At 41.3% G+C, this 57,251-nt stretch carries 58 protein-coding genes and 1 pseudogene (2 of these 59 cut by a window edge); 31 read left to right on the forward strand and 28 right to left on the reverse strand.

Features of this window, described 5'->3' with window-relative positions:
- The 7 genes from ACVX3R_RS04330 to ACVX3R_RS04360 form a co-directional block, all read right to left on the reverse strand.
- Positions 1-87, reverse strand: the beginning of a protein-coding gene (locus ACVX3R_RS04330; RefSeq protein WP_000723888.1) for a conjugal transfer protein. 306 nt of this gene lie to the left of the window's left edge; only the first 87 of its 393 coding nucleotides appear in the window; its start codon is at positions 85-87; its stop codon lies beyond the left edge, outside the window.
- 88 nt (positions 88-175) lie between these two features.
- Positions 176-673 (reverse strand): antirestriction protein ArdA, encoded by a 498-nt coding sequence (locus tag ACVX3R_RS04335; protein WP_000342539.1) that lies wholly within the window; start codon positions 671-673, stop codon positions 176-178.
- Between the two features lie 116 nt (positions 674-789).
- A complete protein-coding gene (locus ACVX3R_RS04340) occupies positions 790-1,011 on the reverse strand; it encodes a hypothetical protein (protein WP_001009056.1) in 222 nt (73 codons plus the stop codon).
- Between the two features lie 42 nt (positions 1,012-1,053).
- Entirely contained in the window at positions 1,054-2,259 is a 1,206-nt protein-coding gene (mobT, locus tag ACVX3R_RS04345) for a MobT family relaxase (protein WP_000398284.1), read from the reverse strand.
- Positions 2,260-2,436: 177 nt separating this feature from the next.
- Positions 2,437-3,822: an FtsK/SpoIIIE domain-containing protein gene (locus tag ACVX3R_RS04350; protein WP_000813488.1), complete on the reverse strand. Its 1,386-nt coding sequence runs from the start codon at positions 3,820-3,822 to the stop codon at positions 2,437-2,439.
- Between the two features lie 28 nt (positions 3,823-3,850).
- Entirely contained in the window at positions 3,851-4,237 is a 387-nt protein-coding gene (locus ACVX3R_RS04355) for a YdcP family protein (RefSeq protein WP_000985015.1), read from the reverse strand.
- Between the two features lie 15 nt (positions 4,238-4,252).
- Entirely contained in the window at positions 4,253-4,567 is a 315-nt protein-coding gene (locus ACVX3R_RS04360; protein WP_000420682.1) for a YdcP family protein, read from the reverse strand.
- A gap of 440 nt (positions 4,568-5,007) precedes the next feature.
- Between ACVX3R_RS04360 and rnc the strand changes: the two genes are divergently transcribed.
- The 3 genes from rnc (at position 5,008) to ACVX3R_RS04375 (ending at position 10,306) form a co-directional block, all read left to right on the forward strand.
- Positions 5,008-5,706 (forward strand): ribonuclease III, encoded by a 699-nt coding sequence (gene rnc / locus ACVX3R_RS04365; protein WP_007522086.1) that lies wholly within the window; start codon positions 5,008-5,010, stop codon positions 5,704-5,706.
- On the forward strand, positions 5,697-9,236 hold the full coding sequence (gene smc / locus ACVX3R_RS04370; protein ID WP_458795586.1) for a chromosome segregation protein SMC: 3,540 nt from the start codon (positions 5,697-5,699) through the stop codon (positions 9,234-9,236). Before rnc ends, smc begins: the two co-directional genes overlap by 10 nt.
- 143 nt (positions 9,237-9,379) lie before the next feature.
- Positions 9,380-10,306, forward strand: coding sequence for a bifunctional riboflavin kinase/FAD synthetase (locus ACVX3R_RS04375; protein ID WP_458795587.1), 927 nt, complete (start codon positions 9,380-9,382; stop codon positions 10,304-10,306).
- Positions 10,307-10,387: 81 nt separating this feature from the next.
- Here the strand turns inward: ACVX3R_RS04375 and ACVX3R_RS04380 are convergent, their stop codons facing one another.
- From ACVX3R_RS04380 to ACVX3R_RS04390, 3 genes are read right to left on the reverse strand one after another with little or no spacing between them, the layout of a single operon-like run.
- Positions 10,388-11,203 carry a TIGR03943 family putative permease subunit gene (locus ACVX3R_RS04380; RefSeq protein ID WP_458795588.1) on the reverse strand — a complete coding sequence of 272 codons (816 nt, stop codon included), beginning with the start codon at positions 11,201-11,203 and terminating at the stop codon, positions 10,388-10,390.
- Positions 11,200-12,105, reverse strand: coding sequence for a permease (locus ACVX3R_RS04385; protein WP_458795589.1), 906 nt, complete (start codon positions 12,103-12,105; stop codon positions 11,200-11,202). The genes ACVX3R_RS04380 and ACVX3R_RS04385 overlap by 4 nt, the downstream gene beginning before the upstream one ends.
- Positions 12,106-12,237, reverse strand: coding sequence for an SPJ_0845 family protein (locus ACVX3R_RS04390; protein ID WP_000268697.1), 132 nt, complete (start codon positions 12,235-12,237; stop codon positions 12,106-12,108).
- Positions 12,238-12,367: 130 nt separating this feature from the next.
- Here ACVX3R_RS04390 and ACVX3R_RS04395 point away from each other — a divergent pair, with 130 nt between their 5' ends.
- From ACVX3R_RS04395 to ACVX3R_RS04415, 5 genes are all read left to right on the forward strand, one after another.
- On the forward strand, positions 12,368-14,497 hold the full coding sequence (locus tag ACVX3R_RS04395; protein WP_458795590.1) for a Tex family protein: 2,130 nt from the start codon (positions 12,368-12,370) through the stop codon (positions 14,495-14,497).
- On the forward strand, positions 14,484-14,927 hold the full coding sequence (locus ACVX3R_RS04400; protein WP_458795591.1) for a SprT family protein: 444 nt from the start codon (positions 14,484-14,486) through the stop codon (positions 14,925-14,927). Before ACVX3R_RS04395 ends, ACVX3R_RS04400 begins: the two co-directional genes overlap by 14 nt.
- Before the next feature lie 59 nt (positions 14,928-14,986).
- A complete protein-coding gene (locus ACVX3R_RS04405) occupies positions 14,987-15,259 on the forward strand; it encodes a PspC domain-containing protein (protein WP_061413929.1) in 273 nt (90 codons plus the stop codon).
- Between the two features lie 379 nt (positions 15,260-15,638).
- Positions 15,639-16,397 (forward strand): ABC transporter ATP-binding protein, encoded by a 759-nt coding sequence (locus tag ACVX3R_RS04410; protein ID WP_000173376.1) that lies wholly within the window; start codon positions 15,639-15,641, stop codon positions 16,395-16,397.
- A 1-nt stretch (position 16,398) separates the two neighbouring features.
- On the forward strand, positions 16,399-18,387 hold the full coding sequence (locus ACVX3R_RS04415; protein WP_458795592.1) for an FtsX-like permease family protein: 1,989 nt from the start codon (positions 16,399-16,401) through the stop codon (positions 18,385-18,387).
- Positions 18,388-18,426: 39 nt separating this feature from the next.
- Here ACVX3R_RS04415 and ACVX3R_RS04420 read toward each other — a convergent pair whose 3' ends face one another.
- Positions 18,427-19,122 carry a VIT1/CCC1 transporter family protein gene (locus tag ACVX3R_RS04420; protein ID WP_458795593.1) on the reverse strand — a complete coding sequence of 232 codons (696 nt, stop codon included), beginning with the start codon at positions 19,120-19,122 and terminating at the stop codon, positions 18,427-18,429.
- A gap of 205 nt (positions 19,123-19,327) precedes the next feature.
- Between ACVX3R_RS04420 and ACVX3R_RS04425 the strand changes: the two genes are divergently transcribed.
- Genes ACVX3R_RS04425 through ftsY form a run of 3 tightly spaced genes read left to right on the forward strand, consistent with a single transcriptional unit; the run spans position 19,328 to position 22,239 of the window.
- Entirely contained in the window at positions 19,328-20,119 is a 792-nt protein-coding gene (locus ACVX3R_RS04425) for a Cof-type HAD-IIB family hydrolase (protein ID WP_458795594.1), read from the forward strand.
- On the forward strand, positions 20,119-20,937 hold the full coding sequence (locus ACVX3R_RS04430; RefSeq protein ID WP_458795595.1) for a Cof-type HAD-IIB family hydrolase: 819 nt from the start codon (positions 20,119-20,121) through the stop codon (positions 20,935-20,937). The genes ACVX3R_RS04425 and ACVX3R_RS04430 overlap by 1 nt, the downstream gene beginning before the upstream one ends.
- A 3-nt stretch (positions 20,938-20,940) precedes the next feature.
- Positions 20,941-22,239: a signal recognition particle-docking protein FtsY gene (gene ftsY / locus ACVX3R_RS04435; RefSeq protein WP_458795596.1), complete on the forward strand. Its 1,299-nt coding sequence runs from the start codon at positions 20,941-20,943 to the stop codon at positions 22,237-22,239.
- A gap of 44 nt (positions 22,240-22,283) precedes the next feature.
- Here the strand turns inward: ftsY and zwf are convergent, their stop codons facing one another.
- The 3 genes from zwf to ACVX3R_RS04450 form a co-directional block, all read right to left on the reverse strand.
- On the reverse strand, positions 22,284-23,771 hold the full coding sequence (gene zwf, locus ACVX3R_RS04440) for a glucose-6-phosphate dehydrogenase (protein WP_458795597.1): 1,488 nt from the start codon (positions 23,769-23,771) through the stop codon (positions 22,284-22,286).
- Between the two features lie 148 nt (positions 23,772-23,919).
- Positions 23,920-24,660 carry an amino acid ABC transporter ATP-binding protein gene (locus tag ACVX3R_RS04445; protein WP_458795598.1) on the reverse strand — a complete coding sequence of 247 codons (741 nt, stop codon included), beginning with the start codon at positions 24,658-24,660 and terminating at the stop codon, positions 23,920-23,922.
- Positions 24,660-26,825, reverse strand: coding sequence for an ABC transporter substrate-binding protein/permease (locus ACVX3R_RS04450; RefSeq protein WP_458795599.1), 2,166 nt, complete (start codon positions 26,823-26,825; stop codon positions 24,660-24,662). The genes ACVX3R_RS04445 and ACVX3R_RS04450 overlap by 1 nt, the downstream gene beginning before the upstream one ends.
- 172 nt (positions 26,826-26,997) lie before the next feature.
- Here ACVX3R_RS04450 and ACVX3R_RS04455 point away from each other — a divergent pair, with 172 nt between their 5' ends.
- The 7 genes and pseudogenes from ACVX3R_RS04455 to ACVX3R_RS04485 all read left to right on the forward strand — a co-directional run bounded on the left by ACVX3R_RS04455 (position 26,998) and on the right by ACVX3R_RS04485 (position 32,606).
- Positions 26,998-27,951 carry a CPBP family intramembrane glutamic endopeptidase gene (locus tag ACVX3R_RS04455; RefSeq protein WP_458795600.1) on the forward strand — a complete coding sequence of 318 codons (954 nt, stop codon included), beginning with the start codon at positions 26,998-27,000 and terminating at the stop codon, positions 27,949-27,951.
- Positions 27,952-28,027: 76 nt separating this feature from the next.
- Entirely contained in the window at positions 28,028-30,016 is a 1,989-nt protein-coding gene (gene uvrB / locus ACVX3R_RS04460) for an excinuclease ABC subunit UvrB (protein ID WP_458795601.1), read from the forward strand.
- Positions 30,017-30,032: 16 nt separating this feature from the next.
- Positions 30,033-30,596 carry a hypothetical protein gene (locus ACVX3R_RS04465; protein WP_247917394.1) on the forward strand — a complete coding sequence of 188 codons (564 nt, stop codon included), beginning with the start codon at positions 30,033-30,035 and terminating at the stop codon, positions 30,594-30,596.
- Positions 30,597-30,621: 25 nt separating this feature from the next.
- Positions 30,622-31,138 (forward strand): annotated as a pseudogene (locus ACVX3R_RS04470) (DUF1697 domain-containing protein).
- Positions 31,139-31,157: 19 nt separating this feature from the next.
- Positions 31,158-31,694: a hypothetical protein gene (locus ACVX3R_RS04475; RefSeq protein WP_458795602.1), complete on the forward strand. Its 537-nt coding sequence runs from the start codon at positions 31,158-31,160 to the stop codon at positions 31,692-31,694.
- Positions 31,672-32,118, forward strand: coding sequence for a hypothetical protein (locus ACVX3R_RS04480; RefSeq protein WP_247917392.1), 447 nt, complete (start codon positions 31,672-31,674; stop codon positions 32,116-32,118). The genes ACVX3R_RS04475 and ACVX3R_RS04480 overlap by 23 nt, the downstream gene beginning before the upstream one ends.
- Positions 32,119-32,138: 20 nt before the next feature.
- Positions 32,139-32,606, forward strand: a complete 468-nt coding sequence (locus ACVX3R_RS04485; protein WP_000085290.1) for an 8-oxo-dGTP diphosphatase — start codon at positions 32,139-32,141, stop codon at positions 32,604-32,606.
- On the opposite strand, the gene ACVX3R_RS04490 is transcribed toward ACVX3R_RS04485, so the two are convergent.
- The 5 genes from ACVX3R_RS04490 to coaB all read right to left on the reverse strand — a co-directional run bounded on the left by ACVX3R_RS04490 (position 32,603) and on the right by coaB (position 35,639).
- Positions 32,603-33,118, reverse strand: coding sequence for a transcription repressor NadR (locus ACVX3R_RS04490; protein WP_061413959.1), 516 nt, complete (start codon positions 33,116-33,118; stop codon positions 32,603-32,605). The genes ACVX3R_RS04485 and ACVX3R_RS04490 overlap by 4 nt on opposite strands.
- An 11-nt stretch (positions 33,119-33,129) precedes the next feature.
- The gene (locus tag ACVX3R_RS04495) at positions 33,130-33,657 is read right to left on the reverse strand and encodes an ECF transporter S component (RefSeq protein ID WP_000354636.1); all 528 of its coding nucleotides are present in this window, start codon (positions 33,655-33,657) and stop codon (positions 33,130-33,132) included.
- A gap of 182 nt (positions 33,658-33,839) precedes the next feature.
- Complete coding sequence (locus ACVX3R_RS04500) at positions 33,840-34,403, reverse strand: ECF transporter S component (RefSeq protein ID WP_247920728.1); 564 nt, start codon at positions 34,401-34,403, stop codon at positions 33,840-33,842.
- On the reverse strand, positions 34,387-34,938 hold the full coding sequence (gene coaC / locus ACVX3R_RS04505; protein ID WP_458795603.1) for a phosphopantothenoylcysteine decarboxylase: 552 nt from the start codon (positions 34,936-34,938) through the stop codon (positions 34,387-34,389). Before coaC ends, ACVX3R_RS04500 begins: the two co-directional genes overlap by 17 nt.
- An 11-nt stretch (positions 34,939-34,949) precedes the next feature.
- On the reverse strand, positions 34,950-35,639 hold the full coding sequence (coaB, locus tag ACVX3R_RS04510) for a phosphopantothenate--cysteine ligase (RefSeq protein WP_458795604.1): 690 nt from the start codon (positions 35,637-35,639) through the stop codon (positions 34,950-34,952).
- Between the two features lie 231 nt (positions 35,640-35,870).
- On the opposite strand from coaB, the gene ACVX3R_RS04515 reads away from it, so the two are divergent.
- From ACVX3R_RS04515 to radC, 4 genes are all read left to right on the forward strand, one after another.
- A complete protein-coding gene (locus tag ACVX3R_RS04515) occupies positions 35,871-37,541 on the forward strand; it encodes a formate--tetrahydrofolate ligase (protein ID WP_458795605.1) in 1,671 nt (556 codons plus the stop codon).
- Positions 37,542-37,614: 73 nt separating this feature from the next.
- Positions 37,615-38,127 (forward strand): N-acetyltransferase family protein, encoded by a 513-nt coding sequence (locus ACVX3R_RS04520; protein WP_458795606.1) that lies wholly within the window; start codon positions 37,615-37,617, stop codon positions 38,125-38,127.
- 88 nt (positions 38,128-38,215) lie between these two features.
- Positions 38,216-40,507, forward strand: a complete 2,292-nt coding sequence (pcrA, locus tag ACVX3R_RS04525; RefSeq protein WP_458795607.1) for a DNA helicase PcrA — start codon at positions 38,216-38,218, stop codon at positions 40,505-40,507.
- A 42-nt stretch (positions 40,508-40,549) separates the two neighbouring features.
- Positions 40,550-41,230, forward strand: coding sequence for a RadC family protein (gene radC / locus ACVX3R_RS04530; RefSeq protein ID WP_458795608.1), 681 nt, complete (start codon positions 40,550-40,552; stop codon positions 41,228-41,230).
- On the opposite strand, the gene ACVX3R_RS04535 is transcribed toward radC, so the two are convergent.
- From ACVX3R_RS04535 to ACVX3R_RS04565, 7 genes are all read right to left on the reverse strand, one after another.
- A complete protein-coding gene (locus tag ACVX3R_RS04535) occupies positions 41,227-41,916 on the reverse strand; it encodes a gamma-glutamyl-gamma-aminobutyrate hydrolase family protein (RefSeq protein WP_458795609.1) in 690 nt (229 codons plus the stop codon). The two genes, radC and ACVX3R_RS04535, sit on opposite strands and share 4 nt — an antisense overlap.
- A 15-nt stretch (positions 41,917-41,931) precedes the next feature.
- Positions 41,932-42,573 carry a redox-sensing transcriptional repressor Rex gene (locus ACVX3R_RS04540; protein ID WP_458795610.1) on the reverse strand — a complete coding sequence of 214 codons (642 nt, stop codon included), beginning with the start codon at positions 42,571-42,573 and terminating at the stop codon, positions 41,932-41,934.
- Between the two features lie 93 nt (positions 42,574-42,666).
- Entirely contained in the window at positions 42,667-42,870 is a 204-nt protein-coding gene (locus ACVX3R_RS04545) for a DUF4649 family protein (protein ID WP_458795675.1), read from the reverse strand.
- A gap of 6 nt (positions 42,871-42,876) precedes the next feature.
- Entirely contained in the window at positions 42,877-43,224 is a 348-nt protein-coding gene (locus ACVX3R_RS04550) for a DUF1831 domain-containing protein (RefSeq protein WP_000863517.1), read from the reverse strand.
- Between the two features lie 4 nt (positions 43,225-43,228).
- Entirely contained in the window at positions 43,229-44,344 is a 1,116-nt protein-coding gene (locus ACVX3R_RS04555; protein WP_458795611.1) for a cysteine desulfurase family protein, read from the reverse strand.
- A gap of 9 nt (positions 44,345-44,353) precedes the next feature.
- Positions 44,354-45,313: a ribose-phosphate diphosphokinase gene (locus tag ACVX3R_RS04560; protein ID WP_001283846.1), complete on the reverse strand. Its 960-nt coding sequence runs from the start codon at positions 45,311-45,313 to the stop codon at positions 44,354-44,356.
- 111 nt (positions 45,314-45,424) lie between these two features.
- Positions 45,425-45,994, reverse strand: a complete 570-nt coding sequence (locus ACVX3R_RS04565) for a CYTH domain-containing protein (protein WP_458795612.1) — start codon at positions 45,992-45,994, stop codon at positions 45,425-45,427.
- Between the two features lie 129 nt (positions 45,995-46,123).
- Here ACVX3R_RS04565 and ACVX3R_RS04570 point away from each other — a divergent pair, with 129 nt between their 5' ends.
- From ACVX3R_RS04570 to ACVX3R_RS04605, 8 genes are all read left to right on the forward strand, one after another.
- Positions 46,124-46,795, forward strand: coding sequence for a GTP pyrophosphokinase (locus tag ACVX3R_RS04570; protein WP_458795613.1), 672 nt, complete (start codon positions 46,124-46,126; stop codon positions 46,793-46,795).
- Positions 46,779-47,597 (forward strand): NAD kinase, encoded by an 819-nt coding sequence (locus ACVX3R_RS04575; protein WP_000799063.1) that lies wholly within the window; start codon positions 46,779-46,781, stop codon positions 47,595-47,597. Before ACVX3R_RS04570 ends, ACVX3R_RS04575 begins: the two co-directional genes overlap by 17 nt.
- Positions 47,594-48,490: an RluA family pseudouridine synthase gene (locus tag ACVX3R_RS04580; RefSeq protein WP_458795614.1), complete on the forward strand. Its 897-nt coding sequence runs from the start codon at positions 47,594-47,596 to the stop codon at positions 48,488-48,490. The genes ACVX3R_RS04575 and ACVX3R_RS04580 overlap by 4 nt, the downstream gene beginning before the upstream one ends.
- 43 nt (positions 48,491-48,533) lie before the next feature.
- Positions 48,534-49,508: a phosphate acetyltransferase gene (pta, locus tag ACVX3R_RS04585; RefSeq protein WP_268720308.1), complete on the forward strand. Its 975-nt coding sequence runs from the start codon at positions 48,534-48,536 to the stop codon at positions 49,506-49,508.
- A gap of 82 nt (positions 49,509-49,590) precedes the next feature.
- Positions 49,591-50,757 (forward strand): A/G-specific adenine glycosylase, encoded by a 1,167-nt coding sequence (gene mutY / locus ACVX3R_RS04590; RefSeq protein WP_458795615.1) that lies wholly within the window; start codon positions 49,591-49,593, stop codon positions 50,755-50,757.
- A gap of 69 nt (positions 50,758-50,826) precedes the next feature.
- A complete protein-coding gene (gene yycF, locus ACVX3R_RS04595; protein ID WP_000722062.1) occupies positions 50,827-51,534 on the forward strand; it encodes a response regulator YycF in 708 nt (235 codons plus the stop codon).
- Positions 51,527-52,876 carry a cell wall metabolism sensor histidine kinase VicK gene (gene vicK / locus ACVX3R_RS04600; protein ID WP_458795616.1) on the forward strand — a complete coding sequence of 450 codons (1,350 nt, stop codon included), beginning with the start codon at positions 51,527-51,529 and terminating at the stop codon, positions 52,874-52,876. Before yycF ends, vicK begins: the two co-directional genes overlap by 8 nt.
- 1 nt (position 52,877) lies before the next feature.
- Positions 52,878-53,687, forward strand: a complete 810-nt coding sequence (locus ACVX3R_RS04605) for an MBL fold metallo-hydrolase (RefSeq protein WP_033585294.1) — start codon at positions 52,878-52,880, stop codon at positions 53,685-53,687.
- A 36-nt stretch (positions 53,688-53,723) separates the two neighbouring features.
- Here ACVX3R_RS04605 and ACVX3R_RS04610 read toward each other — a convergent pair whose 3' ends face one another.
- Both ACVX3R_RS04610 and ACVX3R_RS04615 read right to left on the reverse strand, forming a co-directional pair.
- Complete coding sequence (locus tag ACVX3R_RS04610) at positions 53,724-54,071, reverse strand: thioredoxin domain-containing protein (RefSeq protein ID WP_458795617.1); 348 nt, start codon at positions 54,069-54,071, stop codon at positions 53,724-53,726.
- 110 nt (positions 54,072-54,181) lie between these two features.
- A complete protein-coding gene (locus ACVX3R_RS04615) occupies positions 54,182-55,900 on the reverse strand; it encodes a phospho-sugar mutase (RefSeq protein WP_458795618.1) in 1,719 nt (572 codons plus the stop codon).
- A gap of 228 nt (positions 55,901-56,128) precedes the next feature.
- Between ACVX3R_RS04615 and ACVX3R_RS04620 the strand changes: the two genes are divergently transcribed.
- Positions 56,129-57,251, forward strand: partial view of an ABC-F family ATP-binding cassette domain-containing protein gene (locus ACVX3R_RS04620; protein WP_458795619.1) — the 5' portion only. Its footprint extends 779 nt past the window's final position; the window shows 1,123 of its 1,902 coding nt (coding positions 1-1,123); it begins with the start codon at positions 56,129-56,131; its stop codon lies beyond the right edge, outside the window.

The raw sequence follows: 57,251 nt of genomic DNA on the forward strand, positions 1-57,251 counted from the left end.
TATGGGAAACGGAAGTCTAAAATCATTGATAGAATACAGTACCTTTTCCACAGACCAGATACTGGTATAGCTTCGTATTTTCTTCATGTAATCAATCCTTTCATAAAAAATAGGGGTAGCTGATTGAGCCACCCCGTAAAATAGAAAATCTGCCAGTAGTAATGTACCGACAGATTTAATAGACGATTTCAAAAATCCCATGATTGGTTGAGATAAACGTTCCTGAAAGGTCTAAATCCCGACCATAGGCTTGATAATCAATATAGTTTTGAAGACTAGCTGGTACTTCGCCTAAAGCACCCGTTTCTTCAATGTAGTAGCGTGCCACGTCATACATATCATCACAATCGGAATGAATGATAATATCCTCTTGATGTTCGCTTAGTTCTTCAATGCTTGAAAAATGAGTGAGCAGAGCAGATAGCTCCGATTGTAATTCTTCGGGTAATTCCGATACCATTTCCCATAGTCGATTGAGTTCGCCAATGGAAGTGTATTCGTCAACCGTAAAGGGTAACTCGTAGTCATGAATGGCGTATTCCTCATATTCATCATTCAAGCCGATTTTCTCTTTGACTTCCTCAAAGTCAATGGGAAAGGTAAACCACGCACCGACCAATTCGCCCTCATTGTATTTGCCTAAATTCGCAATATAGACTTGCATATCGTCCATATATTCACGTCCTTTCTTTGTAGAGATTCAAAAATCCCTACCGCACTTCGTTTGGTGTACCATTCCTTTGCGGAACATAAGAAAACCACTTATATTCCACAAAAGAACGGTTTTATTTAAGCACCAATAATGCGATTGAATAGCTCTAGTAAAATGTCTTTTACTCCAGCAGCGTTGAAGACTAAGCCAACCGCAATAATCGCAATAATTAAAAAGCCAATCAGTTTGCTAAACTCACGCTTGAAGCCAAGATACAAGCCAATCACAACGATTGCTAAAAGCACCAGTGATTGAGCGTTTGATAGAAACCAGTTATAAAGGTTTTGTCCAAAATTCATAAAAATGTTCTCCTCTCTATATTCAATGAATTTGTATTTGAGTTATTTTTTTGTTGTTATCACGTCCTGTTCTTTTACTGACTGTTGCTTCAAAATCTGCTTGTGTCGGTCTGTCAGTTTCGCATGGTCGAGAATGTCTTTTACAACCTGCGTCTGGTTGATTTCATCAAGTTTAATCGCAACCTTTAAGGTCGGGGCAACTTGATGAGATAGCCAGTTCAGCGTCCTTTGGAAGGAGTAAGGCTCTGGTTTTGTGGTTAGTTTTAATCGTTCACGATTGTTCCCAATAAACCAAGCCCATTCTTCATTCAGTTTCCAATCAGAACGAGGTTTGGAATCGTCTTTATCTACAAAACGGATATACCGATTGATAATTTTAAAGGCGGTATGCTCTGGATTGTCATAGACGAGTAAATCACGGACTGCATAATAGGCACGCTCATTTTTCAATCGAATCTCAAAACGGTTTTTTACTTCTGCGTCTTCAATGGGAATATCATTTTTCTTGTACTGCTCGTAGTCCTTTTCATAGATACAGAAATAAACTTCACTTTGTAATGAACCGATATAGAGGGTGTTTCCCATACATTCCTTTTCCTCTTTGCGTACCAGTTCGCCACTGCGATAGCTTTTAAAACTGCGGAAGACGGAGATACATTCTTCCTGTTGGCACTTTTCAGTGAGTACAGGGATATTCAAAATCCCTGTCTTATCGTTAATGGCAAGGTCAAGGCGTTTCATCACACCGCCAGCCACCAAAACGTCCATAAAGAACTCATACCAGCTTCTTTGTTGTGCCAGAAGATAGCTTTCAAATTGTCTGCACCCACGACCTTTCAATTCCACCAGAACTCCTTTGTCCAGTTCATGGGAGCAAAGGACGAATATGTCGCCTAAAGCATAATGCTCTGAATAAGAATAGAAACCATAGTCCTCATGAAGAAAATAGGACAGTTTCAGTTGTAAGATGTTTTCGACCACCTGCTGTACGTCTGTTGTCGGAAAGCGAATCCTTACATAATCAAACAGCATTTCAAGGGGAGCGTCGGGATTGAAGCGTTCCAGAGCTTCCCAAAGGGACTGCTGTAAATCCTCTGATGGCTTGACTTTTCCTGTTTCAATATCGCTTAGATACTGCCTTGTAATACCAGTCGCAACAGCTAAACGGTTTTGAGATAGTCCATAAGCCAAGCGTTTTTCTTTTAAATGCTGTAACCAAGTTTGTTCATTCAGTAAAAATCCCTCCAATCAAAAAGGCGTATGTCAACTTTTAAAGCCCATTTGACATACGCTGAAATTTTGTAAATCCCTTGTAACCAAAGGATTTTCTAATGTTTTTTTGACTGTTTCCTGTCGATTTGTACCCCCCTGTTAGATACGGGGGGTTAAGTGCTGGCGTGGCTATTGCCACACCAGCCAGCAAGATCAGTCCACACCTGCGACTTCCGCTTCGCACGTCGCCTGCGTGGACTGTCTGCTGTTGGATAACTTTTTAATTTCCTCCAAGAAATCATATCCTTTTGGTACAAGGGGAGTATAAAACTCTGATATGACACTTGTTCCTACATCAACATAGCCACGACCTTTGATTCGCTTTAAGAAGAAATCCTTTTGTACGTCACTGCCAAACATCATGCCATAGCCCATTTCAGACATACGACCTAAAGCCACTCTGAAATTAAACTGATCACGGATTCCGTCGCCTAAATATTTTGCGTCTGGACGTTGACAAGCCAGTATTAGAAAGAAGCCAGCTTGACGACCTAACATGACAATCTGTTTCAGCTTATTCATAACTGCGGTGTTTTCTTTTGTTCCCAGCATTTCCATGAAAGCGACGTATTCATCAAAGATTAAGAAGTGTGCCGGGAGACCTAAGTAAGCATAATTTTTGCCAGTCTTATAGTTCTTCATCTGCTTCATTTCCTCACTACGTTTCATCATTTCTTCATAGAATGTTTCAATGCAAGAAAGCAAGTCTTCTTTTCTATAGTAGACATTTGCCATCACAGAACCTAAGTCCGCAAGGTCAGCATTTTTCGGGTCAAGAATATACAGTTTTGAATCTGTATGAAGCAAGGCTTCAATCAGTGTCAGTATAAAGTAAGTTTTACCGCCACCTGTACCACCAGCAATCAACATATGAGGGAGCTTATCATATTCCCACCATACGTTTTTCATTAAGCGAAGTTTACCATCTTTAGCTTCTACTTCATCAATAGAAATACGACTGGCTATGGTGTCATAGAGCAAAGTATATTCCACATAGGAATCCTTTAACTCTTTATCCGTCAGCTCACAGTACAAGCCACTCTCTAATTTCTTTTCCAAGTGTAAGAGTTGGTCTTGATATTTTCCCAGCGTGATTTCCACCCGTATCTGTATCAAGCCATTTTTAAGTCGATAATACATTTTAGGGAAGTAGGTTATCTTTTCCTTTGTACGACCAGCACTATCTTTAAAGAAACCCTCTGTTTTGACCTGTTCAGATTCATACCACTTGTTTTCAAGTATCATCTTTGCCAGTTTTTGACGGTGGTAAAGTTGTTTAACCGTATCATAGCGAACCCGTTTGAATACAAACGCTACCAGCAAGCAGATAAGAATTGCGACACTGAAACTGATAATTAAATAGGGAATGTCAATCTTATCTGCTTGTGATAGGTTAAAATCCTGCCAGTTGATCTGCTGGATTGTCTTCACATGAAACAGTCCGACAACCAGCAGGAAAACAGGCAGGAGTGACGCTATCGTAAAATGAAAGACTAAATCTTTACCAGATGGGCGAATCCTTTTACCACGCTGTTTCATGCGAAAAAGTCTCCTTTCTACCTAGCGACTATTTGTCTTGTGTCGGTTCTTTCTTTGCTTGTGGTTGAGCTTTGAATGAACTAGAATCCTTTGTCAGCACAATATCGTCTGCCTTGATATACCAGTCAACATCTGCTCCTTGATAGGTGGCAGTAGCAACGGTGTCCGCAATGGGATTGATAAGTTCCACCCGTGCGTTATAATCAAACTCTTTCAAAGGCACGCTGGCAGGAATACTTACTTGAATCATGCGTCCTTGTCCTTTGGATTTTAAGTCATAGGTACGTTCCTTGATTTCATCTGAAACCGACCCGTCTTCATTTTGGATTCTCACTTCACGACGTAGAGCAGAGAATTTCAATTCTCCAAAAGTCGTGTCTTTATCTAATACAATGCCATTTGCTAATCTCATCATTTTTCCTCTCTTTCTTTATTCTTTTATCATGTCGTCAGCATGTAAAAGGTAATTTGTAAAACCACGAGTGCCGATTTTGTAGCCCTCTGCGGTAATACGTGGATTGACTAACTTCACACGTTCCTCAAAGCCGAAATGTTTTTCGCCAGCTTCAGCAGGAAGCACCACCACAATATCATCTGCTCTTTGAACATCAGAATAGAGATTATAGCTTCTTGATAAGACAGTTAGCCGTCCGTTGATTCTTCGCTGAACGACTTTATCCTCGCCAGCAAATTCTAAATTGCCGAATGTTTTTTCCATGTTGGGAATCACAAATTTAAGTTCCATATTTTTACCTATCCTTTCTTTTTTATTGGCTGAATGAATGTTTGATGGTCTTAAAGAGTGGGGAACGACCTTTTGATTCTTGATTTTTTGTTTTCATAAGTTCACTTCCTTTCAAAATCGGGTAAAAAAATAGACACCTCATTTTTTGAAGTGTCTACCTATTAAATATTCAAATTTTATTGGAAGTATCTTTATATCTTCACTTTTCAAGGATAAATCGTCGTATCAAAGCTCATTCATAAGTAGTAAATTAGTAGTAAATTGAGTGGTTTTGACCTTGATAAAGTGTGATAAGTCCAGTTTTTATGCGGATAACTAGATTTTTATGCTATTTTTTGCTTAAAAAATGCTCAAATCCCCCCTAGTCCCGTTTTAAAGTGACTCGGAGGGCTTTTTTTGATATAATAAAAAAGACTGTTATCAGTTAGAAAGAGGTTGGTATGAAAGAATTACAAACTGTACTAAAGAAGCGTTTTGCAATCGAATTTGCAGACAAAAACTTACTGGAAACTGCCTTTACTCATACGAGTTATGCCAATGAGCACCGCCTCTTAAAAATTTCACACAATGAGCGCTTGGAATTTTTAGGAGACGCTGTTCTGCAATTATTGATTTCAGAATATCTGTATAAAAAATATCCTAAGAAACCAGAGGGAGATTTGTCTAAACTCCGTGCCATGATTGTCCGTGAGGAGAGTTTGGCTGGTTTTGCGCGTGATTGCCAGTTTGATCAGTTTATCAAGCTGGGGAAAGGGGAAGAAAAGTCTGGTGGGCGTAATCGTGACACCATTCTTGGAGATGCCTTTGAAGCCTTTTTGGGAGCGTTGCTTTTAGACAAGGATGTTGCTAGGGTAAAAGAGTTTATCTATCAAGTCATGATCCCCAAGGTTGAAGCAGGTGACTTTGAAATGATTAAGGATTACAAGACACACCTGCAAGAGTTGCTCCAGGTCAATGGGGATGTGGACATTCGCTACCAGGTGACTTCTGAGATGGGACCTGCCCATGATAAGGTTTTTGATGTAGAAGTTCTAGTTGAGGGCAAGAGTATCGGAAAAGGTCAAGGTCGTTCCAAAAAATTAGCAGAGCAGGAAGCCGCGAAAAATGCAGTGGAGAAAGGGCTGGATTCATGTATTTAAAGGAAATTGAGATCCAGGGATTCAAGTCCTTTGCTGATAAGACCAAAGTCGTCTTTGACCAAGGTGTGACAGCTGTCGTTGGGCCCAATGGTTCTGGGAAGTCAAATATCACAGAAAGTTTGCGATGGGCCTTGGGAGAGTCCAGTGTCAAAAGCCTCCGTGGTGGCAAGATGCCCGACGTTATCTTTGCTGGAACTGAAAGCCGCAAACCACTCAATTATGCCTCTGTTGTCGTGACCTTGGACAATGAAGATGGCTTTATCAAGGATGCAGGGCAAGTCATTAAGGTAGAACGTCATATCTATCGTAGTGGCGATAGCGAGTATCGAATTGACGGCAAGAAAGTCCGTTTGCGTGATATACATGACCTTTTCTTGGATACTGGTTTGGGACGGGATTCCTTCTCCATCATTTCTCAAGGGAAAGTTGAGGAGATTTTTAACTCCAAGCCTGAAGAGCGTCGAGCTATTTTTGAAGAAGCTGCTGGAGTTTTAAAATACAAGACTCGTCGAAAAGAAACAGAAAGCAAACTGCAACAAACTCAAGACAATCTTGACCGCTTAGAGGACATTATCTATGAGCTAGATAATCAAATCAAGCCCCTTGCAAAACAAGCCGAGAATGCGCGCAAGTTTCTCGACTTGGATGGTCAACGCAAGGCAATTTACTTGGATGTACTGGTTGCCCAAATCAAGGAAAACAAGGCTGAACTAGAGCTGACAGAAGAAGAGCTAACGCAGGTTCAGGAACTCTTGACTAGCTATTACCAAAAGCGTGAAGAGTTAGAAGAGGAAAATCAAACTCTTAAAAAGAAACGCCAGGATCTCCAAGCTCAAATGGCCAAGGATCAAGGAAGTTTGATGGATTTGACTAGTTTGATCAGTGACCTAGAGCGAAAACTAGCCCTTTCAAAACTGGAATCCGAGCAAGTAGCCCTCAATCAACAAGAAGCACAAGCCCGTTTGGCGACTTTGGAAGACAAGAGAAAGGCTCTGAGTAAAGAAAAATCTGAAAAAGAAGCGAACTTGGAACAGTTAGAGGAAAGTCTAGCTGAAAATAACAAGGAACTCAATCGCCTAGAAGCGGAGTTATTGGCATTTTCAGATGATCCTGACCAGATGATTGAACTCTTGCGTGAACGTTTTGTGGCACTTTTACAAGAAGAAGCGGATGTCTCAAACCAGTTGACACGAATAGAGAATGAACTGGAGAACAGCAGTCAACTCTCTCAAAAACAAGCAGATCAACTTGAGAAATTGAAAGAACAACTGGCTACAGCTAAAGAAAAGGCCAGTCAACAGCAGGCTGAGCTTGAAACTGCCAAAGAGCAGGTTCAGAAATTATTGGCAGACTACCAAGCTAATGCCAAGGAACAAGAGGAACAGAAAGTTTCTTACCAAGCCCAGCAGAGCCAACTCTTTGACCGTCTGGATAGTCTCAAAAACAAGCAGGCTCGAGCCCAGAGTTTAGAAAACATTCTAAGAAATCATAGTAATTTTTATGCGGGTGTTAAGAGTGTTCTCCAAGAAAAAGACCGTCTTGGTGGGATCATTGGTGCAGTCAGTGAACATTTGATCTTTGATGTGCATTATCAAACTGCTTTGGAGATTGCGCTTGGAGCTAGCAGTCAACATATCATCGTAGAAGATGAAAACGCGGCAACCAAGGCAATTGATTTCCTCAAACGTAACAGAGCTGGTCGTGCGACCTTCCTTCCTTTGACAACGATTAAGGCGCGTACAATATCTAGTCAGAATCAAGACGCTATCGCTGCAAGTCTAGGATTTCTGGGCATGGCAGATGAGTTGGTGTCGTTTGACAAGAGACTAGAAGCCATTTTCAAGAACTTGCTAGCTACGACGGCTATCTTTGATACTGTAGAACATGCGCGTACAGCGGCTCGTCAAGTTCGCTATCAGGTTCGCATGGTGACGCTTGATGGTACCGAATTGCGTACAGGTGGTTCCTATGCGGGTGGTGCCAATCGTCAAAATAACAGTATCTTCATCAAGCCAGAACTGGAGCAATTACAAAAAGAAATTGCTAAAGAAGAAGCTAGTCTGCGTTCAGAAGAAGCGAGTTTGAAGACCTTGCAAGACGAGATGGCGGTATTGGCAGAAAGATTAGAAGCTATCAAGTCTCAGGGTGAGCAAGCTCGTATTCAGGAGCAAGGTTTGTACCTTGCTTATCAACAAACCAATCAGCAGGTCGAAGAACTGGAAATGCTTTGGAAACTTCAAGAAGAGGAATTAAATCGCCTTTCTGAAGGAGATTGGCAAGCGGACAAGGAAAAATGCCAAGAGAGACTTGCTACTATCGCCAGTGAAAAGCAAAATCTGGAAGCTGAGATTGGAGAGATTAAGTCTAACAAAAACGCTATTCAAGAACGTTATCAAAACTTGCAGGAACAGATTTCTCAAGCGCGCTTGCTTAAGTCAGAACTGCAAGGACAAAAACGGTACGAAGTGACTGATATTGGACGCTTAGGTAAGGAACTGGATAATCTGGATATCGAACAAGAGGAAATCCAGCGCCTCTTTCAAGAAAAGGTTGATAATCTTGAGAAAGTGGATACGGATTTGCTAAGCCAGCAGGTGGAAGAGGCCAAAACTCAGAAAGCCAATCTTCAACAAGGTCTGATTCGCAAGCAGTTTGAGTTGGATGATATCGAAGGTCAGCTGGATGATATTGCCAGCCATTTGGATCAGGCTCGCCAGCAGAATGAAGAGTGGATTCGTAAACAAACACGTGCTGAAGCCAAGAAGGAAAAGGTCAGCGAACGCTTGCGCCATCTACAAGGTCAATTAACAGACCAGTACCAGATTAGCTATAATGAGGCGCTAGAAAAGGCTCATGAACTGGAAAATCTCAATCTGGCGGAGCAAGAGGTTAAAGATCTTGAGAAGGCTATTCGCTCACTGGGTCCAGTCAATTTGGATGCTATTGACCAGTACGAAGAAGTTCACAACCGTCTGGATTTCCTCAATAGCCAACGAGATGATATTCTGTCTGCGAAAAACCTACTCCTTGAGACCATCACAGAGATGAATGATGAGGTTAAGGAACGCTTCAAATCAACCTTCGAAGCTATTCGTGAGTCCTTTAAAGTGACCTTTAGACAGATGTTTGGCGGAGGTCAAGCAGACTTGATATTGACTGAGGGCGATCTTTTAACAGCTGGTGTGGAGATTTCTGTTCAACCTCCAGGTAAGAAAATCCAATCTCTCAACCTCATGAGTGGTGGGGAAAAAGCCCTATCTGCTCTGGCTCTGCTCTTCTCCATTATCCGTGTTAAGACCATTCCTTTCGTCATCTTGGACGAGGTAGAAGCGGCGCTGGACGAAGCCAATGTTAAACGTTTTGGGGATTACCTCAACCGCTTTGACAAGGATAGTCAGTTTATCGTCGTAACCCACCGTAAGGGGACGATGGCGGCAGCGGACTCTATCTATGGAGTTACCATGCAAGAATCAGGTGTGTCTAAGATTGTTTCGGTTAAGTTAAAAGATTTGGAAGAAACAATAGACTAGTTACTAAACGATAGCATCTCTTAGGAGGTGCTATTTTTTAAAACTAAAGCGCTAAATTTTCTCTTACGGTCGGTTCAGGCGCAAAAAACGACATTTGGGATTTCCTCTTAGCGAAAAGACTTTCTCTATGATATAATAGTTTTATGATTACAACAGTACCTATTAAGAACGAAAAAGACATTGCAGTACCGGGAAAAACAGTCCTTGTACTAGGTTATTTTGATGGCATCCACAAGGGGCATCAGAAACTTTTTGAAGTGGCTAGCAAGGCTTCTATGAAGGATTATCTGCCAGTTGTCGTGATGACCTTTACAGAATCGCCAAAACTTGCCTTGCAACCTTATCAACCTGAACTCATGCTTCACATCGTCAATCATGAGGAACGAGAGCACAAGATGAAGTGGCATGGGGTAGAGGCTCTTTTCTTACTTGACTTTAGTAGCAAATTTGCCAATCTAACAGGGCAGGAATTCTTTGATACCTATATCAGGGCTTTAAAACCAGCGATTATTGTAGCAGGATTTGACTATACCTTTGGCTCAGATAAGAAAACTGCGGATGACCTGAAGGATTATTTTGATGGAGAGATCATCATTGTTCCTCCGGTCGAGGACGAAAAGGGCAAGATTAGTTCCACACGGATTCGTCAGGCTATTCTTGATGGAGATGTCAAGGAAGTCAAGCATCTGCTCGGCACACCGCTCCCATCTCGTGGGATGGTCGTTCATGGAAATGCTCGTGGGCGTACTATCGGTTATCCAACAGCAAATCTGGTCCTAAGAGACCGAACTTACATGCCTGCAGACGGTGTTTACGTAGTCGATGTGGAAGTGCAACGTCAGAGATATCGTGGTATGGCAAGTGTTGGGAAAAATGTTACTTTCGATGGAGAAGAACCACGTTTTGAAGTCAATATTTTTGACTTTTCTGACGATATTTACGGTGAGACAGTCATGGTCTACTGGTTAGACCGTGTCCGCGATATGGTCAAATTTGACTCCGTAGAGGAACTGGTAGATCAACTCCAGAAAGACGAAGAGATTGCTCGGAACTGGAAGGATGGAGAGTAAGAGTTTGCTATCAATTCGAAAGAGAAGGTAGAATGAAATTCATATAATGGACAAAAAAAGTAGCTTACAAAGGCTACTTTTTTAAAACACGCGATAGACATAAGGATTTTCTGGTTTGTCTACTTTTGTGAAACTCTCAACCTCTAGTATTGGGAGTTTTTGCTTGAGTTCTTTATGGTAGTGGAGGGTCAGGGTTCCTCTAGCTGTGATCCAGGTATTGTCAGGATACTGGCGTGAGTTTCCCTTGGTCAAGAGTCCATATACACCAGAGTCTGCGATACAGTGAATAATCCCAAAGCGAAAGAGGAACTGGCTATCTGGATGGCTAGGATCGTTATAGACAAAGCCTGTAAACTCGATTTTCTTTCCTTCAAACTCCTGAGGATAGTCATAGAGAACTTCCATGACCTCCATATAGTTATCGTCTGTAATTTGAATGGTTGACTGGGAGAGGTATTTATCGGCTGTAGCCCTCATTTCCTTTTCATAAGCAGATTTAGAAAAATAGGTGCTGGTATCGGGTTTAAGGTATTGACTGGATGTTCCTTCGCTTGCCTGAATGGCTGTGTTGATTCCCTCAGCAAGTGGGAAATGATATCCTTTGGCAGATACGGTTCTCGAGTCCAAACTTACTGTCGGAAAGGCAACTCCAATCAATAGAGGTAGTGACAGTAACAGGATGCTGATTCGTCTAGCTCGACGGCTTTCCAAATGGCTGTGAGAATTGATTTTCTTGATCCAGATATAGAATTGAACCAGAGCCAACAGAAGAGAAAGGACCATAGAGATATAGACTAGATAGGAATAGTGGAGGTTGATGTAGTGACTGAGCTTGCCAGATAGCTGCAGATAAAGGGTCAGAGCAAAATAACCTAGTAAAATGAAAAATCGGGTCATACCATCACCCCTATCATGTAAGAATAAAGCAAGACAAGCACTGTCACGATGCCCATGAATTGCCAGATGAAGCGCGCTTTGAGATAGTGTTTCATCATGAGGAGATTTTTGATATCAAGCATGGGGCCAATGATGAGAAAAGCAAGGACTGGCGCTAGGCCGAAGCTCGAGAGGAGAGAAGCTCCGATAAAGGCGTCCGCCTCGCTACAAAGAGAGAGGAGAAAGGCTAGAAACATGAGTAAGAGAATCGCAAGGGCTGGACTAGCACTGATAGAGGTCAGGATCCGAGTTGGGACATAGACCTGCACGATGGCCGCAAAGAGACAGCCAAAGACCAAGTAACGCCCCATATCAAAAAACTCATCAATAGCTTGTATAAAGACCTGAAATATTTTTCTAGCGGGACTCAAGTGTGAAAAGTCATGTTCATGACAAGTAATAGGATTCTCTTTTTGAATGGCTTCCTTCCAGAAAAATCCTAGGAAAATCCCAAGCACCAAAGCAATCACAATAGCTCCCAGCGCTCGCAAGAAGGCAAATTTTATTGAATTGCCAAAGGCAGAATAAGTGGCGAAAAGAACGATAGGATTGATGATGGGAGCAGTCACCAGAAAAGGAACGGCCGTGTAGCTGGGCACTTTCTTTTCCAAAAAACGATTAATAATTGGAACGATTCCACATTCGCAAGAAGGAAAGAGAAAGCCAATGAAGGTACCAAAAAAGATCCTCCCCCAACGATTGCGAGGAAGAAACTCATAAACTTTATCAGGTGTGATATAGACCTCAATCAACCCCGAAATGAGACTCCCAATCAAGACAAAAGGAAGGGCTTCAATCATGATGGAGAGAAAAATAGCCCCTGCTTGTAAGATGCTAGGAGGAAGAGATTGGAAAACAGTCATCTATTTTTTCTTCTCAACTTTTTCTTTTTTGTTTTTGTCATCTGGGAAAGTGACTTGTGTTAAGTCAGGAAGTTTGGCGAATTCCTCAAACATCTTGTCCAAGTCATCCGTTTTTGTAAATTTAACAGCCATGGGCCTACCTCTTTTCTAAATTCTACCTCTATTATACTATTATTTTGTGGAAAAGGGATTATTTTGATAATCAAAGATGCAAAAACAGGTAAGGCAAAACAAGAGCAGTTCCTTATGGTATAATAGGTATATGGACAAAAAATATGAAAAAATCTCCCAAGATTTGGGAGTAACCTTAAAGCAAATCGATACCGTTCTAAGTTTGACGGCTGAGGGGGCGACAATTCCCTTTATCGCGCGTTATCGAAAGGACATGACTGGTAGTTTGGATGAGGTGGCGATTAAGGCCATTATCGACTTGGATAAAAGTCTGACAAATCTCAACGACCGTAAAGAAGCTGTCTTAGCTAAGATTCAAGAACAAGGCAAACTAACCAAGGAATTGGAAGCAGCTATTTTGGCAGCTGAAAAATTAGCAGACGTTGAAGAACTCTATCTTCCTTATAAGGAAAAGCGTCGGACCAAGGCAACTATTGCCCGAGAAGCTGGACTCTTTCCTCTCGCCCGCTTGATCTTGCAGAATGTAGATGGTTTAGAGAAAGAAGCTGAGAAGTTTGTCTGTGAAGGATTTGCGACTGGTCAAGAAGCCTTGGCCGGTGCAGTTGATATTTTGGTCGAAGCCTTATCGGAAGATGTGACTTTGCGCTCCATGACTTATCAGGAGGTGTTGAGACACTCTAAAGTTACTTCTCAAGTCAAGGATGAAAGTCTTGATGAAAAGCAGGTTTTTCAGATTTATTATGATTTTTCAGAGACAGTTGGCAACATGCAGGGTTATCGTACTTTGGCTCTCAATCGTGGAGAAAAGCTAGGTGTCTTGAAGGTCGGTTTTGAACATGCGACGGACAGAATTCTTTCCTTCTTTGCAGCTCGTTTCAAGGTGAAAAATGCCTATATTGATGAAGTGGTTCAGCAATCTGTTAAGAAAAAAGTTTTGCCTGCTATCGAACGACGTATTCGGACAGAATTGACCGAGAAGGCAGAAGAAGGAGCTATCCAACTCTTTTCTGACAACCTGCGAAATCTTCTCTTAGTTGCTCCACTGAAAGGGCGCGTGGTTCTTGGATTTGACCCTGCCTTTCGTACAGGTGCCAAGCTAGCTGTCGTGGATGCTACAGGAAAAATGCTGACAACTCAGGTCATTTATCCTGTCAAACCAGCATCAGCTCGTCAAATCGAAGAAGCCAAGAAAGATCTGGCAGACTTGATTGGTCAATACGGTGTGGAAATCATTGCCATTGGTAATGGAACAGCCAGTCGTGAAAGTGAAGCCTTTGTGGCGGAAGTTCTGAAAGATTTTCCTGAGGTCAGCTATGTTATCGTCAATGAAAGTGGTGCCTCTGTCTACTCTGCCAGTGAGTTAGCCCGTCAGGAGTTTCCAGATTTAACCGTTGAAAAACGTTCTGCTATTTCTATCGCTCGACGTTTGCAAGATCCGCTTGCTGAATTGGTTAAAATCGATCCTAAGTCAATCGGTGTTGGGCAGTACCAGCACGATGTCAGTCAGAAGAAACTGTCTGAAAGTCTGGACTTTGTCGTTGATACGGTGGTGAACCAAGTCGGTGTCAATGTCAATACAGCTAGCCCAGCACTTCTCTCCCACGTAGCTGGACTCAATAAAACTATCTCTGAAAATATCGTCAAATATCGCGAGGAAGAAGGCAAAATCACTTCACGCGCTCAAATCAAGAAGGTTCCTCGCCTAGGTGCCAAAGCCTTTGAGCAAGCTGCAGGTTTTCTCCGTATCCCGGAAAGTAGCAATATCCTTGATAATACAGGAGTTCATCCAGAGAATTATGCTGCCGTCAAGGAGCTCTTCAAACTCTTGGATATCAAAGACTTGAATGAAGAGGCACAAAGTAAGCTTAAGTCCCTTTCAGTTAAGGAGATGGCGCAAGAACTGAATCTCGGCCCAGAAACCCTTAAAGATATCATTGCTGACCTTCTCAAACCAGGTCGAGACTTCCGTGATTCCTTTGATGCTCCTGTACTCCGTCAAGATGTCTTGGATATTAAAGACTTAAAAGTCGGCCAGAAGCTGGAAGGTGTGGTGCGTAATGTCGTTGACTTCGGTGCCTTCGTTGATATCGGGATTCATGAGGATGGTCTCATTCATATTTCTCATATGAGTCGCAAATTTATCAAACACCCCAGCCAAGTTGTATCCGTCGGAGATTTGGTAACGGTTTGGGTTAAGAAAATCGATACCGAACGTGAAAAAGTCAATCTGTCGCTCCTCGCTCCAGATGAATCTAACTGAGTACGTTCAGTCTGTTTCACTCGAAGACTTTGGTAGACCTTTTTCCCACCAAGCCCAGTGGAATCCTCGTCTGCGAACGACAGGTGGGCGATTTTTCCCTAAAGATGGGCATTTGGATTTTAATCCCAAGGTCTATAATGAACTTGGTGTGGAAGTTTTTCGCAAAATCGTGCGCCATGAACTCTGTCACTACCACCTTTATTTTCAGAAAAAGGGTTATCGGCATAAGGACCGAGATTTTAAGGAACTTTTGAAAGAAGTGGATGGACTGCGCTTTGTTCCCCCTTTGAGAGCCCAAAGTAGTTACCTAGTCTATCAGTGCCAATCTTGCCAGCAAACTTATCAGCGTAAGCGTAGGATTGATACCAAACGCTACCGCTGTGGCGTCTGCCGTGGCAAACTCGTCATCTTAAATCGGCCTAAGGACTGATGTTTGTGACCCCGTTTCATGCTATACTACCTGTAAGAATACCGAAAGAGGAAATAATCATGAATACAAAATTTTATAAAATGAGACGAAATCGTATGGTATCGGGAGTTTTAGCTGGTCTATCAGACAAGTGGAATTTTGATGTAACCTTAGTCCGCTTTCTCTTTGCCATTTTTACCATATCAAATTTTGGGATTGGCGTGATTATTTACATCATCCTCGCCTCCATCCTGCCAACTAAGGAAGAAATCGAAGCAGAAATGTACGGAACAGGACCACGCAAACGAAAGGAAGCCGAGGCCATTGATGACAATGATGGACGGTTTTGGTGAGTTGGATTTTGAAATAGTTTATAGATACTTTTCTTATTTCTTAAAGAAGTCAGAAAAAGAAGTGAACCTTAACCCTTGCATCCGCAAGGGTTTTCTTCTTGCCTTTCTTTTATGGTAAAATATTGATAGCGAAATTGCTTGATTTTTTTAATCTTACAAAAATGTAAGATTAAAGTCTCTTTTGTAAGGTTAGGTTATGGCAAGACCTCTTTTTTTGCGATAAACTAGACTCATAAAGAACAAAGGAGCAAAACCATGAAAAGAATTTTACAAAAGAAAACAAGAAAACCAAGTCAAAAAGATATCGAGCGTGTTCAACTGGGATGCGCTATGATGCAAGCGCAGTTTCAATTGATGGGATATTAAGAAGGAGAAAATCATGACACTTTTAGATGTAAAACACGTTCAAAAAATCTATAAAACACGTTTCCAAGGCAACCAAGTAGAAGCTCTCAAAGATATTCACTTTACCGTAGAGAAGGGTGACTACGTTGCCATCATGGGGGAGTCTGGTTCAGGAAAGTCAACTCTGCTCAACATCCTAGCTATGCTGGATAAACCAACTCGTGGTCAAGTTTACTTGAACGGAGTAGACACAGCAACTATTAAAAACTCACGGGCTTCCAGCTTCCGTCGTGAGAAGTTGGGATTTGTCTTCCAAGATTTTAACTTGCTAGATACCTTGTCTGTTAAGGACAATATCTTGCTTCCGTTAGTGTTATCACGAAAACCTATCACAGAGATGATGAAGAAATTGGTGGTAACAGCTGAAAATTTAGGCATCAACCAATTGCAAGAGAAGTACCCTTACGAGATCTCTGGTGGTCAAAAACAGCGGGTTGCAGTAGCGCGCGCCATCATCACAGAACCTGAAATTCTCCTTGCGGATGAGCCAACAGGAGCCCTTGACTCCAAATCATCTGCAGCCTTACTCGATGTTTTTGATGAAATCAATGAACGTGGCCAAACCATTCTCATGGTAACTCACTCAACGGCAGCAGCCAGCAGGGCCAAGCGTGTTCTCTTTATCAAGGACGGCATTCTTTACAACCAAATCTACCGTGGAGACAAGACAGAGCGTCAGATGTTCCAAGAAATCTCTGATACTTTGACTGTTATGGCAAGCGAGGTGAATTAGTATGTTCCGATTAACCAATAAGTTAGCGGTATCCAACTTGATTAAAAACCGCAAACTCTACTATCCCTTTGCCCTTGCTGTTCTCTTAGCAGTGACCATCACCTATCTCTTTTACTCACTGTCACTTAACCCTAATATTGGCAAGATCCGAGGGGGAGAAACTATCTCTATGACCCTCGCTCTTGGTATGGTAGTTGTTACCATCGCTTCAGGGATTATTGTCCTGTATGCCAATAGTTTTGTCATGAAGAACCGCTCCAAGGAGCTGGGTATATATGGTATGTTGGGTCTCGAAAAGCGCCATTTGATCAGTATGGTTTTTAAGGAGCTTCTTATTTTTGGTTCCTTAACCTTGACAGCTGGTCTCGGCCTAGGAGCTCTCTTTGATAAGCTAATCTTTGCCCTTCTTCTGAAGCTGATGAAGATGAAAGTGGAGCTTGTTTCGACTTTCCAACCAATTGTCTTTATCCTAGTTCTCATCGTCTTTGGAGCTATCTTCCTAGGTTTGATTTTTATCAATGCCTTTCGCATCGCACGCATGAATGCCCTTCAGCTCTCTCGTGAAAAAGCTAGTGGTGAGAAAAAAGGACGTTTCTTAGGCCTTCAAACCATTCTAGGTCTAATCAGTTTGGGAGCGGGTTATTACCTAGCAGTTACAGTTGAAAACCCACTTTCTGCTGTTCTGATTTTCTTCGTAGCAGTCTTGCTGGTAATTTTTGGAACTTATCTTCTCTTCAATGCAGGAATCACAGTTTTCCTACAAATCTTGAAGAAAAACAAGCGTTATTATTACCAACCTAACAACATGATTTCTGTATCCAATCTCATTTTTCGTATGAAGAAAAATGCGGTTGGTCTGGCGACGATTGCTATTCTCTCAACCATGGTCTTGGTGACTATGTCCGCTGCAACGAGTATCTTTAAGGGCTCTGAAACTTTCAAGAAAGTCATGAATCCACATGATTTTGGAATTACAGGACAGAATGTTGAAAAAGAAGACATAAATAAACTCCTAGACCAGTATGCTAGTGATGAGGGATTGACTGTTACAAAGAAAGAAGTCCTTAGATACAGTAGCTTTGGTGTAGCAAACCAAGAAGGTACGAAATTAACAATCTTTGACAAAGGTCAAAACCGTGTTCAACCGAAAACTGTTTTTATGGTCTTTGACCAAAAAGACTATGAGAATATGACGGGGCAAAAACTCGCACTTTCAGGAAAGGAAGTTGGATTGTTTACTAAAAACAAAGAACTTCAAGGACAGAAAGAACTGACTCTAAATAACCAGACCTACACGATCAAAGAAGAAATCAAAAAAGATTTTATTCTTGAACATGTCCCAAATCAGTACAATATTCTAACTTCGGACTATAACTATCTGGTTGTTCCTGACCTACAAGTCTTTCTTGACCAGCATCCTAATTCTTCCATCTTTAATCAATACTACGGTGGTATGAACGTAACGGCTAGTGAGGACGAGCAACTCAAACTTGCCAACGACTATTCAAAATTCCTTGATGATTTTAATAGAGAATTGAGCAAAGAAGGAAGCTATGTTTACGGAAGCAATCTGGCTGATAGCAGTGCGCAGATGAGTGCTCTCTTTGGTGGAGTCTTCTTCATCGGTATCTTCCTCTCCATCATCTTTATGGTAGGAACAGTTCTCGTCATCTACTACAAACAAATCTCTGAAGGATACGAAGATCGCGAACGCTTTATCATTTTGCAAAAAGTTGGTCTTGATCAAAAGCAAATCAAGCAAACTATCAACAAACAGGTCCTAACTGTTTTCTTCCTCCCATTGCTCTTTGCCTTCCTACACCTTGCCTTTGCCTATCATATGCTTAGCCTCATCCTAAAAGTCATTGGGGTGCTAGATGCGACCATGATGTTGACTGTCACTTTGTCCATCTGTGCGATCTTCCTCATCGTCTATGTTTTAATCTTTATGATTACCTCAAGAAGTTATCGCAAGATTGTGCAAATGTAAAAAAGATACCTCGATGCTTGTCGAGGTATTTCTTTTATTTTAAATGCTAAAGAGTTGTCCCAAGAGGAAGGTTACGCCCATGGTCAGAAGTCCGATACAGAGGTTGCGGATCATAGCTGTTTTCGTAGGAGCCTTGCCTAGTTTAGCACTGGTATAGCCGGTGACGAGAAGGGAAAGGGCCACGATAAAAACAGTAGCAGGAATACGATAGTCACTTGGAAAGACGATAATGGAAAGCATAGGAGGAAGACTACCCAGTACAAAGGCGATAAAGCTAGATATGGCAGCATGCCAAGGATTGGTAAACTCTTCGTACTCGATACCGTATTTTTCCTCAACCAAGGCTTTGAGTGGATTTTTTAAAAAGGCCTTGTTGGTCAAGAGTTGGGCGGACGTTTCACACTCACCATTTTGAAGGTAAGCAGCATAGAGGGATTGTTTTGCAGATTCGATGTCCTTATTCAAGAGTAATTGCTCTCTAGCGACAGCGGCTTCTTCCGTATCTTTCTGAGTGGATACAGAGACATATTCGCCACCGGCCATAGAAAAAGCACCAGCGAGGATAGCGGCCAATCCTGATAAAAAGATAATCCAGATATTGCTCGTCGCACTGGCAACACCGATAACGACTCCAGCAATGGAAATAATTCCATCATTGGCTCCTAGAACACCTGCGCGTAGGATATTGAGTCGGCCTGCAAAGTTAGCATCAATTTCATGTTTTATTTCTGTCATAGTCATCTCCTTTCTCTCCATTATAGAGAAAAGGGTAGGGGAATACAAACTTTTTAAACTATCTGAAAAAAGTTCTACTATTCTAATTTTTATGCCCTTTGAAGTTTCTCCGAAAAAGTAGTGCTATCCTACTGTACTGGACCTTTTTAAACTTATCTATGGTATAATAGAAGATAGATTTATCAATTGGAGAATAAAGGATTTTATGATTAAACTTGTAGCAACGGATATGGACGGAACCTTTCTTGACGGAAAGGGGCGGTTTGATATGGAACGCCTCAAAAACGTACTTGTTTCTTACAAGGAAAAGGGGATTTATTTTGCAGTGGCTTCAGGTCGTGGTATTCTGTCCCTAAAAAAGTTGTTTGCGGATGTGCGTGATGAAGTGATTTTTATAGCTGAAAACGGGAGCTATGTTGAGTTTCATGGTGAGGATATGTATGAGGCTACTATGTCTCGGGATTTTTACTTGAGCACTTTTGAAGCTTTAAAGAAATCACCCTACTTTGATGAAAGAAAAATGCTACTGACTGGGAAAAAAGCTTGTTATGTTTTGGACATAGTGGATGAGACCTATCTCATGTTTAGCCGTCACTACAATGAAAATATTCAAAAAGTAGCGAGTTTAGAAGATATCACAGATGAGATTTTTAAATTCACCACCAACTTTACAGAAGAAACGATAGAAGTTGGTGAGGCCTGGGTCAACGAAAATGTTCCTGGTGTGAAAGCCATGACAACAGGTTATGAATCCATCGATATTGTCTTGGACTATGTTGATAAGGGTGTGGCTATTGTTGAGCTGGCAAAAAAACTTGGTCTAACCATGGATCAGGTTATGGCGTTTGGCGATAATCTCAATGACCTTCACATGATGCAGGTTGTCGGTCACCCAATCGCTCCTGAAAACGCGCGACCAGAGATTTTAGAATTAGCAGAGACAGTGATTGGCCACCATAAGGACCAGTCAGTGATGACTTATATGGAGGGCTTATAATGGCAGATATTAAATTGATTGCACTTGATTTGGATGGCACCTTGCTGACAACGGATAAAAAGCTAACAGATCGTACTAAGGCGGTCCTCAAAGCTGCGCGTGACCGTGGCATCAAGGTCGTGCTGACAACGGGGCGTCCTCTAAAGGCTATGGATTTCTTTCTCCATGAGCTGGGTACTGATGGTCAGGAGGACGAGTACACCATCACCTTTAATGGTGGTCTGGTACAGAAAAATACTGGAGAGATTCTCGATAAAACCGTCTTTTCAATCGACGATGTAGCACGATTGTACGAGGAAACTGAAAAACTGGGATTACCGTTAGATGCTATTTCAGAAGGAACAGTCTATCAAATCCAGTCGGACCAAGAAAGTCTCTATGCTAAGTTCAACCCAGCCCTGACTTTCGTGCCTGTCGCTTTTGAAGATCTATCTAGTCAGATGACATATAATAAATGTGTGACTGCTTTTGCCCAAGAACCTTTGGATGCAGCGATTCAACAGATTTCTCCAGAATTGTTTGACCAATATGAAATCTTCAAATCGCGTGAAATGCTATTGGAATGGTCCCCTAAAAACGTCCACAAGGCAACAGGTTTAGCAAAATTAATTAAACATTTAGGCATCGACCAAAGTCAAGTCATGGCTTGTGGGGACGAGGCCAATGACCTTTCCATGATTGAGTGGGCAGGTCTAGGAGTTGCCATGCAAAATGCAGTTCCTGCTGTTAAGGAAGTTGCCAATGTGATTACCCCTATGACCAATGACGAGGAAGCCGTTGCATGGGCTATCGAAGAATACGTGCTAAAGGAGAATTAGAATATGGGATTATTTGACCGTCTATTCGGGAAAAAAGAAGAGCCGAAAATCGAAGATGTTGTAAAAGAAGCTCTGGAAAATCTTGATTTGTCAGAAGAGGTTGAAGAAAACCAAAGGGCAGTCGAAGAAACAAGCCAAGAAGAGACAGAAACGGACAAAGGGGAAAAAACTCTTGCTCAAGAAGAAATTTCACAGGTCTCGACAGAAGAAGTAATTGAACCAGAAATAGTCGTGGAAACTGCTCAGGAAGAGGTTGAACTAGAATCTGATGAGCTAAAGCAAAGCCAAGAGCCTGAAGAAGTTTTAGAAGAAGAGAACCAAGAAACAGAAGAAGAGTTAGCTCCTGAAGTCGTAGAAGAACTTCCTCAGGTTGAAGAAACCGTTCAGGAAAAATATGACCGCAGTCTCAAGAAAACGCGTACGGGATTCGGGGCACGCTTGAATGCCTTCTTTGCCAACTTCCGTTCCGTTGATGAAGAGTTTTTCGAGGAATTGGAAGAACTGCTCATCATGAGCGACGTCGGTGTGCAGGTCGCTTCGAACCTAACAGAAGAACTTCGCTATGAAGCTAAACTCGAAAACGCTAAGAAGCCTGACGCACTCCGTCGTGTCATTATCGAGAAATTGGTCGAGCTCTACGAAAAGGATGGCAACTACGATGAACAAATCCATTTCCAAGATGGTTTGACAGTCATGCTCTTTGTCGGAGTCAATGGTGTTGGGAAAACAACTTCTATCGGGAAATTGGCTCATCGCTACAAACAAGCTGGCAAGAAAGTCATGTTGGTTGCGGCAGATACCTTCCGTGCTGGAGCCGTTGCCCAGCTAGCAGAATGGGGTCGACGTGTGGATGTTCCTGTTGTGACGGGGCCAGAAAAGGCTGATCCAGCAAGTGTGGTCTTTGATGGGATGGAACGTGCTGTAGCAGAAGGGATTGATATTCTTATGATTGATACAGCAGGCCGTCTGCAAAACAAGGACAACCTTATGGCTGAGTTGGAAAAGATTGGCCGTATTATCAAACGTGTTTTGCCAGAAGCACCCCATGAAACATTCTTAGCCCTTGATGCTTCAACTGGACAGAATGCTTTGGTACAAGCTAAGGAATTTTCGAAGATAACACCATTGACTGGAATTGTTTTGACAAAGATTGATGGAACTGCCCGTGGTGGTGTTGTTCTGGCTATCCGCGAAGAACTCAATATCCCTGTAAAATTGATTGGTTTCGGTGAAAAAATCGATGATATCGGGGAATTTAACTCAGAAAACTTTATGAAGGGTCTCTTAGAAGGCTTGATTTAATACAAAATAAATATCCTGCAAGATTGACTTGCAGGATATTTTTGCTATTCTAAACGGCCATCTTCACGATAGGCGATATCTGGTTGCCAGGTCCATTTGGCTCCATACTTTTCAAGTAAGTCAAAGCTAGCTTGTGGTCCCATGCTTCCAGCTTTATAATCGTAGAGTGGAGCACTGTTTTCTGCCCAGAGCTCTTCGATACGGTCAATCAATTTCCACGAAGCACTTACCTCATCCCAGTGGCTAAAATTGGTTGAGTTGTTGTTCAAGACATCGTAGATTAATTTCTCGTACGGATCTGGTGAGGCTCCAGTAGCAGTAGCATCTGTACGGTAATCCAGAGAGCTTGGTGCCAGGTTGAATTCTTCACCGACTTGCTTCCCATTTAGGCTGAGAGAGAATCCTTCAGTTGGTTGGATATAGATGGTCAAGATATTTGGTGCTAACGGTTCTCCAAAGATAGAGTCCATTTGCTTAAAGACGATATTGACATGAGTCCCTTTTTCAGTCAGACGTTTACCAGTACGGAAGAAGAAGGGAACTCCACGAAAGCGATCACTGTCTACAAAGAAGGCACCAGATGCAAAGGTTTCTGTTGTAGATTCAGGATCGACGTTTGGCTCGCTACGATAGGAAATGTATTTCATGCCATCGATTTTACCAGAGCGATATTGACCACGGATAAACTGTTCTTTCAATTCTTCCTCAGTTGGATGATAGAGGTTTTTAAAGACCTTTATCTTTTCAGCACGAATTTCATCTTTTGTAAAGCTAGCTGGTTTGTCCATGGCTAGAAGAGAGAGGAGTTGAAGAGTATGGTTTTGCACCATATCACGAAGGGCACCAGATTGATCATAGTAGCCACCGCGTTCTTCAACACCCAAGCGTTCCGCAAAGGTAATCTGAACATTATCGATGTGTTCGCGATTCCAAACATTCTCAAAGATCATGTTGGCAAAACGAACTGCAAAGATACTCTGAATCATCTCTTTACCTAGGTAATGGTCAATACGGTAGATTTGCTCCTCATCAAAGGCTGCAAGGAGATCTTCATTGAGTTTGCTTGCTGTTTCGTAGTCTGTACCAAATGGTTTCTCAACGATCAAGCGCTCAAAACCTTTACCATCAACAATGTTTTCAGATTTGAGGTGCTTGGCAATGGTTCCGAAGAACTGAGGTGCCATAGACAAGAAGAAGAGCTTATTGTGTTCAGCTTGGTATTTTTCATTGAGCTCAGCTTGTAATTGACGCAAAGCAATGTAATGTTCTGTATCATTCACATCATGGCTTTGATAGTAGAAGTGGCTGGCAAATTCTTGGGCTTGCTCGGTACTATCTGCCAAATCAAGGATGGACTCGACAACTACAGATTCAAAATATTCCTTACTCCAAGGTCTACGAGCTGTTCCGATAACTGCGAAATGCTCAGAGAGATTGCCTGATTTATAGAGTCTGAAAAGGGAAGGGTAGAGTTTGCGTTTAGCTAAATCTCCACTCGCACCGAAAATTGTAACAATAACCTTTGATGACATCTAGCTACCTAATTTCTATATTTTTTCCTAGTTGGACTAGGGATGAGATTTTCTCATTGTCATAGCTTTTATTTTATCATAATTTTCAAAAAAATCAAAAATCCAATACGCAATTAAAAAAGTGTAAGGAGAACCTTACACTTTCGGTTTATACGTTTAAGACTTTGTCCAAGAACTCTTTTAGACGAGGGTGTTGCGGGTTATCAAAGATTTGATCTGGTGTCCCATCTTCCAGGAATTCACCATCAGCTGTGAAGATAACACGGTTGGCCACCTGACAAGCAAATCCCATCTCGTGGGTTACGATGATCATGGTCATACCTTGCTCTGCTAATTCCTTCATAACGTTTAGTACATCTCCAACCATTTCAGGGTCAAGAGCGGAAGTTGGCTCATCAAAGAGCATGATATCAGGATTCATGGCAAGTCCACGAGCGATAGCTACACGTTGTTTCTGACCACCTGAAAGACTATCTGGATTGGCATTAGCTTTATCTGCTAGTCCAACCTTTTCAAGCAACTCCATCCCCAATTTCTCAGCTTCTTCTTTGGTCATTCGTTTGTGTTCAATAGGAGCAAAAGTGATATTCTCTAGAACGGACATGTGAGGGAAGAGGTTGAAATGTTGGAAGACCATTCCTACGTTCTCACGAACATGGTCGACATTGGTTGATTTGTCAGTCAGATCATAACCATTCACAGTAATGTGACCACTCGTTACCTCCTCGAGAAGGTTAAGGCTACGGAGGAAAGTGGATTTACCAGAACCAGAAGGACCGATGATACAGACAACATCTCCTTCATAGAATTTAGTCGTAATGCCTTTTAAAACTTCATTTTTTCCATAATACTTATGCAAATCATTTACATCAATTTTTAGTTTTGCCATTAACGAATCCTCTTTTCTAAGCGTTTCGCTAGTCTAGTCAAAAGCGTGATAATTACAAGATAGAAGATAGCAAGGATTGCATACATCTTGAAACTTTGGTAGTTACGGGCGATGATGATCTTACCAGTTTGGAAAAGTTCCACCAGCCCGATAGCAGATACGATGGTTGTATCTTTAAGAGCGATAACGAATTGGTTGACAAAGTTTGGCAACATCAATTTAGTTGCTTGTGGCAAGATAATCTTACGCATGGTCTTTCCATAAGAGATACCAAGACTGCGACTGGCTTCCATTTGCCCAACTGGAACAGCTTGAATCCCACCACGAACGATTTCAGCGATATAAGCAGCAGCATTGAGTGAGAGGGCTATGGTACCAGCTACAAAGTCGTTAATTGGACTTTGATGGCCTGTAATGGACTCGATGAAGTTTGGAATCCCCCAGAAGATGAAGGCTGCAAGAATCATCAATGGGATACCGCGAATAACGTCAACGAAAATCTCAGAGATGACACGAAGAGATTTGTATGGGCTAACGCTAAACATACCGAAGATAATCCCGATGACAATGGCAATTGCAAATGAAATAAGCGCTAGAGCAAGAGTGATTCCAAGTCCACTAAGAAGTTGTTTGTAGTTGTTTTGAAGCAAGCCCCAGATAGTTGTTTCGTCAACCGTACTTGTAGAGTCAGTTGAAGTTTCGCTAGCTAGATACTTGTCAAGAATCTTTTGGAATTCTCCGTTAGCTTTGAGGTTCGCAAGTCCATTATTGAACATCTGGATCAATTCTGGGTTTGTTCCTTTTCTAACTGCAAAGGCTGTTTCACCGATTGGAGTTCCAGCGATTGGCGTTTTCAATTTTTGACCTTGGCTGATAGAATATTTGAGAACTGGCTCATCATCCATCACGGCATCAATAGAGCCAGTGTTCAGACTGTCATACATAGATGCGCCATCTGCGAAGGTTTTAATCTTATATCCGTATTTGTTTTGGTTTTCAGTAAGGAACGTTTGAGAAGCAGTCCCGTTTTTAACACCGACAGTTTTATCCTTGAGGTCTTCATAAGAAGCAATGGTGCTTGATTCTTTCACACCGAGAATCGTATTTGCTGTGTAGTAGGATTCTGAGAAGTCGAAGGTTTCCTTACGAGCATCCGTTACAGACATACCAGCAATGATACCATCTGCTTGTCCTGCTTGAACAGCACTGATTGCTGCGTCAAATCCTGGGTTGGTAATTTCAATTTCAAAACCTTGATCTTTGGCAATGGCCTTGATGAGGTCCATATCAATACCAGTGTATTGATTGCTTGAATTTTGAAAGACGAATGGGGCGAAAGATGAGTCGCTAGCAATAATGTACTTGCTTTTCACTGGAGTAGCTTTTTGCCCAGCAGCAGTAGTTGTCGTTGGGGTTGCCGTAGTTGTAGAAGCTGTCCATTTTTGGATGATTTGCTCCAAGCTACCATCTTTCTTCATTTGTGCTAGGGCTTCATTAAACTCGGTAACCAAGTGTTCATACTTGCTCCCTTTCTTGACACCAAAAGCAAAGCTTCCAACAGCTTCACCATCCATATTGATGCTGAGATCTTGTCCTTGGTTAATCGCATACTCAATAACAGGTTTATCATCCATGATGGCATTTACAGCACCAGCACTTAAACTGTTATTCATCAAATCACCAGTATCAAAGGTTTTGATAGAGAAACCGTATTTATCTTTGATACTTTCGAGGAAACGTTGAGCAGCAGTTCCGTTCTTAACTCCAACTGTTTTTCCGCTAAGTCCCTCATATTTGGTGATTTTATTTGCCTTTGTCGTAGCAATGACAACTTTTGTATCATAATAGGTATCAGACATGGTAAAGACATTTTCACGTTCTTTTGTTTTTGTCATACCTGCCATAATAGCATCTGCTTGACCTGACTGCACTGCATTTACAGCTGCGTCAAAGCCAGGATAAGACATTTGGATGTTCCATCCTTTGATTTCTGCGACTTTATTGATAATATCAACATCAATCCCTTTGTAGGTTTGATCTGAATCTTTAAACTCAAAAGGCGCGTAAGCTGTATCAGACACAATCTTAACAGTATCAGCTTTTGCCATACCTAGTGAGAAAATGGGAAATAAAATGAGCAAACATGCTAGTATTTTTTTCTTCATTTTTAGTCTCCTTTTCCGAATATTTTTCCATTATACCAGAAAAAAGGTGAAAAGGCAAATTTTTATATTTTTGTGTCAGAAAATATAACATCTATGTTTTCTTTTCCTTCTTGAATTGCTACTATAAAATGATATAATAATAGTATGTAATAGAAGAAATGAGGGCAGGAACATGAAGAATAAAAGAATATTTAAAGACTTCCAATCTTCCCAAATGAGTTTAAATATTTACACAAGTCCTTTGTTAGCCTTTGTTTTTGTCTTTATAGGAGAGTTTGTTGCATATACTTTGTATGGTATTAGCTTGTTAGCTCTCATCGGACTTGCTAGAAATTTTGGAGAGGCTGGTCAAAATCTTGCAACTTACTTGCAAACCTTGCAGCAGAGCTTGACGGATAAAACAAGTGACTTTCGTTTAATTTTAGCATTGCTGTCCTTTGGTTTTATTCTCAACACTGTGTTCAGATGGACTAAAAAAGTTGAGAAAAGATCTATTAGAACCTTGGGATTTTATAGAGAAAATTTCCTTAGCAGTCTTCTGAAAGGATTTGGCCTAGGTTTGGCACTTTTTCTTCTGACCTTGTTAGGTTTGGTGGTCTTGGGGCAATATCGTTTGGAATCCATTCGCTTGAATCCTTATTCGCTTACTTTTGTCGTCTTTACTATCCCATTTTGGATTTTACAGGGGACAGCAGAAGAAGTGGTGTCCCGTGCTTGGCTTCTTCCACAATTGGCCTCAAGAACCAATCTAAAACTTGCTGTTGTCATATCTAGCATATTCTTTACCCTGCTTCATGTGGGAAATTCTGGTCTAACACCTCTATCTCTAGTGAATCTCTTCTTATTCGGAGTTGCCATGGCTCTTTACCTTCTCAAAGCTGATACAGTTTGGGGTGTTGCAGGTATTCATGGAGCTTGGAATTTTGCTCAGGGCAATCTTTTTGGCATTTTAGTTAGCGGTCAACCGTCAGGAACGTCTCTGATGACCTTTTTACCACAAGGCAATCAAGTTTGGCTATCAGGAGGCTCTTTTGGGATTGAAGGTTCTATCATGACAAGTTTAGCCTTGTTACTTCTGATTGTCTATCTCGCTAATCAATTAAAGAAAGAAAATGAAAGGATGTGACTTAGGTCCGTCCTTTTCTTCATGAAAATGCTATAAGTATGCTAAAATAGGAATAGCACATGGAGAGAGGATTCTTATGATTAATCGAATTACAGATAATAAATTTAAACTAGTATCAAAATATGAACCTTCAGGAGATCAACCCCAAGCAATTGAGCAGTTGGTTGATAATATCGAGGGTGGAGAAAAGGCTCAGATTCTGATGGGGGCGACGGGTACAGGGAAGACCTATACCATGAGTCAGGTCATTTCCAAAGTCAATAAACCAACTTTGGTCATTGCCCACAACAAAACCCTAGCTGGTCAGCTCTACGGAGAGTTTAAGGAATTTTTCCCTGAAAATGCTGTTGAGTACTTCGTGTCTTACTATGATTATTACCAACCCGAGGCCTATGTCCCTTCGAGTGATACCTATATTGAAAAGGACAGCTCTGTCAATGACGAGATTGACAAGCTCCGCCACTCAGCGACTTCAGCCCTTCTGGAGCGTAATGATGTCATTGTCGTGGCCTCTGTCTCTTGCATCTATGGTTTGGGTTCGCCCAAGGAATACGCTGATAGTGTCGTTAGTCTCCGTCCAGGTCTTGAAATTTCTCGTGATAAACTTTTGAATGACTTGGTTGATATCCAGTTTGAACGCAATGATATTGATTTCCAACGGGGAAGATTTCGCGTTCGCGGGGATGTGGTAGAGATTTTCCCTGCTTCCCGTGATGAACACGCTTTTCGAGTAGAGTTTTTCGGGGATGAGATTGACCGTATCCGTGAAGTGGAGGCTTTGACAGGTCAGGTATTGGGAGAAGTGGATCATTTGGCGATTTTCCCTGCCACTCACTTTGTGACCAATGATGATCACATGGAAGTTGCTATTGCTAAGATTCAGGCAGAGTTAGAAGAGCAGTTAGCTGTCTTTGAGAAGGAAGGCAAACTGCTGGAAGCCCAGCGTTTGAAACAGCGGACAGAGTATGATATCGAGATGTTACGTGAGATGGGGTATACAAATGGGGTTGAGAACTACTCTCGTCACATGGATGGTCGTAGCGAAGGAGAGCCCCCTTATACGCTTCTTGATTTCTTCCCAGATGATTTCTTGATCATGATTGATGAAAGTCACATGACCATGGGGCAAATCAAGGGCATGTATAATGGAGACCGTTCGCGTAAGGAAATGTTGGTCAATTATGGTTTCCGTTTACCGTCCGCCTTGGACAATCGTCCTCTCCGTCGGGAAGAGTTTGAGAGTCATGTTCACCAGATTGTTTACGTTTCAGCGACACCAGGCGACTATGAAAATGAACAGACGGAGACAGTGATTGAGCAAATCATTCGTCCAACAGGGCTTTTAGACCCTGAAGTGGAAGTTCGTCCGACTATGGGACAGATTGATGACCTCCTAGGTGAAATCAATGCCCGTGTTGAGAAGAACGAACGAACCTTTATCACCACTTTGACCAAGAAAATGGCAGAGGACTTAACTGACTACTTCAAAGAAATGGGTATCAAGGTTAAGTATATGCACTCAGATATCAAGACCTTGGAACGGACAGAGATTATACGTGACCTGCGTTTGGGTGTCTTTGATGTCTTGGTCGGAATCAATCTCCTTCGTGAAGGGATTGACGTTCCTGAAGTAAGCTTGGTTGCCATTCTCGATGCTGACAAGGAAGGTTTCCTACGTAACGAACGTGGTCTTATCCAGACCATTGGACGTGCTGCTCGTAATAGTGAGGGCCATGTCATCATGTATGCGGACACAGTTACCCAGTCTATGCAACGAGCTATCGATGAAACGGCTCGCCGTCGTAAAATCCAGATGGCTTATAATGAAGAGCATGGTATCGTGCCACAGACAATCAAGAAAGAAATTCGTGACCTAATCGCCGTGACCAAGGCAGTTGCTAAAGAAGAGGACAAGGAAGTAGATATCAATAGTCTCAACAAACAAGAACGCAAAGAACTCGTCAAGAAACTAGAGAAACAAATGCAAGAAGCCGTCGAAGTGCTTGACTTTGAACTGGCAGCTCAGATTCGTGATATGATGTTGGAAGTGAAGGCGATGGATTGAAAGGATAAATAGAAGAATGAGTGAAGCTTCTTTAATAACAATTATCAGTGTAATGATTTCTAGTGTTATTTCAATTGTTGGTTTTATTGTAACTTATTTTTCAATGAAGCAGAGTTTCCAGAATGAACTTAAGCGTAATAGAGATACATTAGCACTGGAGAATATGTCTAAAATTCCTTATAAGGTTTTATCGCTTTTTGATGATATGATTGAAATCAATTCTTTAAAAAATGATAGACTCAAAGAAAAGAAACAAGAAGAAAATTTGAAGATCTTTAAAGAGATAATGAATACAATCTACTCATACGGTTCAAAAGAGTCTATAAAGATAGCATCGTTCATGCAAAAAGAAAACTATAAGGTTGCGGTTAAAGGAATTACTCGAAATGAATATCGGATGATGGCTATTTATGTGTTACTTGCTACACAAATTAAATATGATGTTACTTCAGTTGCTATTAGTCCGAAATATTGGTTTATAATGAAGTTGAATGATTTTGACTCGCAAGAAAAGAAGATTTCTGAAGCGACAAATAAGTTAATAGATGAGTTAGGACTAGATAAGAACTTTATGATGTGAAACTTAATTGTTGAAAGGAGCACACATGCGTTATGCACTTTTACTCCGTGGCATCAATGTTGGCGGGAAAAATAAGGTCGTTATGGCTAATTTGAAGAAGGATTTGGCTAGGTTGGGGGTTTGAAAATTCAGTTTCCTACATCAATAGTGGCAATCTTTTCTTTGATAGCGAAGAGCAGGAGGAGAGGATTCGGGAGATTTTGACGGATTATTTTAGTCAGTCTTATGATTTTCCCCTGCCTTTCGTCCTTGTCAGCTCTGCCATGCTTCGAAAAGAATCAGCCAATCCACCTAGTTGGTCGCAGGATGAGACAGCCTTTAGGAGAGATGTTCTCTTTTATCTGCCAGAGGTAGACAGGGAAAGCGTTCAAGAGCTAGCAGGCGGTTGGGCAAATGACAAGGAGCAGTTACATTTTGGGCAGACGGCTTTCTTTTATAGTAATGCTGACCAAGCGGACTATCTCAAGTCCGATTACCATAAGAAACTGCTTAAATCCAGTTTCTACAGGCAACTGACTATCCGAAATGGCAAGACTTTCTAGAAGATTGTGGAGTTGGTGAATGAGAAGTAAAACCAAAAAGAAAAATAAAAACAAAAGAAAAGTAAAAGCTCAGGGGAACAAGTTTATCCTTTGGTTGGAAAAACATTGGATAGTAGAAGCTCTTTTAGGTTATATATTCTTTATAATGGTTGGTCTTGGCATGGGATATTTAACATTTGGTAATGAGAGTATTCCTGCTCCACTTCGTGAGTTTAGTTATATTAGCCCCTTGTATTTAAATTTGTTTCTTTTGATTACTTTTCCATTCTATTCTTGGTTTGGAAGTCTGAGAGGAGAGGGGAGCAACTCGCTGGAAGATATTTCAGAATTTTTTCTCTATCTAAATGGCCCGATTTTTCTTTTTCATTGTTTTGTAGGGATTAGATTGAAACACGGAAAAGGTTTTTTGCCACCTTTAATAAGTTTGGATTCTCGCTATGTTTGGTTTCCGATTGCTATCTATCTAATCTTTTTATTCATTTCAGCGTTAACGATGTTGATTTTAAAATATAACGACAAAAAGAGGAAAAATCATGACAAAAGAAAATCTAACTAAATTATTTTCATTTAAAACCCTCTATTTGGCTTTGCTAGCTTTTGTGATTCTTCATTTGGTGCTGTTAGTTTTTGGTCTATCCTTTACGTCGATTTTGTGGAATAGTTGGTCTTTCATTCTTTGTTTGACCTTCTTAATCCATCCCTGGAGAATCTTTTATAGAACAAGAGATTTTCAATGGTATCACCTTATTTTTCAAATATTTAGTGGATTGGTTGCACTTTACCTTTGGTTTGCAGCATTCTTTGTTTTATCAATTATCTCGGATTCAGCCATCCCTATCAATATAGACTATCGCATACAAGATAAGGAAATCATCATTGTGAGAGGTTTTTGGGCCCGTAGTACCTATGAACATCATGAGTTGCTCAATCCCTATATCATGAAGTCAGAAATAAAATACAACAAAGATATATTTGAATAATTTAGAAAGCGAGCAAATCTATGTCCCGTGCCCAAGCAACTATTTTAACCAACATCTGTCTAATCGAAGATCTAGAAAATAAGCGAGTAGTCATGCAATATCGCTCTCCTGAAAACAATCGCTGGTCTGGCTATGCCTTTCCAGGAGGTCATGTTGAGAACGGCGAGGCCTTTGCCGAGTCCGTCATTCGTGAAATATACGAAGAAACTGGTCTAACGATTCAGAATCCCCAACTGGTCGGTATTAAAAATTGGCCCTTAGATACAGGTGAGCGCTACATCGTCGTTTGTTATAAGGCGACAGAGTTTAGTGGAACTCTTCAATCCTCAGAGGAAGGAGAAGTATCTTGGGTGCAAAAAGACCAGATTCCAAACTTGGATCTGGCCTATGATATGTTGCCTTTGATGGAAATGATGGAAGCACCTGACAAGTCTGAGTTCTTCTATCGTCACCGTACAGAGGACGGCTGGGAGAAAGAAATTTTCTAGTCTTTTACCAAATAACCGAGCTGATCCAAGGCCTCCTCGATATAGTGGAGGTCTTGTTGTGTCTCGGCTTCAACAAGGTGGTAATGGATGCCGTCTGTCAATTCAGAAAGTGGTCTAAAGTCTGAGTTCTCTACTTGTTCGAGAAAATGCTGGACATCTCGGCGACAGGTAAGTTTGAGCAGAGTCTCAATTTCACCATAAACGGGATGATCAATTAAGATATTTTGAACGCGTCCGCCATTATCTACAATGGCTAGAAGTTCCTGCCCGATTTCTTCCAGTTCATGTTTCACTTTAAAGAGTTTGTGGACGTAGGGACTGGCATCATTTTCTTTGTAGATATAACCACGATTGGTGGATAGGATAGGAGCCCCATCTGCTCGGAGAATAGCGATATCCTGTACAATGACTTGGCGCGTAACATGAAAGTGTTCAGCCAAGGTTTGACCATTGAGAGCTTTTGGCGCCTCTTTTAATAGTTTGAGAAGAGCTTGTTTGCGATCCGTTGTCATAGTTTTTCCTTTTAGCGACGTTTTCGAAGCACCTTATAGACAGCTAGTGCTAATGTATAGTCTACCATACTATGGACAATTGTTCCAAAACCAACTAGGACGAAGAGAACATAAAACATATTTTCAACGTTTGTCCCTGAAGTAGCATAGAAGATGATACAAGCTAGTACTTCAGCGATAGCGTGAACAACACCCAAAACAAAGTTAAAAATCCAAGATGCCTTTGGTTTATCCAAGGTTTCAGGGAATTTTTTTAAGTAAAATGCTCCCAAAATACCAAAAACGATGTGAGAAAAGGCGCGTAGGACGATAACCATAGGGTAGCCTGCCATCAGGAAACCGAGACTCGAAGCAATAATCACAAAAGCAGCCATCAAAGGTGATAGGAACATGGCGATAAAGATGGCGATATGGCTTCCTAAAGTGTAAGAAGCTGGTGGGATGACGATTTTAAAAGGCATAATGATTGGAATCAAAATCGCGATTGCTGTGAGTAGAGCAGTCATGGTCATAAACTGCGTTTTTTTCCGTATATCCATAAGAACCTCCATTTATCTGTATATACACAAGTATAGTACAATAAATAATCAGTTAAGTCAAGAAGCATTAGTGATTTTTAAGGGATATTTGATTAAATGTGGTAAAGAAAGAATACTGGGAACTTAATTCTTATGTTTTAAATGTTAAACTCCACCTTCAGGACGAAAGTGGAGTTATTTTTTTATTTCTTCAAGGTTTCGAGACGTGGGACAATCGCTACAGTTAGAATAGCTGAGATAACCAATTCGGCGATTGAGTTTGTAGAGATGACAGTTGCTAGGAGTTTTTGGATATTGCCATCGAAGACATTTCCAAAAAGGAAGAAGATTCCCCCGAGGACAAAGACGGTGTTTGTAAGGGAACCGAGAGCACCAGCTAGGATTAGCCCAGTTTTATTTTTCATCAGTTTATAAACCAAGTAAGGTGTCAGACCGATCAAAATGCGAGGGACAATAGCGATAATCGCAGAATAGATGTTTCCGTTCGGTACGAATGGAGAAAAGAGGTAGCTGGTTGGAAGGATGGTAATCGTGTTTACCGTTAAGCTTAGCAGTCCCATCAAGAAACCAAGTGTAACACCAACTCGTGGGCCGTAAATGATACTAGCAATGATTACTGGAATATGAACGATAGTTGGTTTAATTGGAAATGGGAAAAGATTAAATAGGAGAGAGCTCAAAAAGTGGATAACGAGCATAACTGCAAAAAAGATAGCAATTGGGGCAATGTTAGAGCGTTTGTTCATCGAGGGTTTCCTTTATTCTTTCTAAAATAGTATTCAGGTCAGCTAGGGCGCCTTTGCCGTAATCACCACAGGCTAGTAGAGATTCCTTGGGAGAGATAATCTGATAACCATAAGTCTCTAATGTTTTTAGATTAGCCTGAGTTGCCGGATGGTCATACATTTTTGTATTCATGGCTGGTGCGACTAACTTTTTGACGTGATCTTGCAGGGCAAGAGCTGTACTCGTAACCATGTTATCCGCAAAACCATGTGCTAGTTTGGCAATGGTATTAGCAGTAGCAGGGACAACAATAAAAAGGTCAGCTTTTTTTCCTAGTTCGATATGATTGACTTGATCAGGAGCGGGTTCCTTCATGACATCAAGGTGAACTGGATTCTGTGAGAGTACCTGTAGTGTCAAAGGCTGGATAAACTCTCTCGCTGCCTCGGTCATTAAGACAGTGACATGATGGCCTTGTTTTTTCAAAGAACTGACCAGGTCAGCTGATTTATAGGAGGCAATGGAACCTGTCACTGCAATGAGAATATTTGCCATGGCTTTCCTTTCTATGAATGATAGGTTTGAATTTTTTCAAGGAGGAGTTCTGCAATTTCCTCTTTGGTTTGAACAGTTTGAAGATGATCATTCTCAACAAAGATTGCCCGATGCTGATTTGCTGAAATGTGAGTGAGGTCATTTGCAATGATCAAGTCTGCTCGGTTCTTGATAAGACTTTTTCTAGCAATCTCAACTAGATGATCTTCGGTAACATCAACCAGCAGTTTAAAACCAATCAGATGAATAGCAGGATTCCATTCTTTGACTAGAGAGATGATTTTGGGTGTTTTTTTCAGGAATAAAACCTGAACCTCATCAGTTGAAGAAATCTTAGCTTGATGATTCTGCTTGTTTAAGAATTCTTCTAGGTTGGAGCTAGCCTGTACCTCCTCAAGCCCCGTCATATAAACAGGAGTATAGTCAGACACAGCCATTGAATGAATCAAGACCTGGTAATTTGGAACACAATCCTTCATTTTCAGAAGAAGGTCGTTGGCATTATTAATTTCTCGAATGCTTAGGTTGGGATGAGTTTCTGGTTTCACAGCTCGTTTTGTCGTTATCAAACAAACTTCATGCCCCGCAGCAAGCAAGGTTTCTGTGATGATTTTTCCCAAGCGACCAGTCGAGTGATTTGTGATAGAGCGGACGCTATCGATAGCTTCACTGGTACCGCCCGATGTGACTAAAATTTTCATAGGACTATTGTACCAAAAAATAAAATAGAATCAAAAGAAAGCGTTTGTTATTTTATCTAATTTTCCAGCAAGATTATAGTTTTTGGCTATAAAAACTTATAAAAAGTAAAAAAAATGTCTAATATAGACCTTAAAACTTGATGTTTATAAACTTTACTAAGCTTTTTGTATGTGAAAAACTTTTTTTTGTGTTATAATGAGTTATCATATTAGAGGTTAGAGGAGTTTTGAATGAAAACAGATATTGAAATCGCACAGAGTATTGAGTTGAAACCAATCGTTGATGTTGTAGAGAAATTGGGTATTTCTTACGACGATCTGGAATTGTACGGGAAGTACAAGGCTAAGCTCAGCTTTGATAAAATTCGTGCAGTTGAGAGCAATCCAGTTGGAAAATTGATCTTGGTTACTGCCATCAATCCAACACCAGCAGGTGAAGGGAAATCAACTATTACCATTGGTCTGGCAGATGCCTTGAACAAGATTGGTAAGAAAACCATGATTGCCATTCGCGAACCGTCTCTTGGTCCAGTCATGGGGATTAAGGGAGGTGCAGCCGGTGGTGGTTATGCCCAAGTGTTGCCAATGGAGGACATCAACCTCCACTTTACGGGGGATATGCATGCCATTACAACTGCTAACAATGCTCTTTCAGCCTTGATTGACAATCACTTGCACCAAGGGAATGAGCTAGGAATTGACCAACGTCGTATCCTCTGGAAACGTGTAGTAGACTTGAACGACCGCGCCCTTCGCCATGTTACCGTTGGACTTGGTGGCCCTCTAAATGGTATTCCACGTGAGGATGGTTTCGATATTACAGTTGCTTCCGAAATCATGGCCATTCTTTGCTTGGCGACTGATATTGAAGATTTGAAACGTCGTTTGGCGAATATCGTTATCGGATATCGCTATGACCGTACACCAGTTACTGTTGGTGATTTGCAAGTTGAGGGAGCTTTAGCATTGATTTTGAAAGATGCTATCAAACCAAACTTGGTTCAGACAATCTACGGAACACCTGCTTTTGTACACGGTGGTCCATTTGCCAATATTGCTCATGGCTGTAACTCTGTCTTGGCAACAAGCACAGCTCTTCACTTGGCTGATTATACGGTTACTGAAGCTGGTTTTGGTGCAGACCTTGGTGCTGAGAAATTCCTTGATATCAAGACACCAAACTTGCCAACATCTCCAGATGCTGTTGTCATCGTCGCAACCCTTCGTGCCCTTAAGATGAATGGTGGTGTGGCTAAGGATGCTTTGACAGAGGAAAATGTGGAAGCAGTTCGTGCAGGTTTTGCTAACTTAAAACGACACGTTGAAAATATCCGTAAATTTGGTATTCCAGCAGTTGTAGCTATTAATGAATTTGTCACTGATACTGAAGCAGAAATCGCAGCTTTGAAGGAACTCTGTACCTCTATCAATGTGCCAGTTGAGTTGGCTAGTGTCTGGGCTGATGGGGCAGAAGGGGGCGTAGCACTTGCCGAAACGCTTGTCAAGACAATCTCAGAAAATCCAGCAAACTACACTCGTCTTTATGACAATGACCTTTCTGTCCAAGAAAAGATTGAAAAAATTGTTACTGAAATCTACCGTGGTAGCAAAGTGAACTTTGAGAAGAAAGCCCAAACGCAAATCGCTCAAATCGTTCAGAATGGATGGGACAAATTGCCAATCTGTATGGCGAAAACTCAGTACAGTTTTTCTGACAATCCAAATGCACTTGGAGCACCAGAGAACTTTGAAATTACCATCCGTGAATTGGTACCAAAATTAGGTGCAGGCTTCATCGTTGCCTTAACAGGTGATGTTATGACCATGCCAGGCCTTCCAAAACGTCCAGCCGCTCTTAATATGGATGTTGAAAGCGATGGAACCGTTTTAGGATTGTTCTAGTATATTGCAATTGATTTCAAATGAGTTTGGAAAAGCTATCCAAGCTCATTTTCGATTTTAGAAAGAGAAATATATGCCAACGATTCGAACAGTAAGGGAGTCTGATATTCCAGAACTGCTTGCAATTTATGCTCCCTATGTCCTTAATACAGCCATTACATTTGAATACGAGGTGCCAAGTGTTGAAGAATTTCAAAGAAGAATCCAAAAGACCTTGCTTAAATATCCTTATCTAGTGCTAGAGGAAGAAGGCAAAATTTTGGGATATGCCTATGCTTCCACCTATTATGATAGGAGAGCCTATGATTGGTCAGTCGAAGTGTCAATTTACTTGCATCAAGAAGCCAAAGGTCAAGGGTTAGGGAGTCTACTCTATGACTGTCTGGAGGAAGAACTAGTGTCTAGAGGTTACTTACGCTTCTTAGCTTGTATTGCTTTACCGAATGATAGGAGCATTTCTCTTCACCGAAAGAGGGGCTATGAACAAGTAGCTCATTTCCCTAAGATAGGCTATAAGTTTGGAAAATGGCATGATATCGTTTGGATGCAAAAGTCATTGACTCCTCCTGATGATATGAAAGAGTAGAATTCCACACGCAATCAGTCTAGCTAAAGATATTTTCCCTAATTTCTGATATAATAGAAACATTGACTTCAAGAGTAAGGAAGAGAAAATGAACGCATTATTGAATGGAATGAATGACCGTCAGGCTGAGGCGGTGCAAACGACAGAAGGGCCATTATTGATCATGGCTGGGGCTGGTTCTGGGAAGACTCGAGTTTTGACTCACCGTATTGCTTATTTGATTGATGAGAAGATGGTCAATCCTTGGAATATCTTGGCTATTACCTTTACCAATAAGGCTGCGCGTGAGATGAAGGAGCGTGCCTATAGCCTTAATCCAGCTACTCAGGACTGTCTGATTGCGACCTTTCACTCCATGTGTGTTCGTATCCTACGTCGTGATGCGGATCATATTGGCTACAATCGGAACTTCACCATTGTAGATCCAGGAGAGCAACGAACTCTCATGAAACGCATTCTCAAGCAATTAAACTTGGATCCTAAAAAATGGAATGAACGCACTATTTTGGGAACCATTTCCAATGCTAAGAATGACTTGATTGATGATGTGGCTTATGCTGCTCAAGCTGGTGATATGTATACGCAAATCGTGGCCCAGTGTTATACGGCCTATCAAAAGGAGCTTCGTCAGTCTGAATCCGTTGACTTTGATGATTTGATTATGTTGACTTTGCGTCTCTTTGATCAGAATCCTGATGTCTTGACCTACTATCAGCAGAAGTTCCAGTACATCCACGTAGATGAGTACCAAGATACTAACCATGCCCAGTACCAATTGGTCAAACTCTTGGCATCTCGATTTAAAAATATCTGTGTAGTTGGAGATGCGGATCAGTCTATCTACGGTTGGCGTGGGGCTGATATGCAGAATATATTGGATTTTGAAAAAGATTACCCTAACGCCAAGGTAGTTTTGTTGGAAGAAAATTATCGTTCAACTAAAACCATACTTCAAGCTGCCAATGACGTCATCAAAAACAATAAAAATCGTCGTCCCAAGAATCTCTGGACTCAGAATGCCGATGGGGAGCAAATCGTTTATTATCGCGCAAATGACGAACAAGATGAGGCTGTTTTTGTAGCCAAAACCATCGATGAACTTGGTCGTAGTCACAACTTCCTCCACAAAGATTTTGCAGTTCTTTATCGGACTAACGCCCAGTCTCGTACTATTGAGGAGGCCCTCCTAAAGTCCAATATTCCTTATACTATGGTCGGCGGGACCAAGTTCTACAGCCGTAAGGAAATCCGTGACATTATCGCTTACCTTAACCTCATTGCCAATTTGAGTGATAATATCAGTTTTGAGCGCATTATTAACGAACCTAAACGCGGAATCGGCCCAGGAACCGTTGAGAAAATTCGCGATTTTGCGAATATGCAAGAGATGTCTATGCTGGATGCTTCAGCTAATATCATGCTGTCTGGCATCAAAGGAAAAGCAGCCCAGTCTATCTGGGATTTTGCCAATATGATTCTGGATTTGCGGGATCAACTGGATCGATTAACAATTACTGAGTTGGTTGAGGCGGTTCTAGAAAAAACAGGCTATATCGATATTCTTAATGCCCAAGCGACCTTAGAGAGCAAGGCTCGGGTTGAAAATATCGAGGAATTCCTATCCGTTACTAAGAACTTTGATGACAATCCTGATAGTCAAGAAGAGGAAACAGGTTTAGATAAACTCAGTCGTTTCTTGAATGACTTGGCCTTGATTGCAGACACTGACTCTGGCAGTCAGGAGACATCAGAAGTGACCTTGATGACCCTCCATGCAGCTAAGGGACTTGAGTTCCCAGTTGTCTTTATCATCGGGATGGAGGAAAATGTCTTTCCGCTTAGCCGCGCAGCTGAAGATCCTGATGAACTGGAAGAAGAACGCCGTTTGGCCTATGTCGGTATCACACGCGCAGAAAAGATCCTCTATCTGACCAATGCCAATTCACGCTTGCTTTTTGGGCGTACCAACTACAATCGTCCGACTCGTTTCATCAATGAAATTAGTTCGGACTTGCTTGAGTATCAAGGTTTGGCCCGTCCAGCAAATACTAGCTTTAAAGCCTCTTATAGCAGTGGTGGCGTGGCCTTTGGTCAAGGTATGAGCCTAGCTCAGGCCCTTCAAGAACGAAAACGCAATGCTGCACCAAGCTCTATCCAGTCAAGTGGTCTCCCATTTGGACCGTTTGCAGCCGGAAATAAAAAAGATTCGACTAGTACAAGTTGGTCTATTGGAGATATTGCACTTCACAAAAAGTGGGGTGAAGGAACAGTCCTTGAAGTGTCGGGTAGTGGCGCTACTCAGGAATTGAAAATAAATTTCCCAGAAGTCGGTCTGAAAAAACTCTTAGCTAGTGTAGCCCCAATTGAGAAAAAAATCTAATTTTCCATCCTTCTCACGAATAATAAAGTGAGGAGGATTTTTATGTACAGTATTTCATTCCAAGAAGATTCACTCTTGCCTAGAGAAAGACTAGTTAAAGAAGGAGTAGAGGCTCTGAGCAATCAAGAATTACTAGCTATTCTGCTCAGAACTGGAACGCGTCAGGCCAACGTTTTTGAAATTGCTCAGAAAGTCTTGAATAGTCTGACTAGTCTAACTGATCTGAAAAAAATGACCCTGCAGGAATTGCAGAGTCTGTCTGGTATTGGACGTATTAAAGCCATTGAATTACAAGCGGTGATTGAACTGGGACATCGGATTCACAAACATGAAACCCTTGAGATGGAAAGTATTCTCAGTAGTCAAAAGCTAGCCAAGAAAATGCAACAGGAACTGGGCGACAAAAAACAAGAGCACCTAGTGGCGCTCTATCTCAATACTCAAAATCAAATCATCCATCAGCAAACTATTTTTATCGGCTCTGCGACACGCAGCATTGCTGAACCGAGGGAAATCCTTCACTATGCCCTCAAGCATATGGCTACCTCAGTGATTCTCGTTCACAATCATCCATCTGGTGCAGTATCTCCTAGTCGAAATGATGACCATGTCACTAAGCTAGTCAAGGAAGCCTGCGCACTGATGGGGATCGTTTTCTTGGACCACCTGATTGTCTCGCACTCGGATTACTTTAGTTACCGTGAAAAGACTGATCTAATCTAGAGTTCGTTAACAACATAGTCAAATAGCGTTTTATCTTTGGGGCGATTTTCAAATAGAAATTCTGGATGCCATTGGACACCAAGGTAAGGAAAGCCGTCCGTAGTTGTCACAGCCTCAATGATTCCATCTTTAGGATCATGTGCTACAACCTTAAGATTAGGAGCTAGATCTTTAATACTCTGGTGGTGGAAGGAGTTGATATGAGAGATTTCTCCATAGATTTCTCGGAGAATGGTATCAGGTTCCGTTACGAGGCGTTGGGTCGTGTATTCGGCTGAACAGTCCTGCCAATGATCCTCGATATCTTGGTGAAGCGTGCCTCCCATGGCGACATTGAAAAGCTGAGTACCCCGACAAACAGAGAAAATTGGTTTCTTTTGCTTAATCGCTTCTCTGATAAGGGCTAATTCAAACTGGTCTCTTTGAAGATGGTAGTCATCGCTGTCAATGGTTTTAGGCTCACCATAGTATTTTGGATCAACATTTTGCCCACCCGTTAGGATGAGCTTATCAATGATACTGATGTAATGGGTAGCCATTTCTTGATCACCAATCGGTAGGATGATTGGAATTCCGCCAGCGTCCTTGACTCCTTCAACAAAGCCCTTTGCTGCACAGCTCATCATGATGTCATCATCTGGATGAGCTTTTTCATTTCCTGTAATCCCAATAACTGGTTTTTTCATAAATGCTTTCGCTTTCTAATCCTCTTTACGCATAAAATAGAGGAGGGTTTGGAGTTCGCTGGTCAAATCGACATACTGAACGACCACATCTTTTGGAAGATGAAGGTGAACAGGGGAAAAGCTGAGAATACCTTTTATACCCGCATCGACCAAAAGATTGGCGACTTCTTGTGATTTAATACTTGGAACAGTTAGGATAGCAGTTTTAACATCTGCTTCTTTGATTTTTTCTTTAATCTGAGAGATACCATAAATTGGGATTCCATCAGGTGTCTGGGTCCCGACTTCTGGATGGTCATCAAGGTCAAATGCCATGATAATTTTCATCTTGTTACGCTCATGAAAGCGATAGTGGAGAAGGGCATGACCCATATTTCCAATCCCAACCAACATAACATTGGTAATAGAGTTGTCATTTAGGAGGTCAGCAAAAAAAGTCATCAGTTTTTTAACATCATAACCAAAACCACGTCTTCCTAGTTCGCCAAAATAGGAAAAATCACGACGAACAGTCGCAGAATCGATACCGATAGCCTCTGCAATTTGCTTGGAGTTGGCACGTTCGATTTTTTCTGCATGAAATCTCTTGAAAATTCGATAGTAGAGAGAGAGTCTTTTTGCTGTTGCTTTTGGAATAGCAGACTGTTTATCTTTCACAAAACCACAACCTTTCTATTCTTCTATTTTATAGAAACATTGTGAAAAAATCAACAAAAACAAGAAAAAACTAAGAAAATCTTAGTTTTAGTCTTAAAAATTAGCTTGTGATAGAAAACAGTAGAGATCCCCGACCAATCCTTGATAAATAACTTTATCATCAAAGGTTAATGAGGTAACTAGGAATGTATCAGGAAGAGTTACACAACCTGATAGAGATAACATAAGCTCTTCGTAACTCTCAAATTCAAGGGTACGCTCTACTTGATAACTATCTTGATAAGTGAGACGATACATAGTCAATTATCTTTCTTCTTTTGTGAAGATACCGCGTTCTACAAGGCTGTCCATGAGGAAGTAGAATTTCTCTTGGTGGATATGATGGTCTTCTGATTTAAAGATATTAACCAAACGAAGGCCTGACTTGTCAGTGATATTGAGTTTAGCACCTGTAAGGTCTTTGTTGATGATGATTTTTAGCTTGAATCCTTCACCGCTGTTAGGTACTTTCTCAAGCAGACGAGTCAGTTCGAAGTTTCCAACTTTTGTTTCAAAGAAAGTATTGTCTTTGAGTGTGAATTTTTTGACAGATGGGCTAAGTGTGTAGTCGTAGCGGCAGTTTTGTAGTTTAATGGTTTTTTCGAATGCCATTAGATTAATCTCCAATAATATTTTTTAAGGTTTGTGCGAGTTGTTTTAGTTCTTCCTCAGTGTTAAGAGGAGACAGACTGATACGGACAGATTCTTTCAAACGATGTGAATCTGGTCCATAAAATGCTTCAAGCACATGACTGGTTTGCACGACACCAGCAGTACAAGCTGAACCGGTAGAAATTGAAATTCCTTCAAGGTCTAACTGGAGTAAGAGCAAATCATTTTTTTGACCAGGAAAGCCAATATTGACAACATAAGGAAGCTGGTGGTTGCTTTCGTTGAGATAGTATTCTAGATCTGCAATCTCCTTTAGAAAAGCAGATTTTAATCCCTCTAGTTTTTGGTAATGTTCAGCTTGCTGCTCTAAATCCTCTTTGAGAGCAGCAACCATGCCTACTATTGCAGCGAGGTTTTCTGTTCCAGCCCGTTTCTTTTGTTCTTGGTCTCCACCGTGAAGATAGGAATCAAAGTCCGCGGAAGAAGCATAAAGAAAGCCGATTCCCTTTGGTCCATGGAATTTGTGGGCAGAAGCACTGAGGAAATCAATTCCTAATTCCTCGGGATGGATAGGAACTTTTCCGATAGCTTGAACAGCATCTACATGATAAGCCGCAGGATGCTCTTTTAAAATACGTCCAATCTCAGCGATAGGTAAGAGACTGCCCGTTTCATTATTAGCATACATAGTGGAAACGAGAATAGTATCGTCACGTAAGGCTTCTTGAATTTGCTGGGCAGTAATTTCTTGATTTACTGGTTGGATGATGGTCGCTTCAAAGCCAAAATGTTGCACCAGGTAATCGATAGTTTCAAGCACAGAATGGTGCTCAATAGCTGTCGTAATGATATGTTTTCCACGATTTTGATGACGGAGACAATAGCCAATAATGGCTGTATTGTTACTTTCTGTACCGCCAGACGTGAAAAAGATATGCTGAGGTTTGGTTCCTAGTAAGTGGGCTAGTTCCTGACGGGCTTCTCGCAAGAGCTTGCCAGCCTGTCGACCATGACTATGAATACTAGAAGGATTACCATGGGTTTCTTGCATGACCTTGGTCATTTCTGAAATAGCAACTGCTGACATAGGAGTCGTTGCAGCATTGTCCAAATAAATCAAAGAATCACCTTATTTCTTTTTGTTGTAAGCAAAGAGTGGGCTGACTGGTTTTCTTTCATGGATGCGGACGATAGCATCTCCGATTAATTCGCTAGCAGTAATGTAACATACATTTTCTGGAGTTCTTTCTTTGGTTGCTACTGAGTCTGTCACGAGGATTTCTTTGATGTTTGTAGCGTCAAGGAGGTCTGCTGCACCTTCAACAAATAAACCGTGACTAGATACTGCATAAATCTCAGTTGCACCTTCACGTTCAACGATTTTGGCTGCTTCAGAGAAGGTGCGACCAGTATTTAGGATATCGTCAATCAAGATAGCCTTTTTGCCTTCAACATCCCCAATGATATAGCCTTCGTTACGATCAGAATCGTCTTGGGCGTAGTCAATGATAGCGATAGGAGCATCAAGGTATTCAGCCAAACTACGTGCACGTTTAACACCAGAGTTCTTTGGACTAACAACAACAACATCAGAGCCAAGAAGTCCTTTATCACAGTAGTGCTTAGCAAATAGAGGAACAGTATAAAGATTATCTACAGGAATATCAAAGAAACCTTGGACCTGAACAGCATGGAGGTCCAGCGTTAGAACACGGCTTACACCAGCTTTGACAAGCATATTGGCAACTAGTTTTGCAGTGAGGGGTTCGCGAGAAGAAGCGATACGATCCTGACGAGCATAACCAAAGTAAGGAAGGACAACGTTGATACTATGAGCACTTGCACGTACACAAGCATCAACCATGATTAATAATTCCATCAAGTGGTTGCTAACGGGGTAGCTGGTTGACTGGATGATGTAAACATCGTAACCACGGACACTTTCTTCGATGTTGACCTGGATTTCTCCGTCAGAAAATTGACGAGAGGATAATTTTCCGAGAGGTACACCAACTGTATCCGCAATCTTTTGAGCGATTTCTGGGTTAGAGTTTAGGGTGAAAAGTTTCATGTTGTTTCTATCTGACATTATAGACCGTCCTCTGTAAACTTTGTGAATCTCCTTTGAGAAAGTTCTGTTTTTCAAAGGGAGATTCTTTTATTTTTATCTTTTCTATTCTACCAAAAAAAGGAGATTATTTCAGCTTTTTTTCATGCTTTTAATAAAACGAATTAACTTTGATGGAGCTTTCTGATAAGTTATCTGATTTTCATCTAAAAATCTCTGAAAATCGGCTTTCCCTTTTTCATGGTCGGTGACTTCAAGCTCGAGTTCATAGTCCGTCTGGTCAAAGTATTGACTTTCATCTAACGCCATTAAGCCAATTTCTGTTTTCGTTTCGTAACGAAGGGTTGAAAGGCAGCCTAAAACAAGCCAGTCATGACTTTCAATACCAATTTTAGCGAGTTTCTCTAGAACGAGTCCTTGAGGTAGTTTTTGTTTTTCTAGGTATAATTCAGCTTCTGGAAGAGTTAATTTCTGGTTGTATTCCATATTTCCTACAGTTTGAGGCACTTTCAAGGTCAATTCCGCCCAATCTGCAAAAGTGCGAATGCGCATGGCAACCTTCTTTTCACGCAATTGAAAATCAGGTGTGTCAATGTAGTAGTTTTTCTGAAGGACGGGTTGGATATGGGAAAACTGTTTTTTTAGATGATCATATTCCTCTTTTTTCAGAAGTGTTTTCAATTCTATTTCTAAATGTTTCATTTTTTCAACCTTTTCTATATCTTTGAAAGCGATTTATGGTATAATGGACAATGTATTTATTGTATACGAATGTACTGAAAAAATCAAAAATTTTTAACAGCACAATCTCATACTAAAAAGGGAGAAAGTATGACCATAGAATGGGAAGAATTTTTAGATCCTTACATTCAGGCTGTTGGTGAATTGAAGATAAAACTTCGAGGAATTCGCAAACAGTATCGTAAGCAAAACAAGCATTCTCCGATTGAGTTTGTAACGGGTCGTGTCAAACCGATTGAAAGTATCAAAGAAAAGATGGATCGTCGAGGAATTACTTATGCAAATCTAGAACATGATCTGCAAGATATTGCTGGTTTACGTGTCATGGTTCAGTTTGTTGATGACGTTAAAGAAGTAGTTGAGATTCTACGTAAACGCCAAGATATGAGAATCGTTCAGGAACGAGACTATATCACTCATCGTAAGGCTTCAGGTTATCGTTCTTATCACGTGGTTGTCGAGTACACGGTTGATACGATCAACGGGGCTAAGACGATTTTGGCGGAAATTCAAATACGGACGTTAGCCATGAATTTCTGGGCTACGATTGAGCACTCGCTCAATTATAAATACCAGGGCGATTTCCCAGAAGAAATCAGGAAAAGACTGGAAATCACGGCCAAAATAGCCTATCAACTGGATGAAGAAATGGGTAAGATTCGTGACGATATACAGGAAGCACAGGCTCTCTTTGATCCATTGAGCAGAAAACTAAACGATGGTGTAGGAAATAGTGACGATACAGATGAAGAATACAGGTAAACGAGTTGACCTCATAGCAAATAGAAAGCCGCAGAGTCAGAAGGTTTTGCATGAACTGAGGGAAAAACTAAAGAAACAACATTTTATACTGAACGATACCAATCCCGACATCGTCATTTCGATTGGTGGTGACGGGATGCTTTTATCTGCCTTTCACAAGTACGAGAATCAGTTAGACAAGGTTCGATTTGTAGGTGTTCATACAGGGCATTTGGGATTCTACACAGATTATCGTGATTTTGAGTTGGATCAGTTGGTGACCAATCTTCTGCTAGATACTGGTGCCAAAGTTTCCTATCCTGTTTTGAATGTCAAGGTAACGCTTGAAAATGGAGAAGTGAAAATCTTCCGAGCTTTAAATGAAGCGAGTATCCGTCGATCAGACCGCACCATGGTTGCGGATATCATCATTAACCATGTTCCGTTCGAGCGATTTCGTGGAGATGGAGTGACTGTTTCAACGCCAACGGGAAGTACCGCCTACAACAAGTCCTTGGGTGGAGCTGTCTTGCATCCTACCATTGAAGCCTTGCAGTTGACGGAGATAGCGAGTCTTAACAACCGAGTCTATCGCACTCTGGGATCATCAATCATTATTCCCAAAAAAGATAAGATTGAGCTCTTACCAACACGCAATGATTACCACACGATATCAGTCGATAACAGCGTCTATTCTTTCCGTAATATCGAACGGATTGAGTATCAAATCGACCATCACAAGATTCACTTCGTAGCGACACCAAGCCACACTAGTTTCTGGAATCGTGTCAAAGATGCCTTCATCGGCGAGGTGGATGAATGAGGTTCGAATTTACCGCAGATGAGCACGTCAAAGTCAAAACTTTTCTCAAGAAACATGAGATTTCTAAGGGACTTTTGGCTAAGATTAAGTTTCGAGGTGGGGCTATTCTGGTCAATGGCCAACCTCAAAATGCGACTTATCTTTTAGATATTGGAGACAGGGTAACTATTGATATTCCAGCAGAGGAAGGCTTTGAAACCTTGGAGGCTATCGAGCGACCACTCGATATCTTATATGAGGATGACCATTTTCTGGTTTTGAATAAGCCTTATGGAGTAGCTTCCATCCCCAGTGTCAATCATTCCAACACCATTGCTAATTTTATCAAGGGCTACTATGTCAATCAAAACTATGAAAACCAGCAGGTTCACATCGTGACTAGGCTTGATAGAGATACTTCTGGTTTGATGCTTTTTGCCAAGCACGGCTACGCTCATGCACGTTTAGACAAGCAGTTGCAACGAAAGTCTATCGAGAAACGCTACTTTGCTTTGGTTAAAGGAGCTGGTGTTTTGGAGCCAGAAGGGGAGATTATCGCCCCGATTGCGCGTGATGTGGACTCCATTATCACGAGACGGGTTGCCAAAGGTGGGAAATACGCCCATACGTCTTACAAAGTTGTAGCGTCTTATGGAGATATTCACCTAGTTGATATTCGCCTGCATACTGGACGAACTCATCAGATCCGAGTGCATTTTTCTCATATCGGTTTTCCCTTGTTGGGAGACGATCTCTATGGAGGAAGCTTAGACGATGGGATTCAACGTCAGGCCTTGCATTGCCATTTCTTATCATTTTATCATCCCTTCTTGGAGCGTCAGCTAGAGCTTGAAAGCCCCTTGCCAGGTGATTTTAACAATCTTATTACTCAGTTATCAACTAATACTCTTTAAAATCTATTTTGAGTATAATTTAATTTTTTAAAGGAGAAAACTCATGGAAGTTTTTGAAAATCTTAAAGCCAACCTGGTTGGCAAAAATGCTCGTATCGTTCTCCCTGAAGGGGAAGAGCCACGTATTCTTCAAGCAACAAAACGCTTGGTAAAAGAAACAGAAGTAATTCCTGTTTTGCTTGGAAACCCAGAAAAAATCAAAATTTATCTTGAAATAGAAGGGATCATGGATGGTTATGAAGTCATTGATCCTCAACACTATCCTCAATTTGAAGAAATGGTTGCTGCTTTAGTAGAGCGTCGTAAGGGCAAAATGACTGAAGAAGAAGCGCGCAAAGTTTTGGTTGAAGATGTCAACTACTTTGGTGTGATGCTAGTCTACTTGGGCTTGGTTGACGGTATGGTATCTGGTGCGATTCACTCAACTGCCTCAACAGTTCGCCCAGCCCTTCAAATTATCAAAACACGCCCAAATGTTACTCGTACTTCAGGTGCCTTCCTTATGGTACGTGGTACAGAACGTTACCTATTTGGAGACTGTGCCATTAATATCAATCCAGATGCAGAAGCCTTGGCTGAAATTGCGATCAATTCTGCAATCACAGCTAAGATGTTTGGTATCGAGCCTAAAATTGCCATGCTAAGCTATTCTACTAAAGGTTCAGGCTTTGGTGCAAGCGTTGATAAGGTTGTTGAAGCGACTAAAATCGCTCATGATTTGCGTCCAGACCTTGAGATTGATGGTGAGTTGCAATTTGATGCAGCCTTCCACCCTGAAACTGCAGCATTGAAAGCTCCAGGAAGTAACGTTGCTGGGCAAGCAACTGTCTTTATCTTCCCTGGTATCGAAGCAGGAAATATTGGCTACAAGATTGCAGAACGTCTTGGTGGCTTCGCGGCTGTAGGTCCAGTTCTACAAGGTTTGAACAAACCTGTTAACGACCTTTCTCGTGGATGTAATGCCGATGATGTGTACAAGTTGACCCTTATCACAGCAGCTCAAGCAGTTCATCAATAAGATTTAGTCCTCTTTCCCATGGGAAGAGGCTTTTTAGTACTGAGAAAAGGACAGCTAGAAGCTTCTATGTTATACTAGATATATGTTAGATTTGAAAAAATACGGTATCGTCATGTGGCCGGAGGAGAAGATCGTTTCTTTTCGTGAGAAACTCCTCAACTGGTATGATGAAAACAAAAGAGATTTACCTTGGCGGAGAAGTAAAAATCCTTATCACATCTGGGTATCTGAAATCATGCTCCAGCAGACCAGGGTGGATACAGTTATTCCCTATTATGAACGATTCTTGGACTGGTTTCCAACTGTTGAAAGTCTGGCGAATGCCCCTGAAGAGCGTCTGCTGAAGGCTTGGGAGGGTTTGGGATATTATTCTCGAGTACGCAATATGCAGGCTGCAGCTCAGCAGATTATATCTGACTTTGGTGGTCAATTCCCAAACACCCATGAAGGAATTTCTGGCCTGAAAGGGATTGGCCCCTATACTGCGGGAGCAATTTCCAGTATCGCTTTTAACTTGCCTGAGCCAGCGGTTGATGGCAATGTCATGCGAGTTTTAGCGCGCTTATTTGAGGTTAATTATGATATCGGAGTTCCCAGCAATCGAAAGATTTTCCAAGCCATGATGGAAATCTTGATTGACCCGAGACGACCAGGTGACTTTAACCAAGCTCTGATGGACTTGGGCTCTGATATAGAGTCTCCGGTTAACCCTCGACCAGAAGAAAGTCCTGTTAAGGAATTTAGCGCAGCCTATCAGAATGGAACCATGGATCGATATCCAATCAAAGAACCCAAGAAAAAGCCTCTCCCAATATATCTCAAGGCTTTGGTTGTGTGCAATGACCGTGGTCAATATCTTCTTGAGAAAAATGAAAGTGAGAAACTGCTAGCCGGTTTTTGGCATTTCCCACTGATTGAAGTTGAGGATTTCTACAGCGATGATAATCAACTAGATCTCTTTTCACAAGTCAAAGAGGAAAGCAGAGCTTTTGGACCAAGCCCTCAAGAAAACTTTGAGCAGGATTATGATTTAGAAGTGAATTGGTCCCAGCAAGTATTTGACCAGGTAAAGCATGTATTTAGTCATCGGAAATGGCATATTCAAATCCTAGCTGGTCAAGTGACAGATTCGAAACAGTTTTCTGACAGAGAAGTTCGTTGGGTTTCTCCTCAGGAGTTTTCTGATTATCCACTTGCTAAACCTCAACAAAAAATTTGGCAGGCTTATGAAAACAACTCTCGAAGATGAAGGCTTACAGTAGCCATTTGTGCCTTCTTTGTATTTTTTTGTTATAATAGATAGAGAAAAGGTGATAAAATGAAAAAAATATTAATTGTAGATGATGAGAAACCAATCTCGGATATTATTAAGTTTAATATGACCAAGGAAGGTTACGAAGTTGTAACCGCATTTAATGGTCGTGAAGCAATTGAGCTATTTGAAGCAGAGCAACCAGATATTATTATTCTAGACTTGATGCTTCCGGAAATTGATGGTTTAGAAGTAGCCAAAGCCATTCGTAAGACCAGTAGTGTTCCTATCATTATGCTCTCAGCTAAGGATAGTGAGTTTGACAAAGTTATTGGTTTGGAGTTAGGTGCAGATGATTATGTCACAAAGCCCTTCTCAAACCGTGAGTTGCAAGCCCGTGTGAAAGCTTTACTTCGTCGTACAGATCTTGCTTCAGTAGATAGCCAAGAGTCTGATGAGAAGAAGACGCAGCCTTTACAAATTGGTGATTTGGAAATCGTTCCAGATGCTTACGTGGCTAAGAAATATGGTGAGGAATTAGATTTGACCCACCGTGAGTTTGAACTCTTATATCACTTGGCATCTCATATTGGTCAAGTGATTACGCGTGAACACTTGCTTGAGACTGTATGGGGTTATGACTATTTTGGTGATGTTCGTACAGTGGACGTGACTATCCGACGTTTGCGTGAAAAAATTGAAGACACACCAAGCCGTCCAGAATATATCCTCACACGTCGTGGTGTTGGCTACTATATGAAAAATAATGATTGAAGATATTAGACAAACTATTCTGACCAGTGATTTTATTTTTATCCTGATTTTACTTGGCTTTATCCTAGTTGTGACCTTGTTGTTGTTGGAAAACCGTCGGGATAACATCCGGTTAAAAGAGATAAATCAGAAGGTTAAGGACTTAATTGCAGGTGATTATTCTCAAGTTTTGGACTTGCAGGGTAGTACAGAGATCACCAACATCACCAATAATCTGAATGATTTGTCAGAAGTTATTCGTTTGACTCAAGAAAATTTGGAACAAGAGAGTAAAAGGCTGCATAGCATTCTTTCCTATATGACAGATGGTGTCCTTGCGACCAATCGCCGTGGCCAGATTACTATGATCAACGATATGGCAAAAAAACAGCTAGGTGTGCAGAAAGAAGAGGTTCTTAATAAAAGCATTCTCGAATTACTAAAGATAGAAGATGAATATGAACTGCGTGACCTGATTACACAGATACCTGAGTTGACGATTGATTCTCAGGATGCTAATGGTGAATATTTGAGCCTTCGTGTACGTTTTGCCCTTGTCCGCCGTGAGTCAGGTTTCATCTCTGGTTTGGTTGCCGTTTTACATGATACGACCGAGCAAGAGAAGGAAGAGCGTGAGCGAAGACTCTTTGTTTCAAACGTCAGTCATGAGTTGCGTACTCCTTTGACCAGTGTTAAATCTTATCTCGAAGCCTTGGATGAGGGAGCTCTGTATGATCCTGTCGCCCCTGATTTTATTAAGGTTTCACTCGATGAAACCAACCGTATGATGCGTATGGTGACAGATCTCTTGCATCTATCTCGTATTGACAATGCGACTACTAAACTGGATGTGGAGTTGATTAACTTTACAGCCTTTATCACCTTCATCCTCAACCGTTTCGATAAGATGAGAAATCAGGATGAAGAGAAAAAATATGAGCTAGTGAGAGATTATCCAATAACTTCAGTTTGGATTGAGATTGATACGGATAAGATGACCCAGGTGATTGATAATATTCTTAACAATGCCATCAAGTATTCACCAGATGGTGGGAAGATTACGGTTAGCATGAAAACCACGGATGACCAGATGATTTTATCAATTTCTGACCAGGGTCTTGGGATTCCAAAACAAGATTTGCCTAGGATTTTTGACCGCTTTTACCGTGTGGATCGTGCAAGAAGTCGTGCTCAAGGTGGGACTGGTCTAGGTCTGGCTATCGCAAAAGAAATCATCAAACAACACAATGGTTTTATTTGGGCAAAAAGCGAATACGGTAAGGGCTCAACCTTTACCATAGTGCTCCCTTATGATAAGGATGCCGTAAAAGAAGAAATATGGGAGGATGAAATAGAAGACTAGAATGAGTGAAAAAGGCTTTAAATACAGTATTTTAGCATCAGGTTCCAGTGGAAATTCCTTTTATCTGGAAACCCCAAAAAAGAAAATCTTAGTGGATGCAGGCTTGTCTGGTAAGAAAATCACCAGTCTTTTGAGCGAAATCAATCGTAAGCCAGAAGATTTGGATGCTATTTTGATTACGCATGAACATTCAGATCATATTCATGGAGTTGGTGTATTGGCTCGCAAATATGGTATGGACCTTTACGCCAATGAAAAAACCTGGCAGGCTATGGAAAATAGCAAGTACCTCGGTAAGGTGGATTCATCGCAGAAGCATATTTTTGAAATGGGTAAAACCAAAACCTTTGGCGATATTGATATTGAGAGTTTTGGGGTTAGCCATGATGCGGTAGCACCCCAGTTTTACCGCTTTATGAAAGATGACAAGAGCTTTGTCATGCTGACCGATACAGGTTACGTCAGTGACCGTATGGCAGGAATTGTCGAAAATGCAGACGGTTATCTCATCGAGTCCAACCACGACGTAGAAATCTTGCGAGCAGGATCTTACGCTTGGCGTCTTAAACAGAGAATTCTATCGGATCTCGGTCACCTCTCTAACGAGGATGGTGCTGAGGCCATGATTCGTGCAATGGGAAATCGAACCAAGAAAATCTACCTCGGGCATTTGTCCAAAGAGAACAATATCAAGGAGCTGGCTCATATGACCATGGTTAACCAGCTAGCACAGGCTGATCTGGGAGTAGGAGTAGACTTTAAAGTTTACGACACCTCCCCAGATACAGCAACACCACTGACAGAGATATAAAAAAAGGAAGGCGAGTGCCTTCTTTTTTTATATTTTTTACAATCCTGCAAATTCTTTGATTTCTTGTGCGGACATGGAAGAGTCGCAACGGACATTGATTTGTCCATCCGCAATGTGAACAAAGCCTGGTACTGTTGGGATTCCGTAGCGTGAGCGGAATGCTTGCAACTCATTGAGTTGGCTTGCTTCTTCACTGTTGATGAAGTAGATGTGCGCTTTTGTCTCAGCTACGACACCAGCCAATGTACCTGCAAATTTACGGCAGTAAGGGCAAGTTTTGCGACCGATAAAGAAAGTTGCAGTTTCTTTTTTATCAAGAGCTTCTTGCGCACGCGCTACTGTAGTGACTTCAAGGTCTTTAATATTTTCTAAAAATTGTTCCATGAGTTTACCTCGCTTTCATTGATATGTCTAGTATGCCACAAAGTTCCTAAAATTGCTTAGATTTGATACGAAAAAAAGATGAGACTAGTTTATCTCATCTTTATAGAGTGCTATTTCACAAACGCATTGATTTCCGCTTCGATGTTAGCAATCTTAGCTTGTGAATCTTCGTTGCTTTCACCCACAACGGCAATGTAGAACTTGATTTTTGGTTCAGTACCAGAAGGGCGAACAGCAATCCATGAACCGTCAGCAAGTGTGTATTTCAATACATCACTTGGAGGAGTAGTCAAAGTTGTCACAGTACCATCTGTAGCAGTAGAAGTTTGTGCTTTGAAGTCTTCTACAACAGTGATAGCTGTTGTGTTCCATTCTTTTGGAGCATTGTTACGGAATTTAGCCATAATCGCTTTGATTTGTTCTGCACCATCGACACCAGAAAGGGTAACAGAGATGGTCTTTTCAGCGTAGTAGCCGTACTCTTTGTAGATTTCTTCGATACCATCAGCAAGTGTCAAACCACGTGAACGGTAGTAAGCAGCAAGCTCAGCAACGACAAGAACGGCTTGGATAGCATCTTTATCACGTACGAATGGCTTAATCAAGTAACCGAAGCTTTCTTCAAATCCCATCATGTAGGTGTGATTGTGTTTTTCTTCGAATTCTTGGATTTTTTCAGCGATAAATTTGAAACCTGTCAAGACGTTGAACATAGTTGCGCCGTAGCTTTCAGCAATCTTCGTTACCAAGTCAGTTGATACGATGGATTTGCAGAGAGCAGCATTTTCAGGAAGGGTTCCAGCACTCTTATGAGCTTCCAAGATGTATTTAGCCATGATAGCACCGATTTGGTTACCTGAAAGGTTGAGGTAGCTACCATCTTTTTGAAGAACTTCAACACCCACGCGGTCAGCGTCTGGATCAGTTGCCACAAGAACATCAGCACCAACTTGACGGCCGAGTTCTTCAGCAAGGGCGAAGGCTGCTTGGTTTTCTGGGTTTGGAGATTTTACAGTTGAGAAGTCTGGGTCAGCAGTTGCTTGCGCTTCAACAACTTGAACTGAGTCAAATCCTGCTTGGGCAAGAGCACGACGGGCCAACATTTCACCAGTACCATGAAGTGGTGTGTAGACAATCTTCATGTCTTTACCGAATTCTTCAATCAAGGTTGGGTTGATGTTTACGTCTTTAACTTCTTTAAGGTATTCTGCATCAACAGCTTCGCCAATGACTTCAATCAAGCCAGAAGCTTTTTCAGCTTCTACATCAGCAACTTCAACTGTAAATGGGTTTTCGATAGCACGGATGTAAGTAGTCAAAGCGTCCGCGTCATGTGGAGGCATTTGCCCACCGTCTTCACCGTAAACCTTGTAACCGTTAAATGGTGCAGGGTTGTGACTGGCAGTAATCATGATACCTGCGAAACAGTTGAGGTGACGAACTGCAAATGACAGTTCTGGAGTTGGACGAAGGCTTTCAAATACGTAAGATTTGATACCGTGTTTAGCAAGAACTGCAGCAGATTCAAAGGCAAACTCAGGTGAGAAGTGACGGCTATCGTAGGCAATTGCCACACCACGTTCTTTTTCGTTTCCACCTTTTGACTCAATCAAACGAGCCAATCCTTCAGTTGCTTGACGAACAACATAGATGTTGATGCGGTTTGTACCTGCACCGATCAAGCCGCGCATACCTGCAGTACCAAATTCAAGATTGGTGTAGAAAGCATCTTCTTTTGTTTTTTCGTCCATGTTTTCTAAATCTTGACGAAGATAGTCGGGAAGGCCGGCAAAATCGACCCATTTTTGATAATTTTCTTGGTAAGTCATAGAGCATCTCCTTTGTTTATTTACTTTAATCGCTTTCATTATATCACGATTTGACATTTTAGTAAAACGTTAGCATAACTTAAAATGTAGGAAATTTACTTTTATTTCATTGTAGAAGAACAGCCCAATACGCTTTCTAATGAAAAAGAAGATGAATAGTTCGGGTTTATGACTCAAACTTTTTTCATTGCAATTGTGCAAAAGAGAAAAAGATAGTAAAATGGATGTATGATTATTTTACAAGCTAATAAAATTGAACGATCTTTTGCTGGTGAGGTTCTCTTTGAACATATCAACCTGCAAGTAGATGAACGAGATCGGATTGCCCTTGTTGGGAAGAATGGAGCGGGTAAGTCTACTCTTTTAAAGATTTTAGTTGGAGAAGAGGAGCCAACTAGTGGAGAAATCAATAAGAAAAAAGATATCTCTCTGTCTTACCTAGCCCAAGATAGCCGTTTTGAGTCTGAAAATACCATTTATGATGAAATGCTCCATGTCTTTGATGATCTACGCCGTACGGAGAAACAACTGCGTCAGATGGAGTTGGAGATGGGTGAAAAGTTTGGTGAAGATCTAGATAAACTGATGGCGGATTATGATCGTTTATCAGAGAATTTCCGTCAGGCTGGTGGCTTTACCTACGAAGCTGATATCCGCGCTATCTTGAATGGTTTCAAGTTTGACGAGTCTATGTGGCAGATGAAAATTGCCGAGCTTTCTGGTGGTCAAAATACTCGTCTGGCGCTGGCCAAAATGCTCCTTGAAAAGCCCAATCTCTTGGTCTTGGACGAGCCGACCAACCACTTGGATATTGAAACCATTGCCTGGTTGGAAAATTACCTAGTAAATTATAGCGGTGCACTCATTATTGTCAGCCACGACCGTTACTTTTTGGACAAGGTTGCGACGGTTACACTGGATTTGACCAAGCATTCTTTGGATTGCTATGTGGGAAATTATTCTCGTTTTGTTGAGTTAAAGGAACAAAAACTAGCTACTGAAGCAAAAAACTATGAAAAGCAACAGAAGGAAATTGCAGCTCTGGAAGACTTTGTCAATCGCAATCTAGTCCGAGCTTCAACAACTAAACGTGCTCAATCTCGCCGTAAACAACTAGAAAAAATGGAGCGTTTGGACAAACCTGAAGCTGGTAAGAAATCAGCCAATATGACCTTCCAGTCTGAAAAAACATCTGGTAATATCGTCTTGACTGTTGAAAATGCAGCTATTGGCTATGATGGGGAAATATTGTCAGAACCTATCAACCTAGACCTTCGTAAGATGAACGCTGTTGCGATTGTCGGACCAAATGGTATTGGGAAATCAACCTTTATCAAGTCTATTGTGGACC

It is taken from the genome of Streptococcus sp. 517s (assembly GCF_054445985.1).

Bases quoted from the DNA above. Each gene is read 5' to 3' on its own strand.
- yycF (WP_000722062.1), top strand. From the start codon at position 50,827: ATGAAAAAAATATTAATTGTAGATGATGAGAAACCAATCTCGGATATT.
- ACVX3R_RS04480 (WP_247917392.1), top strand. From the start codon at position 31,672: ATGACAAAAGAAAATCTAACTAAATTATTTTCATTTAAAACCCTCTAT.
- ACVX3R_RS04615 (WP_458795618.1), bottom strand. From the start codon at position 55,900: ATGACTTACCAAGAAAATTATCAAAAATGGGTCGATTTTGCCGGCCTT.
- pta (WP_268720308.1), top strand. From the start codon at position 48,534: ATGGAAGTTTTTGAAAATCTTAAAGCCAACCTGGTTGGCAAAAATGCT.
- ACVX3R_RS04500 (WP_247920728.1), bottom strand. From the start codon at position 34,403: ATGAACAAACGCTCTAACATTGCCCCAATTGCTATCTTTTTTGCAGTT.
- ACVX3R_RS04605 (WP_033585294.1), top strand. From the start codon at position 52,878: ATGAGTGAAAAAGGCTTTAAATACAGTATTTTAGCATCAGGTTCCAGT.
- ACVX3R_RS04420 (WP_458795593.1), bottom strand. From the start codon at position 19,122: ATGACAGAAATAAAACATGAAATTGATGCTAACTTTGCAGGCCGACTC.
- ACVX3R_RS04415 (WP_458795592.1), top strand. From the start codon at position 16,399: ATGTTCCGATTAACCAATAAGTTAGCGGTATCCAACTTGATTAAAAAC.
- ACVX3R_RS04350 (WP_000813488.1), bottom strand. From the start codon at position 3,822: ATGAAACAGCGTGGTAAAAGGATTCGCCCATCTGGTAAAGATTTAGTC.
- ACVX3R_RS04475 (WP_458795602.1), top strand. From the start codon at position 31,158: ATGAGAAGTAAAACCAAAAAGAAAAATAAAAACAAAAGAAAAGTAAAA.
- coaC (WP_458795603.1), bottom strand. From the start codon at position 34,938: ATGGCAAATATTCTCATTGCAGTGACAGGTTCCATTGCCTCCTATAAA.
- smc (WP_458795586.1), top strand. From the start codon at position 5,697: ATGTATTTAAAGGAAATTGAGATCCAGGGATTCAAGTCCTTTGCTGAT.
- ACVX3R_RS04575 (WP_000799063.1), top strand. From the start codon at position 46,779: ATGAAGAATACAGGTAAACGAGTTGACCTCATAGCAAATAGAAAGCCG.
- ACVX3R_RS04360 (WP_000420682.1), bottom strand. From the start codon at position 4,567: ATGGAACTTAAATTTGTGATTCCCAACATGGAAAAAACATTCGGCAAT.
- ACVX3R_RS04430 (WP_458795595.1), top strand. From the start codon at position 20,119: ATGGCAGATATTAAATTGATTGCACTTGATTTGGATGGCACCTTGCTG.
- mutY (WP_458795615.1), top strand. From the start codon at position 49,591: ATGTTAGATTTGAAAAAATACGGTATCGTCATGTGGCCGGAGGAGAAG.
- ACVX3R_RS04545 (WP_458795675.1), bottom strand. From the start codon at position 42,870: ATGTATCGTCTCACTTATCAAGATAGTTATCAAGTAGAGCGTACCCTT.
- ACVX3R_RS04375 (WP_458795587.1), top strand. From the start codon at position 9,380: ATGATTACAACAGTACCTATTAAGAACGAAAAAGACATTGCAGTACCG.
- ACVX3R_RS04340 (WP_001009056.1), bottom strand. From the start codon at position 1,011: ATGAATTTTGGACAAAACCTTTATAACTGGTTTCTATCAAACGCTCAA.
- rnc (WP_007522086.1), top strand. From the start codon at position 5,008: ATGAAAGAATTACAAACTGTACTAAAGAAGCGTTTTGCAATCGAATTT.
- radC (WP_458795608.1), top strand. From the start codon at position 40,550: ATGTACAGTATTTCATTCCAAGAAGATTCACTCTTGCCTAGAGAAAGA.
- pcrA (WP_458795607.1), top strand. From the start codon at position 38,216: ATGAACGCATTATTGAATGGAATGAATGACCGTCAGGCTGAGGCGGTG.
- ACVX3R_RS04450 (WP_458795599.1), bottom strand. From the start codon at position 26,825: ATGAAGAAAAAAATACTAGCATGTTTGCTCATTTTATTTCCCATTTTC.
- ACVX3R_RS04610 (WP_458795617.1), bottom strand. From the start codon at position 54,071: ATGGAACAATTTTTAGAAAATATTAAAGACCTTGAAGTCACTACAGTA.
- ACVX3R_RS04390 (WP_000268697.1), bottom strand. From the start codon at position 12,237: ATGGCTGTTAAATTTACAAAAACGGATGACTTGGACAAGATGTTTGAG.
- ACVX3R_RS04425 (WP_458795594.1), top strand. From the start codon at position 19,328: ATGATTAAACTTGTAGCAACGGATATGGACGGAACCTTTCTTGACGGA.
- ftsY (WP_458795596.1), top strand. From the start codon at position 20,941: ATGGGATTATTTGACCGTCTATTCGGGAAAAAAGAAGAGCCGAAAATC.
- ACVX3R_RS04495 (WP_000354636.1), bottom strand. From the start codon at position 33,657: ATGGATATACGGAAAAAAACGCAGTTTATGACCATGACTGCTCTACTC.
- ACVX3R_RS04385 (WP_458795589.1), bottom strand. From the start codon at position 12,105: ATGACTGTTTTCCAATCTCTTCCTCCTAGCATCTTACAAGCAGGGGCT.
- ACVX3R_RS04490 (WP_061413959.1), bottom strand. From the start codon at position 33,118: ATGACAACGGATCGCAAACAAGCTCTTCTCAAACTATTAAAAGAGGCG.
- ACVX3R_RS04560 (WP_001283846.1), bottom strand. From the start codon at position 45,313: ATGTCAGATAGAAACAACATGAAACTTTTCACCCTAAACTCTAACCCA.
- zwf (WP_458795597.1), bottom strand. From the start codon at position 23,771: ATGTCATCAAAGGTTATTGTTACAATTTTCGGTGCGAGTGGAGATTTA.
- ACVX3R_RS04515 (WP_458795605.1), top strand. From the start codon at position 35,871: ATGAAAACAGATATTGAAATCGCACAGAGTATTGAGTTGAAACCAATC.
- ACVX3R_RS04355 (WP_000985015.1), bottom strand. From the start codon at position 4,237: ATGATGAGATTAGCAAATGGCATTGTATTAGATAAAGACACGACTTTT.
- ACVX3R_RS04485 (WP_000085290.1), top strand. From the start codon at position 32,139: ATGTCCCGTGCCCAAGCAACTATTTTAACCAACATCTGTCTAATCGAA.
- ACVX3R_RS04465 (WP_247917394.1), top strand. From the start codon at position 30,033: ATGAGTGAAGCTTCTTTAATAACAATTATCAGTGTAATGATTTCTAGT.
- ACVX3R_RS04550 (WP_000863517.1), bottom strand. From the start codon at position 43,224: ATGGCATTCGAAAAAACCATTAAACTACAAAACTGCCGCTACGACTAC.
- ACVX3R_RS04445 (WP_458795598.1), bottom strand. From the start codon at position 24,660: ATGGCAAAACTAAAAATTGATGTAAATGATTTGCATAAGTATTATGGA.
- vicK (WP_458795616.1), top strand. From the start codon at position 51,527: ATGATTGAAGATATTAGACAAACTATTCTGACCAGTGATTTTATTTTT.
- ACVX3R_RS04455 (WP_458795600.1), top strand. From the start codon at position 26,998: ATGAAGAATAAAAGAATATTTAAAGACTTCCAATCTTCCCAAATGAGT.
- ACVX3R_RS04335 (WP_000342539.1), bottom strand. From the start codon at position 673: ATGGACGATATGCAAGTCTATATTGCGAATTTAGGCAAATACAATGAG.
- ACVX3R_RS04580 (WP_458795614.1), top strand. From the start codon at position 47,594: ATGAGGTTCGAATTTACCGCAGATGAGCACGTCAAAGTCAAAACTTTT.
- uvrB (WP_458795601.1), top strand. From the start codon at position 28,028: ATGATTAATCGAATTACAGATAATAAATTTAAACTAGTATCAAAATAT.
- ACVX3R_RS04410 (WP_000173376.1), top strand. From the start codon at position 15,639: ATGACACTTTTAGATGTAAAACACGTTCAAAAAATCTATAAAACACGT.
- ACVX3R_RS04565 (WP_458795612.1), bottom strand. From the start codon at position 45,994: ATGAAACATTTAGAAATAGAATTGAAAACACTTCTGAAAAAAGAGGAA.
- ACVX3R_RS04395 (WP_458795590.1), top strand. From the start codon at position 12,368: ATGGACAAAAAATATGAAAAAATCTCCCAAGATTTGGGAGTAACCTTA.
- ACVX3R_RS04400 (WP_458795591.1), top strand. From the start codon at position 14,484: ATGAATCTAACTGAGTACGTTCAGTCTGTTTCACTCGAAGACTTTGGT.
- ACVX3R_RS04520 (WP_458795606.1), top strand. From the start codon at position 37,615: ATGCCAACGATTCGAACAGTAAGGGAGTCTGATATTCCAGAACTGCTT.
- ACVX3R_RS04405 (WP_061413929.1), top strand. From the start codon at position 14,987: ATGAATACAAAATTTTATAAAATGAGACGAAATCGTATGGTATCGGGA.
- coaB (WP_458795604.1), bottom strand. From the start codon at position 35,639: ATGAAAATTTTAGTCACATCGGGCGGTACCAGTGAAGCTATCGATAGC.
- ACVX3R_RS04570 (WP_458795613.1), top strand. From the start codon at position 46,124: ATGACCATAGAATGGGAAGAATTTTTAGATCCTTACATTCAGGCTGTT.
- ACVX3R_RS04380 (WP_458795588.1), bottom strand. From the start codon at position 11,203: ATGACCCGATTTTTCATTTTACTAGGTTATTTTGCTCTGACCCTTTAT.
- ACVX3R_RS04535 (WP_458795609.1), bottom strand. From the start codon at position 41,916: ATGAAAAAACCAGTTATTGGGATTACAGGAAATGAAAAAGCTCATCCA.